Consider the following 57,671-nt stretch of genomic DNA (forward strand, 5'->3'; position numbering starts at 1 on the left):
GGTCAGAGGTTCATCGTGTGGGAGGTTGTCGAGCAGGTAAGGTGCGGTGTGGTGCTGACTGAGGGGATGGGTGGAAAAGAAGCGTTCGACGCGTCTGAGCTTGGACGTGTTTTGAGCTTCTCCGGGGAGACGGTCAGCAATGCTCTGCTGGATGACATGTTTGCCCTCCAGGAGGGCTTGCAGAATGTGACTGAGGGTATCGAGGTGATTCTTGCGGTAGGGAAAGTGTTCCCTCAGCAAGTCAGTTAGGGTATGCTGGTTTTTGCCAGACAGGGCGTAACTCATAGCAGATTTACTGTACCAGTCTGGCTTTTTTACGCCTCAATCAAACTGTCGGGTACTGAGGTTTTTGTCATTTCAGGGGTTTCTGCCTGCTTTATGGGATCTTTAGATTGTTGACGGCGGATCATTTGCTGGATGTGACATCAACATCCAATGAAGGTGGAGATTCTGTTTTGGCAGTTTGATGAAAACAACAGGGATTTGAACACAATTGATGGGAGTCTTTTGATCTGATGCGGATTGAAGCAAGACCACTGCTTTTTCTGGTCGTTCCTGAAACACCTGCAAGAACAACGCCTGTGTAGATGCATCTGGAAAAAGAACCTCCCAGCCCCTATCATGGTTTGCAAATCCACAGAACAAAGCAGTGCAAGGAGACACATGAACTGGGGAATCCTCGGAGCCGCCAACATCGCCCAAAAAGCCCTGATCCCTGCCATCCGTGAAGCAGGCAGCACCGTGCTGGCCGTGGCCGCCCGTGACCCAGAGCGAGCCAGAGCCTATGCCCACCACAACCAGATCGAGCTGGCTCTGGATTACGATGCCTTGCTGAACCACCCGAACATTGACATCATTTACAACCCACTTCCCAACTCTGCCCACCTTCCCCTGACCCTCAAGGCTCTGGAAGCAGGCAAGCACGTGCTGTGCGAGAAACCGCTGGCTTTGAACCAGCAAGAAGTGGAAACCATGGTTGAAGCCCAAAAAGCTTCGGGCAAACTTGTGATGGAAGCCTTCTTTTACCGTTTCCACCCTCAAATCCAGAGGCTTTTGGACATCGTCCAATCCGGAGAGCTGGGGGATTTGCGTCTGATGCGGTCTGCTTTCTGCTTCACACTGGACAACCCTTCAGACATCCGCTGGGATCCCCAGTTGGGAGGTGGGGCCTTCTACGATGTGGGCTGTTACTGCGTGGACATCATGCGTCTGGTGGCAGGAAGACTCCCTGAACAGATCCATGCCAGAGGTCGATTCACAGAGGGAAGGGTGGACCACACCACGAGCGCCATGCTGGAGTTTGACAATGGACTGGTTGGGCATCTGGACGCTTCTTTTGCAGTGCCCTTTGAGCAGTTTTTCACAGTGGTGGGAACCCAAGGCACCGTTCACCTCAATGCTCCCTTTGTGACCAGAGAACAGAATGCCACCCTCTCCCTCAATGGACAGCCGCAAGCTTTTGCAGAATTCAACGGCTACCGTGAAATGGTTGCCCATTTTGAACGTGCGGTGCAAGGTCTTGAAGAGGTGCGTTTTCCTCTGGAAAAAGACAGCTTGCAGCAGGTACAAATCATGGACGGCGTGCTGAAAGCCATCCAGTACTTCTGATTTTGCTTTTTGCTTTTGTTTGGTGCTGATGTCAAAAAGACCAGGGTGGGCAACCGCTCTGGTCCTTGTTTTCCCTGACCCTTCAAAGTCTCATGCAGGATGTGGCATGCTGACTTCATGCGTTTGAGGATGCAACTGGTTCAATTGCTGGCAGCAGTGTTGTTTTTGCTGCAAGTCCCATTGCACCTCCAGCATGAAATTTCATCGTGTCATGGCGTGACCGCTGAGCAAGTTCATGTGATGGAAAAAGACCACCATCACTCTGGTCACACCGATGCCCCTGAGGGTCGGCACCAGAACCACGACTGTGCATGCTGCATGCCAGCATTGCAGGATGTCCCGGTTGCCCTGAGCATTCCAGAAGTGCGGATGGTTTCTTTTGGCCGTTCAGATCGATCGGCGCATCCACACACACAGCAAACGCTGTCACCCACAGCCCGAGATCCCCCTTTGATTTGACGAAAACTGCATCTCTGGCATGACTTTTCATGCTGATGCCCTCTTTTGTGAGGTGTCCTTCGTGTTTGGGCATCCACATGGACCTTTGACCTTTGACTTGTGAATGAAACATGACCACACAAACCCATCGAAAAACCAGAAGAACCCGTCAAAACACGGTGCTGTGCTGGAGTGCCTTGCTGGCCCTTCCACTGCTCAGTGAAGGCTTGCTCAGGGTCCTGTACGATCCCTCTGGGCACACCTTTGCCCAGAGGCAAAGTGAGGTTTATGGTTGGTTGGGAATGGCCATCTTGCTGCTTGTGCTGGTGGCACGTCCTCTGGGCTTGATCCGTCAACGCAGACTGCTTGGGCTTGCTGCTCTGGTGTTTTCAGGTTTGCACACTTGGTTGGCCTATCAGGCGGTGTTTGACTCCGACTGGGAAAGCATCCTGTTCCTCAGCCGTGAGAACCAGTGGGCCATCTGGTTGGGTGGATTGGCTTTGCTGGGCATGCTGCCCATGGCTGCCACTTCCAACGATTGGGCCGTGCGAAAACTGGGCAAACACTGGAAAACCCTGCACCGCCTTGGACCTGTTTTGACGGTCTTTGCTTTGCTTCACACCCTCTGGATCGGGGTGCATTTTGGTTTGACTTCCATGAAGTGGACCAGTGTGCTCCTGATCTTCCTCTCCATGCTTGTGTTCTTCAAGCGACTCCGAAAGGCCAAACAACCATGAAAAAACACCTCCTGACCCTCCTGCTCCTTGTACCTGTGGCTCTGGCCCATGAAGTTGAAAAAGACGGAGATGTGGGCGGATTGATCCACATCGAGCCCACAGACAATCCTGTGGTGGGCAACAATGTGGCCCGTTTTGAGATCAACCAGAAGGGAGGCATTCCCATCAACATGAAGAATTGCACCTGTACCCTGAACATTTATGCAGGGGCATACAAGGCAGGTGCAAAGCCCCAGAGCACCGTCAAGTTGCTGACCGACAAGAGTGACCTGAAGGCCACTTTCCATTTGCCTGAAGCAGGCCCCTACACACTGGTGCTCTCGGGCAAACCCAGAGCGGGTGCATCTTTCAAAGCGTTCACCTTGCAGTGGGCCATTCGTGCAGGTGGAGCATCCGATGGTCATGACCACGACCATTGATTTGTGAAGCTCTGAATCTTGAGTTCAATGAAACGCAGAGAAAAGCAGAGGAAGGGCTGCCCTTCCTCTGCTTTTACACGTGCTCTATGGGTGGTTGTGTCAGTGTTTGTTACAGTTTCACAAATGATGTTGGCTGATTTGAGATGTCCTGTACGAGGGTTTCTCGCTGTAAGCTGTCCCCTTTAACCTGTGAACTGAAATGATGTCAGTGGTTGTGGTCCATGTCTGGCATGGGCTGAAGGTCTTCCAGAGGCTGCGCATCAAACTGTACAATCAGGTTTTTCATTTCCCGGATTTCGTTGCTCTGGGCGGTGACCACTTTTTGGGCCAAATTTTTGACCACTTCGGTCCGTGCAGCTTTCAGGGCATCTTCGGCCATCATGACCCCCCCTTGATGGTGACGGATCATCAACTGCAAGAAGCTGATGGTGGCATCGTTCAGGGGCAAGGTGCTCAGGTCCTGCACCTGTTCTGCCTTGGCCATGCCCATGGCTTCCATGTCCATGGGCTCAGGGTTGGTGGCAGACTGGTTCCAGAGGTTCAACCAGCCCAGCATCTGCCCGTTCTGGTTGCTCTGGCCGGTGATGATGTCATAGGTCAGGTATTTGATGATTTGCTGCTGTTCATTCAGTTTGGGCTCGGCCAGCAGTCGAACATTCAAGCGGTTGGCCATGTCGATGGCCTGTGCATGGTGGGTCATCATGTCCTGTGCAAAGACCACATCTGCTGAAGCAGGGAGGTTGCGGGATTGACCCAGAAAAAAACCGCCTGCCCCTCCGGCCAGCAGGGCAAGGGTGGTGATGGTGGCAACCTGAGATGCTTTCAATGTCTTCTCCTTCAAATGAAACTGCGTCCTGGTGCATTTTTGTGGGAACGACCACAGGATTTGCTGTCTCTCATATTGTGCGGGGTGTCGGTGAGTTGCAGGTTAAGCTCTGGAACCCAGAGCACGTCAACACCAGAGGGTGACTTATCATGAAGCATGGACCTCTTTGACCGTTGCCTGCCTCACCTGCAAGAACCCCACCGGGCATACCACAACCTGACCCACATTCAGGAAATGCTGCAACTCATGAAAGAAGCCCACATCAAAGAGCATGAGATTGAATTTGCCATCTGGGGCCATGACCTGGTGTACGACCCCAGACGCAACGACAACGAAGAAAAAAGCGCAGCCCTGTTTGCCTCATGGATGCGTGAAATGAATTATCCCAGCAACATCATCCATCAGGTGGAACGGTTGATTCTGGTCACCAAACATGGAGATGAGCCCCAATATCCCATCGAAGCCAACATGCTGGACCTTGATCTGGCCATTCTGGGGCAACCCAGAGCCCGCTTTCTGGAGTACAACGACCAGATCCGTCAGGAATACCAGCATGTGCCCAAACTGGTGTATGCCCTGAAACGCAAACAGGTGTTGATGGGGTTTTACAGCCGCAAACGCATCTACATCACCGATTATTTTTACGACCGCTTTGAAAGACAAGCCAGAGAAAACCTCTGGCATGCCATTTCCAGACTGTTTTGAACCCTTTGACAGAAGAATCAAAGTTTTTATCGCTGGTAAGGTTTTTTGAAAGGTGAGGATTCCTCTGAATCCTCACCTCATCAACAGAGTGAACCTCAGGGCTGGTTGGCTTTCCAGTTCACCAGCAGTTTGTAAAGGGCGTGAGGTTCGTTTTGAGGCTCATTTCTGCCCAGTTGGTCTTTTCCAGAGAGGCCGTGACAGGATGAGCACACGCGAATTTCACCGGGCTGGAACGTCAGCCAGTACCGTTCTCGAACCACCCCCTGTTTTTTGGGATCGGTGAGTTGCCATGTGGTTGCGCGGTTGACAGGCACAAAAGCAGCCACAGAGCCATCTTCTGCAATCTCAATGAAGCTGGTCTGACCATTGGCATTCCACACGTTTGGCTCGTGCAATTCCTGTGCCAGCACACGCCTTCCTGCTGTGGGGGTTTGCATGCCTCCAATGCCCCGAATCAGGTCTGCTTGAAAGAGCTGCAAGAAAGACACATCGTAGGCTTTCTCGCCGTCCAGAGTGCTGCTCACACCTCCGGGCACCTTCAGGTTGTAGGGTTGCTGGCGGTCCATCTGGTCTCTGGAAGTCACGTTGCGCACCACTGCGAGGGCCAGTCCCTTGGCTTTCAATTGGTTCTGGAAGACCAGAGGATCCACACCTGCCTTCTGGAACACCGTTTGCTCTGGCAGGGGAAGGGAGGCTTGCAAGCGATTGGGTCTGGGTCGAGCCTTCACTTCTACGGGCTGCAGTTCCCAGAGCTTGCCCGAGAATTTGATCTGCTGGTCTGGATCCCAGTAAGTGATGCTTTCTTCGATGCCAGAGGTGAGCATCTGGTCTGGCACCAGAAAGCCTTGGCTGTTCTTTTTGAGGGTCTTCAGGCGGAAATCGTATTTGCTGGCGCCAGAGTTGGACTCGGCGTACGTGTAAGTCGTGTGGGAGGCCACCATTTTGCCATCACTGAGGGGCAAAGGGTCCCGATAGTGGCCAGAGTGATCTGGCGAAGGTGTTTTGCCTTCTTCGGTGTAACTGGCAGTGGCCCGGTGGGTCAAGTAATCCACTGCAATTTGACTGGCAGGTTTGCCCACAGGGGCACAAATTTCCACCACTTGGCCTGAAGCGTGGGTGGAAAACTCTGGGGCATCAATGCCCACATAACATCCCGGTCGGGTGGGATCTTCCTTGATCTGGAAAAAATTCTGTATGGAGTTGGTGTTGAAACGGGGATACTGACCGTAATACTCCATGATGGCATCATCGTCTGTGAAACTGCGTCCCAGATAACCATGCAGTTCATGCCGCCCGAGGTGATTGAGCACCTCACCTTCGGTGCCGTCTTCGTGGATGGTCCATGGGAAAAACTGGTTGAAAGTGTGTGCAGAGAGGTTGGTCCCCAAGGTGGCTTCTTCCGCTCGGGGTTCAGGAAAAACCTCTGAACGGGTGGTTTTGCTGGCGTTCAGGGCTTCGCTGGTGTAATTGAAAGTGCCATACTCAGCGTTGTCGTAGGTGTCTGCATCGGCTTGCTGGTCCCGTTGCAGGTGGTCCCACTGGGTGAAAATCACCCGCCCAGAGCTGTCAATGGTGGGCGTGAAGTTTCCACTGGGGGCATGATTGAGCAGCCTCAGATCCCCTGTTTTGGGATCGAGAGACCACAAACCTGAAACGGTAGCCGCTTCTTCGTATTCGTCCCTCTGGGGATACAGGTGGGCTTCACCCCCTCTGGGACGGTCTGTGGTGAAGATGATGCGGTCATCGGTGCCGTAAATGGGGGAGATGTTGTTGTAACTGGGGGGTTGGTTGGACACTCTGGAAATCTTGGGGGTATCGTTTTTGCCCAGACCTGTGATTTCGTAGATTTGCCAATGGTAGGTTTTGACTTCGTATTGTTTGCTGGGAGCCCCGATCACCATGCTGAACAGCGCTTTCTGGCCATCCCAATGCACACTGGGGTCACGAACAGCGATGGCCTTGTCTCCCTGAAAACCTTCCATGCCATAACCTGCTGCTTTGGTGAGGTTCTTGAGGGTGCCATCTGGGTAGCGGATCCACAAATCTCCCCCACGGGTGGCGCTCTGGACATCTGCCAAATGGTTGCCAAACGTGGACCCAATGGTGGTGAAATCAGGTCGCACAGGCACCTGGGTCACAAACAACAGAGGAGCGGAAAGCACTCCCGGAGGGTTGGGAGGTGAAGTGGTTTGTCCTGAAGAAGACTGACAAGACGACAACAACAGCACCATCGTCCACAGCATGCCCTTTTTTCCCATGGTGACCCCCAATGCATTCAGCATACGCTCAGTTGCAGGGGGCAGATGTGACAACAGGCACCCCCACATGGGAGTGCCTGCCAGAGACAAAAATCACCTGCGTTTGCGGGCCCGCACCAGTTGCCTTACCCGCTCTGGGGTGACGTGGGCAAACAGGGCATCGTTGATTTTGAAGTAAGGGGCATCCTCGGGACTTTCATTGCACTTCCTGAGGACCAGTTCAAAATCTCCGTCTGCAGTGACCATGCCCGGTCCGATGCGCAACTCTTCGTAGATCACCTCTAAGATGGCTTCCCGGGTGACAGGATCAAGATGGTCAGTACACAGTTCCAGTCGAATCATAGGTCAGGGCCTTTCAAAGCCTTCAACAGCTTAGCAGATTCTGGCACGTCCACGAGAGGGTTCTCAATGACAGAAGTCTGAAATTGTCCAGAAATGCCCTGTGTGTGAATTTAAATCACAATCCCCTGACTTTTCCTCTGGACCACCCCAAAAGTTTTTTGCTGTTTCAGAAATGGTTTCTTTGATTTGAACGAAAACGCCTTTTGATGGCAAAATGCCCAGATTTGGATTCAGGGAAATCCCTAAGACCACTGCTTCTCTGAAACCCAGAGTGTTACCATGGATTGATTTCAAAAATTCACCATGGGAGGCACACATGAAGCTTGATCCCAGCAAAACCGCACTGGTCCTGATCGAATTCCAGAACGATTTCACCACCCCCGGAGGGGCATTGCATGGAGCAGTGGAAGGGGTGATGCAGTCCAGCAACATGCTGGAAAACACCCGAAAACTGGTGGAACAGGCCAGAGCACAAGGTGTCACCATCATTCATGCACCCATTTCTTTTGCACCCGGATATGGTGAGCTCAGTCCTCAGCCTTATGGCATTCTGAAAGGTGTTGTGGACAACAACGCTTTTGTCAAAGGCACATGGGGGGCCGAAATCACAGACGACATGAAGCCAGAGTCTGGTGACATCATCATTGAAGGCAAACGGGGCCTGTGTGCTTTCTCCAGCACCAATCTGGATTTCATTTTGCGTTCCAGAGGATTGCAGAATGTGGCTCTGGCGGGCTTCCTCACCAACTGCTGTGTGGAAAGCACCATGCGGTCTGCCTACGAAAAAGGTTTCAACGTGCTGACCCTGACCGATTGCGTGGCTGCCACCAGTGAAGAAGAACAACGGGTGGCCATTGAGAAGGACTATCCCATGTTCTCCCACCCGGTCAAATCCTCTGAATTGTTGGCTGCTCTGGAAGGACAGCAGTTGGCAGATGCCAGCAGGGGGTACTGAGTTTCTGAAAAAAGAGCCTCTTTCGAGGCTCTTTTTTCAGGGCTGTTTTTGAATGCGCATTTACTTTGCCACTTCAAGATAAACCCGGTTGCTTCCTGCTCGACGGTAACTCACGGATGCCGTGACATCCTTTCCAGAGAGTTTCAATGTCTGAACGGCGGTCACATCTCCAAGAGCACAATCCAGCTCTGTGTTGCTGGGGTTGGATTTGCAGGGACTGTTGACATCAAGGGTTTTCAAACCCTGACCCTGCAAGACCACAATGGCTCCCAGAGCGGGTTTGCCCCCTGGATCGAAGGCAACCCCTCCCTGAATGAAAGAGAGGGTGGCTTCATCGCCAAAAGTGGAATCAATCACATTGGGCGTGACCTGTTGAATGGGTGCACAAGCCCCTAGGGTGGCAAAAGTGAAAAACAAGCCCAGCCTTCTCACAGGTCATGTCCCTTGAGAAGCCCAGCTTCAGAGAGGGCTGTCTGGATTTTGGCTTGCATCTGGATGCGCTCATGATCGGTAAAGATGTCTTTGCTCTGGGCAGCGTTGACCAGTTCTTCGAGCACCTGCTGAAATGGGCTGTTTTTGTTCAGGCCCATCATGCCGATCAACATTTCGATGATCTGTGCGGCTGCAGTCATGGTTCACCTCATTGGATTGGGGTTGTGGAACTTGCTGCAGTATGCAGTGAAGAACCGGAATTCGCCATCCGGGATTTCCTCTATTGCATTTGAAGGGTTTCTTTTTTCTGTTTGGATATTCGTAAAATCCATTTAACATTGCTGAAGCCTCCCTGAAAGAGTGCTGCAAGTTGACCTTTCTATACTGAAGACATACAGACCCACTTCTTCTTTGCACCTCCTGTGTTCTGTGACGCGCTCTGTAGGCATTCTGATGTGCCTTCGCAATGCCCTGCACCTCCAAGGCGGGGTGTATGTCTGTCATGTCTTAAAACGACTGACCTCTCGCTTCCAGAGGAGGCAACCATGAAATCTTTTCCCCTTTTCAGTCTGGCCCTCACCACTGCTGTGCTTCTCGGAGCTTGCAGTTCTTCCACCGTTCCAACCGCTGCCCCTGAGCAAACCAGTCCCAATGCCAAGGACAGTTTCCAGATCACCTTGCAATACGCCTCTGGAATGACTGCAACCCAGAAAACCGCTTTTCAAGAAGCGGCCCAGAGGTGGGAAAAAGTGATTGCTGCTGGACTGCCTGATGTCAAAGGCACAGTGAATGGCCAGAACTTGAATGTGGATGATGTGCAAATCACCGCCAGTGTGATTGCGATGGATGGTCCTGGAAAGATCCTTGGTCGGGCAGGCCCTGAGCTCCTCCGCAACAGCAGCCGTCTGCCCATCACGGGCGTCATGGAATTTGACTCTGCTGATCTTGCGATGATGGAACAAAATGGCACCCTGAAAAACGTGATACTGCACGAAATGGGTCATGTTCTGGGGCTGGGAACCCTCTGGGACAAGTTCATCGTTCACAATGGCAACCCGGATTGCCTGAGCGCATCCACAGTGTCTTTCAACGGCACCAAAGCCAGCACGCAATACCATTTGCTTGGTCAGAGTGGCAATGTTCCAGTGGAGAACCAGTACGGGGCAGGCACCAAGTGCGGCCACTGGAGTGAATCCCTCTTCAAAACCGAATTGATGACGGGATTTGCCAATGCAGGTCCCATGCCCCTCAGCAAAATGACTGTGGGTGCCCTTGAAGACTTGGGGTACGTGGTGAACTACAATGCTGCGGATGCCTACATGATGCCTCTGGTGTCCAGTCAAGGTGTGGATGACCATGTCCAGGAGTTGGTTGAGCTGCCCACTGTGCTGCAAATTGTTCCTGGTTTTTGAACCCGAGCCTTCATCCAGCCCCGGCCATGCCGGGGTTTTGCTTTTGTTTTGCTTTTGGAAAACGCAGCAATTCACACGCAATCAAAGGCAAAGTGCTGCTTACACTGAAGCCCATGAACTGCCCGAGTTGCAATGCACCCATCCATGAACAGATGCGGGTGTGCCCAGCATGTGGCATGCCCTTGCAAACCCAATTGAAAGTCGGAACCCGCTTGCAGAATGGCAGGTATTCGGTTGGAAAAGTGCTCGGGCAGGGAGGTTTCGGCATCACCTATCTGGGTGCAAACACCATCCTCAAAATGCCTGTGGCCATCAAGGAGCTTTTCATGGAAGGGATGTCCAGAGGCAACACCGGGAAAGTGCTCGCTCCCACCCATACTGAATTCGCAGACGAAAAATTGCGTTTTCTGGATGAGGCCCGCAGACTGGGCCGGTTTTCCCACCCCAACATTGTGAGGGTGCTGGATGTGTTTGAAGAAAACAACACCGTTTATCTGGTGATGGAGCATTTGCAGGGTGAAACGCTGGCAAAACGCATTGAGGTGCGAGGAAAACTGTCTTCGCAAGAAGTGCTGGAGGTGCTCTATCCCATTCTGGACGCTTTGCAGGTTTTGCACAGCGAAAACCTGCTGCACCGGGACATCAAACCCCCAAACATTTTCTTGACTTCCTCTGGGCGCACGGTGTTGATTGATTTCGGATCGGTGCGTACTTTTGCTGCAGGCAAAGAGAGCAACCACACCCGTCTGGTGACCGTGGGATATGCCCCTCTGGAACAATACTCCACTGCTGCAAAAGTTGGCCCATACACAGACCTTTATGCAGTGGGCGCAACCCTTTTTCATGCGCTGACAGGGACCCCTCCACCTTCTGTGCTGGACCGGATCAACGGCATGGCTTTGCCCTCTCTGCCAGAGGGAACCGATCCTGTGCTGGCAGAGGTGATTCAGAAGACCCTGGCCCTGCAGATTGAGGAGCGTCCACAAAACATTGCCCAGATGCGTGGGTGGCTGCTGAGGTCCACCAGACATCAAACTGCTGCAATGGGCAATCCTACCCCAAACAGCCCTCCAGAAGTCCCTTCAAGACTTCCTGCTCCTCCTGCGGACGAACGACTGCTTTCCAGATCAGGTCTGCGCTACGCTGTGATTTCCAGGCCCCTCAAAGCACCTCTGCATGCCAGAGAGCAGGGTTTTCACTACGATTTCGACACAGAATCTGTGGTCGAAGTGGAAAATGGCATCCTCAGGTTGGCCTTCAAATCCAGAGGTTTTGATCCGGAAAGCGTGTCCATCCGCTGGATTCGCAACGATGGAGCCCGCACCGATGAACTCGAGATGTTCGATTTGCCTCTGGAAATCGATATGGACCGCGCATCCCACAGCAGCATTCAGCCTTGGAGTACCAGCTTTACCGTGGCCGAGATGCCAGAGCCGTAGGGTATGTGGACCTCGTTGATGCAGCGTATAAAGATGCATCTGTTCATGACCACAGGCTCAGGTCACAAAGGGCTTTCCTGAACAACAAACCCACATACAAGAAGGTTCCAGTGGTGGTTTCGTGGATGTGCGGTTTCGGGACACCACAGCCAGAAATGGCGACCACCTGATTTTTGATGCTGCCGGAGCCAGAGGAGACGTCAAAATCACTTATGGAGACTGGAATGAATATTTCCCCTTGCCTTTTGCTCTGGACCTGACGGGTCTTTTGGGTGAGCTTGAATACACCATTCAGGTGGACACACCTCTGGCCCTTGGAAATGAGTTTCAGGGGAAGGTGTTTTTCTTTTGATCATGAAAAAATCCTCCCCTGTTCTGCAGGGGAGGAAGCTTGAGCGAGTGAGGTTGGGTCTTACTCTGTGGCGACGGTTTGATCCACCGTTTGCGCAGCAGGAATGATCATTCTGAAGTGCTGTGCAGGATCCACGAGCAGTTCGGCCACACGGCGTGCAGCGCTGTGCTGTTCAGACTTGATCAGGGCATCATGGTAATCCCCGAGCAGTTCACGGATGTCTGCCATGCCCTGAGGGTTCAGGGGCAGCACGACCACGCTGGAGCCTTTGGCCAGACGGCGTCTGAGGGCAGCGTCATCCAGGCCTTTCTCTGGAGCGTAACGGCTGTAAATCACCCCACCGGACATGCCAGAGCAGATCCAGGGACCGGGATCGCCGACCACCACTGCACGGCCTGCGGTCATGTACTCGAAGGCAAAGCCTTTGGCGTTGGCTCGGGTGGCAATCATGCCGAGGGAGTCGTCCACAGGACCGCGGAGTTCTCCGCCAAGCACCACATCGGCACCGGAGAGACGCACACAGAAGCGGCTGTCGGCATTCCCTTGAATCATGAAGCGTCCGCCGATGGCACCGTAGGCGAAGGATTTGCCCACAGAGCCGTCCACACGCTGACCCTGGTGGTTTCTGCCTTTGAGTACGGTGATTTTGCCGCCCAGAGAGGACTTGCCCACACCGTCTTGTGCGCCACCATCGACCAGAATTTCCACAGGAGCGTTGTTGAAAGCGCCCAGACCGTTTCCGGGGATGGATCCGGCTTCGAAGTGCAGTTTCACACGCTTGGTGTTGATCTTGGTTTTGCGTTGCAGGGTGCCCACCAGGTGGGTGCCGAGGGCACGCTCGGTGCTGGCGACAGGACCATCACGATAGATGATTTCCTCTTCGTCCAGAACGTCTGCCACCCAGTCGCTGACCATTTTGGTCATGTAGTTGAGGGGCTTGTGCACCACACGGCGACCCAGTTTGGCCCAGCCAGCGGGTTGCTCGACAGGGGAGAGCACATCGCTCATGTCGAGTTCGTCTTCACCCATGTATTGCAGGAACTCGGTGCGTCCAACCAGCTCTTGAAGGCTGGAGAGGCCCAGAGAAGCCACAATTTTCTTCAGTTCTTCACCGAGGGCGGTGTAGAAGGTGGTGAGGCGTTCGACTTCGCGGGGCAGTTCGCGAGGCACCCAGCGCTTCATGTGGTGGGCGTCTGCCTGCTCTTTGGTTTCCACTTGGGTAGCGATGCCCACGTGGCAGGTGTCCAGTTGGCATCCACGGCAGATGGTGCATCCGATGGCAACCATGGACAGGGTTCCGAATCCGGTGCGGTTGGCACCGAGGGCAACCAGACGGGCCACGTCCAGAGCGGTTTTCACGCCACCGTCGGCCCAGAGTTCCACTTTGTCACGCATGCCTGCGGCGACCAGCATCTTGTGGGCCTGACGCACACCGAACTCGACGGGCATTCCAGCGTACTTCAGGGCGTGCATACGAGCAGCACCCGTACCACCTTCAAAACCAGAGAGGGTGATGATGTGTGCGCCTGCTTTGGCCACACCCAGAGCGATGGTGCCCACGCCGGGAACCACGGGGATCTTCACATCAATCTTGGCGTTGGGGTTCACGGTTTTCAGCTCTTCGATGAGCTGCGCCAGATCTTCAATGGAGTAAACGTCGTGGTTGTTGGAGGGGCTGATCAGGTCCACACCAGGAACGGCGTGACGGGCAGCAGCCACTTTGGCGGTGACTTTTTTGCCGGGGAGGTGTCCACCTTCGCCGGGTTTGGCACCCTGACCCACTTTGATCTCGATGACAGCGCAGGAGTTCAGCATTCTGGAGGACACACCGAAGCGTCCAGAGGCCACCTGCTGACCACGCCAGTGGTTGTACTTGTTGACCATGTCGGGGATCTCTCCACCTTCGCCGTTCATGGCGATGATGTTGAGGCGCTTGGCGGCTTCCACGTAGGCCCGGAATGGGGTTTCGTTCTGGGAACCGAAGCTCATGGCGCTGATCACGAAGGGCAGGGACTGACCACCAACGGCAAGGTCCACGGTTTCGGGATCCACAGCCTGCACACCCTCGGGAACATTGAATTCCAGACGTTGACGGGCAGCCAGAGGCATTTCCAGTTCCAGTGCTTTGATGCGGGCAGAGTAGTCCTGAGGCTCAATTTCGCCGTTGGACAGCTGGAAAGCCGCTTTGAACAGACGGGGGTTGAAACGCACATCGCGCTCGAGGTTGGCGTTGCCAGCCTGGAATTTGGCGAGGCGTTTCTTGAGGGTGGCTTCCAGCTCAGAGAGGCCGTAGCCTTTCTTCTTGGAGCCCCAGAAGTTGCGCACACCAATCTCGTTGGCCAGATCGTCTTTCAGACCCAAGCTGGAGAAGATGTGGCCGTAACCGCGCAGTTCGTGGATGCCCATGGTGCTCATGACTTTCTCGGCACCCTTGGTGAGGCCACCAATCAGTTTGTCCTGAGCGGCTTCCTCGGGATTGAGCACGTACATCATAGTAGGTTCGACGCCTTCTGCGCCCAGACCGACCAGCAAGACAATGTCGTGCAGGTTGCGGACCTGTGCGGAGCGCACCACGAGACCGAGTTTGCGGCGCAGGGAAATGCCTTCCTCGTCGCGCAGTTCGGTGAGGGCTTTTTCCACGGCTCCCACAGCCAGAGTGATGTCCAGAGCAGCTTCACCGTTCTGGTACAGGCTGGTGTCGTCGATGACCACGAGGCCTGCACCACCACGTGCGGCTTCCTGTGCGTTGGCCTTCAAGCGAACCAGAGCGTCTTTGATGCCTTCGTCGGATTTCAGGTTGGGCACCACGAACGCGGTTTGCAGTTCGGCTTCAAGGCTGGCAATGGTCAGGGTGCCGTGCTTCTTGGCCAGAGCTGCGGTGGGGGCCAGCACAGGGGTGAGCAGTTCAACGCTGTGGCCTTCTGCGCTTCCAGGCAAAGGACGGCGACCGGTGATCAGGCGGGTGGAGAAGTGCTCGATTTCGCGTTCGCGGTCAATGGCGGGGTTGGTCACCACAGCCACGGTTTCTTTGTAGAACTCTGCGAGGTTGGGTTTCTCTTCACGCAGGGCAGGCATTTGACCGTCAAAGCCCAGAGAGGAGATGGGCTCTACGCCTTTTTCCACGATGGAATCGACATAGTTCTCGTCCCATTTGTCCCAGCCGAAAGCGGCTTTGGCAGGGGTGGGAATCTCGGGGAGGGTCTGGTCTACAGCTTCCCAGTGGGGGCCGGAGATGCGTTCACGGGCACCGGTCAGTTGAGCGTTCTTGGCGTGCACACGCTCAAGGGTCAGGCGCTGGACGTTCTCGTTGGCGTAGATCTTGACGGACACGCCGGTTTCCACGATGGCCACGCACTTCTCGCCGGGGGAGAAAGGCTGGGGATCGGAAACCATGGTTCCGAGGGGAATCACACCGCGCTCGGAGGACCAGAAGTATTCCTTCTCGGTTTCGCCGAACCACAGGGGACGCAGGCCCAGAGCATCCACGGAGAACACGCACTCGTTGGAGTAACGGGCAATGATGGCAGCAGGACCCTGAGCCAGAGGACCACCGGTCAGGCGCAGGCCCATGTAGGTGTCTTGCAAGGGAGCACTGAAGCCTTTGACTTCGTGAAGAATGGGTGGGAATACCGATTCCAAAGCCTCCAGCAAGCTCAGGCCACGGGTGTTGATGTAACCGGCCATCACGCGGTTGAGGTCCTGGGAGTCAGAACCACCGGTGAGGGGGATGCTCAGCAGGATGCCTTCACGGCGCAGACGGTCGATGGTGTTGATTTCGCCGTTGTGGGCCAGCATGGAGAAAGGCTGCACCTGCTCGAAGGTGGAGAGGGTGTTGGTGGAGTAACGGTTGTGACCAATCGAGATCACCGATACAAACTCGGGGAGGTTGAGCTCGGGGTAGTAACGCCCAAGGATCTCTGCGCTGCCACGCACCTTATATACAGTGGAGAAGCTGCTGAGGCTGACCACGTGCACAGGCTGGGTTTTTTCCAGTTCCAGACCCAGAGCAAACAGTTTGGATTCACGGTCCCAAGCCGTTTCGCCTTGCACCAGACCCGCCACCTGCACAAAGATGGGTTCGGTCAGTTTGGCGATGGGTCCCAGAGCAGGAGTGTAGGTGTTGCCCTGACGCTCCAGCAGAATCTGGGTGCCGTATTTGCTGCCAGCCACGCGCAGGGCGTCCAGCAGTTCACGGGGGTTTTGGCCTTGTGGGATGAAAAAGTGTCCTACGAAAAACTCGGGGGTGTGGGCCAGGTTCCCATCGAGTTTGGAATCTACGAGGTAGTTTTCCCAGATTTTTCTGGGGATGTCGGTCTGGATGCCGCAACCGTCACCTTCGCCGCGCACTTCACCACTGCGGTGGGCCATCTGGGCAAGGGCCTGGAGGGTCCGCACGATGTTTCCGTGGGTCGCTTCACCGGTTTTGCGGATGCTGGCAATCACACCGCAGGCGTCGTGCTCGATTTCGTCAAAGAGGCCGGGGAAGTCCGGTTCCAGTCTTTGACGCTCGGCCTGTCGGTACAGACTTTCAGAGTGATGCATATTCTTACCCGAGTGCTTCATCGTTCCTCCTTAGGCGTAGCGGGGGGTCTAATTTGTCTGGAGGCAACTGGGATCCTTGTGCTGAACAGGGGTTTTGGGTGTTGCTACAGACTCGGTAGACTGCCATCAATGTGATTTATGATTATACACACGTGTCATTTGTACGCAAATCGCTTGCCTAGAAGCAGTTGCACGGCCTGTCTGCAACATTTGCTCCCATGGCAAGCGAGGGGTCCTCGGGTTAGGTTTGACTTCATCACTTTACCCCCTTTTTGGTGTCCAGACAAGTAAATTTCAGTGCGTCCCATAGGGGTAACAGCAGATGGGGCGTTGCATTGTGCACCAAACCGATGATGTCATCGTGGTTTTCTGCAAGACACCTTAAATTGCTATTGGGTGTGAAATATATTAAATTAGGGTATAAACTTCGTCGTTAAGTTCTGCATCATCGCGGAGGTAATTCGTGGAAACGTTACGCGTATCCGGCAAATCTAGACCCAATGCAGTTGCCGGGGCCATTGCTGCCTTATTGCGGACCAAGGGAGAGGTCGAAGTTCAGGCCATTGGTCCTGCTGCGGTCAACCAGGCGGTCAAGGCCATTGCAATTGCCCGAGGCTACATTCAACCGGAAAACCTTGATCTCACCACCCAGCCTTCGTTTGTCAAACTGGAATTGGAAGACGAAGAGCGCACAGCCGTTCGCTTTGCCATCACCGGGGTCAAAACCGCCTGAGCATCAACGGCATCTGATTCATTTCACCTTGTTTTGAGTGGGTTGCATCCATGGGTGCAACCCTGCTTTTGATGCTGAGCCAAGCATGTTGTGGCATGACATTTTGGCTTCGACCCAAAAGAACGCTCCTCTGGCCCCTGCTACAATGGAGTGCTGGAGGTTTTATGTCATCCGTTAACCCTGCGCGCCCACTGGCGGTGCGCGTCCTCAAACAGGTGCTGGATGGTGCTTATGCTGCGCCACTGCTGGACCAGACCTTGAATGCTCGCCTGAGCCCTTCTGATGCAGGCTTGCTCACCCATCTGGTTTATGGCACCTTGCGGCATGCACAGAGCCTTGAACGCCTGTTGCTGCCCCTCTTGAAAAAGAAACCCCACAAGGAGACCTGGGTGATTTTGTTGCTCGGGGCTTTTGAAAAACTGGTTCTGGAAACCCCCCACCATGCTGTGGTGAACGAATACACCGAGCTGGCCAAAAAGCACAGCCCCAAATTGGGTGGGCTGGTCAATGCTGTGTTGCGGAAAGTGGAAAAAACCGAAGACCTCAGCTACAGCATGCCTGAGTGGTTGCTGGAAGCTTATCAACAGGCTTATCCAGACCAGTGGCAGGACGTGGTTGCAGACCTCTTGAAGCCCAGCCCTTTGTGGCTCTGGCTTTCGGACAAAGGGGTGCGGCAACTGGAAGAAGAAGAGGCTCTGGTCGAGCCCGGCTTTGGACAGATTGACCGTGTGGTGCTGCAAAGCTCTTTGCGCAAAACCAAGGCGTTTCAAAAAGGGCAGGCCCAACCCATCAATCCAGCTTCGTACAGTGTGATTGAAGCCCTTGGAGAGGTGCAGAACAAAGCCGTTTTGGACCTTGCTGGCGGAACAGGAATCAAAGCTGCCTTTCTGGCCAAAAAAGGCGCAAAAGTCACCAGTGTGGATCTTGACCCCCGCAAAGCCGAGCAGGGCAAACAGAATGCCCAGAGGTTGGGCCAAAACATCACTTTTAAAACAGCCGATCTGAAGGTCGCACAGGATCTGGGAACCTACGCCAAAGTGTTGCTGGATGCCCCTTGCACAGGGTCAGGCACCATCCGCACCCACCCAGAAATCAAACTGCGGATCACTCCAGAGTACGCCCAGGAAATGGCTGCCCTTCAGAAGACCCTGCTGGACAACAGCAGCAAATTTGTCGCAGATGGGGGAGAACTGGTGTACAGCGTGTGCAGCGTGCTGCCTCTGGAAGCAGAGGAGGTCATCTCTGACTTCCTGTCCCGTCACCCCGGGTTTGAAGTGCAGGCTCCAGATTTGAGTGTGCCTGCAGTGAAGACCCTTCTGGGTACCCGCACAGTACCGCTCAATGGTGTGGATGGTTTTTTTGTTTCCCGTCTGGTTAAGGTAAAGTGATTTGCCATGAGTGAAGAGCACAACAACCCTCAATTGCTGGAAAACCTGACCATGCTGGGCCGCAAAGTCACCGACAGCGGCGGCAAATTGGAAGTGTTCCCGGCCCCCCAGAGCCAGAACCTCAAGGAAGTCACCTTATATACCGATGAAATTTATGCCCACTGTCCGGTGACAGGTCAGCCTGATTTTTACAGTTGCAAATTGACCTACTGGCCAGACCAGAGCTGTGTGGAAAGCAAAAGCGTCAAACTGTACTTTCAGGGCCTCAGGGATGCAGGCATCTTCTGTGAACACCTCTCAGACAAGATCGCCAGAGATTTCTTTGAAGCCCTTGCTCCCCACGCAGTGCGGGTTGAGTTGATTCAACGTCCCAGAGGCGGCATCAGCATCACAGCAGTCAGTGAACTGAAAAGGTAAAAATCCTTGCTTTTGAAGGGCCAGAATCCAAAGCAGATTCTGGCCCCTTGCCTTTGGTTTGCAACATCTGAAGCCATTCTGTGGAAGAGCTTTTCAAAGCCCCAAGAAAAACCCTGTGTTGTTCAAAGAACCTTCAAGTTGCAATGGCATACTGACACCACAACATGGAAGCCCTCACCCATGGGTGGGATTCCAGCGAAAGGAGAACGCATGAAAACCGATCACATGCACTCTGTCACTGCTGTTTTCAAAGAATGGGAGCAGGCCAAAAAGGCCATTGTTCAACTGGGCGATCAAGCTGTTCCTGCTGGATACGTGTCTCTGGTGGTGCCAGAGGTGAGACAAGCCGTGCTAAAGCAGCAAGGTTTTTTTGGCATTCCTGTAGGCGAAACCGTTGTCGCAGCTGGTGTGTTTGGAACAGGGCAATTTGCGGACCGTCTGCAACATGTGGAGGCGGAGAACCTTTCACAGGCTCTGGAAAAACTGTGTTACACCAGAGAAGAAGCAGGTTTCTACAGCCTGATGTTGCAGGATGCTGTACTGATGCTGGTGGTGATCGCTGACACCAGCATTCAGGTCTCAAGAACCCAGGACATTTTTCGCCAGCACGATGGAATCATTTACCACCGTGAAAAGGAACCAGAGGAAGAAAACCTGCCCAGACCCAGCCAGATGCTGTAAAAGGAATTTTCCTGTCGGGCAGGGTGATGGATGCCTCAGAAATGCCCAAGGCAGGCGGATGGATTGACATTTTGTACGGTTGGGTGCTAAACTCCCTGTTGCGCCGGAGTGGCGGAATTGGTAGACGCACTCGACTCAAAATCGAGCGGGAAACCGTAGGGGTTCGAGTCCCCTCCCCGGCACCAAAAATGGAGGAAGTCCATGGAGACTCTGGTTTACATTCTTTATGTTGTTGCTGCCATCGGTGTGGTGCTGTTTGTGCTGCTCCAGACCCCCAAGCAATCTGGTCTGTCCAGTGGCATGGGCGGAGGTTCTGACCTGTTCGGTGGCAAAGGCATGGAAGGTGGCCTGATCCGCATGACCAGCATTTTCGGAGGATTCTTTCTGGTCCTCGCTCTGGTTCTGAACTTCCTTTCGAAATAAACCCAACAGGTTTGCAATTCACCACCCGAAAGGGTGGTTTTTTGTTGGTTGATGCTTTTGATCTCCCCTTAAAAATTCGTCTAGATTGTTTTTCCAGAGGTCTGGGAGGAAACTTCTGGAGGTTGTTGCATCGGATGCAATTCGTGTTAAGATGTGCCCCGAAACGAGTTTGCCTGCTGTGTATACATTTCAGAAAATCCTGTTATGATGACTGGAAGTGCTGTTCAATCACCGCAAGCAGAAGTAGGAGGAATCATGGCTGCAACCAGCGACGTCTTGCTGGCTGTTAATAACCTCAAGACGTACTTTTTCACGGACGAAGGGGTCGTCAAGAGCGTGGACGGGGTAACCTTCCACATCAACAAGGGCGAAACTCTGGCGGTCGTCGGCGAGTCCGGATCGGGCAAGTCTGTCACCAGCCTTTCGATCATGCGACTCATTCAAAGTCCTCCCGGCAAAATTGTGGAAGGGGAGATCCTCTTCACCGGGAAGGACAAGCAACAAAAAGACATCACCAAGCTGGACGAAGCCACCATGCGCAAGATCCGTGGAAACGACATCTCCATGATCTTCCAGGAGCCCATGACCAGCCTGAACCCGGTGTACACCGTCGGGGACCAGATCGCCGAAGCCGTGATGTTGCACCAGAACAAATCCCGCAACGACGCCATGGAAGTGGCCGTTCAAATGCTGGAATTTGTGGGCATCCCTGCTGCCCGCAAGCGCGTCAATGAATACCCCCACCAGATGTCCGGGGGGATGCGTCAACGTGTGATGATCGCCATGGCCCTGAGCTGCAACCCTGCCCTTCTGATTGCCGACGAGCCCACCACCGCTCTGGACGTGACCATTCAGGCCCAGATTCTGGACCTGATGCGCAAACTGCAAAAAGAAATCGGCATGAGCATCCTGTTCATCACCCACAACCTGGGTGTGGTGGCCGAAATGGCCGACCGTGTGGTGGTCATGTACGGCGGACGGGTGGTTGAAGAAGGCGACGTGGTCGAAATCTTCAAAGCCCCCAAGCACCCCTACACCATGGGCCTCCTGAACTCCATTCCCCGAGTGGATTACCAATCCGAAGACACTGGCGTGAAGCGCAAGCTTGAAGCCATTCCCGGAAACGTGCCCAACCCCTTGAAACTGCCCCCCGGATGCGCTTTCGCTCCCCGCTGCAAATTCATGGTTGAAGACTGCAACAAGGCTGTACCTCCCCTCGAAGACACCGGGAACGGCCACATGTCCCGTTGCATCCGCTGGAGAGAACTATGACCCAACTCAGCAAAGACACCAACAACAACCAACCCCTGTTGGAAGTGAAAAACCTGCAGAAATACTTCCCCATCCGTGGAGGCATCTTCTCCAGAGTGGTGGCCAACGTCAAGGCTGTGGACGATGTGTCCTTCAGCCTGAAACGCGGAGAAGTGGTGGGTCTGGTGGGCGAGTCTGGCTCGGGCAAAACCACCGTCGGACGAAGCATTCTGCGCCTGATCGAACCCACTGCAGGTGAAGTGAAATTCGAAGGTGTGGATGTCACCAAACTGTCCAAAGGACAGATGCGTGAATACCGCAAGAAGATGCAGATCATCTTCCAGGACCCCTTTGCATCCCTCAACCCCCGCATGACTGTCGCCGACATCATCGGCGAGGCCCTGCAAATCCACGGCATCGGCACCCCGCAAGAGCGCACCGAACGGGTGGGCAACCTGCTCAAACGGGTGGGTCTGCTTCCCGAGCACATGCGCCGTTACCCCCACGAGTTTTCGGGCGGTCAGCGTCAGCGCATCGGAATTGCCCGGGCTCTGGCTGTGGATCCCAGCTTCATCGTGGCAGACGAGCCGGTTTCTGCTCTGGACGTTTCCATTCAGGCACAGGTGGTGAACCTGATTCAAGACCTGCAACAGGAAATGAACCTGACCGTGCTGTTCATTGCCCACGATCTGGCCGTGGTGGAATACATCTGTGACCGTGTGATCGTGATGTATCTCGGTCGAGTGATGGAAATTGCCACCAGCCGTGAACTTTACCAGAACCCCAAGCACCCTTACACCGAGGCCCTGCTTTCGGCTGCGCCCATTCCTGACCCCACCGTCAAGCGTGAACGCATCATTCTGGAAGGGGACATCCCGAGCCCCATCAACCCCCCCAGTGGTTGTGTGTTCCGCACCCGTTGCCGCTATGCCATCGCGGATTGTGCCACCAAAGTGCCCGAGCTCCGTGAAGTGACCCCCGGCCACTTCAAAGCCTGCATCCGCGACGACATCCTGTAAAATCCAGTGCATTTGAAGGGAGAGGCTTGCCTCTCCCTTTTCATGTGTTGGTCACCAGAAAAACAATGCTCTGGTACATGTTTTGCGAATATGCTTTGCAAATCCATATCATCGCAAGAGTTCACACAGTTCTTCAGGTGTGTTACAGGTACACTTTGGTTGTGATTCAGCAACACCTCGGAACCATCAATGGAATCCCGGTCACTGGCACCGTGCAGATGCTCGGGATGGAAGGCAGCATGAAATTCGTCGCTGGAGAAATCCGTCTTCCTGAAGGGGAAAAGCTGGAAGCATTGCGTCAGGCGTACTACTGGGTTTACAGTGGTCCCTGCACCGACATGAACCAGCACATCCGTCACATCCGGGTTCGCACCCGCCTGTCCCTTGTTCCCACCAACAACAACTGTCTGGTGTTCCACAGTCTGGAAGAAGCTGAAGCCCTTCCTGTGGTTCTCAACTGAACGCAAAAAACCAACCACCTCTGTTCACATCCCCAGAGACCTTGGGGATGTGAACTGTTTGATGGATGTTTATTCGGTCAAGCCTTAACAATCTTCATCTCTGCACCAGAAGCGCATGTGATGGTGATGTGTGTCAGATGAATCGGATACACTGCATGCAGCAGTGTGGGTGTCCCCACCCACCACAAAGGACCCTCCATGATTCCAGAGCAAATGACCTTGGGCCGGATTCCCGTGTCCCAGATGTTGCACGCCATTCCAGATCCTGCATGGCTGGCCACACCTGATGGCAGTGAGTGTGTCTACAATCAACACCTGATCCATGCTTTCGCTCTGGAAAACATCCAACCAGAGCAGCACAGCGATTTGTTGTGTCCAGAAGATCGACTTTGGGTTCTGGAGCACTGCAAGCATCGAATGGCCTTCAGAGAGACCTTTGAAATGCAGTTCCGTGTTCGCAGTCCTCAAGGGGAACATCTGCCTTACCAGATGCAGGTTTCTCCTGTAATGGTGGATGGGGAAGTGTTGGCATGGCTGGGAACCGTGCAGCCTGTGGACCAGCGTAAAGCTCTGCTGGAAGGGCTGATTGAGCATGTTCCGGTGGGTCTGGCTTTGTTGGATGAAAAATACCACATGCGGGTGGTCAATCCCCAGTTGGCCAAAGGAACCCGGTACACCTGTGCAGATTATCAAGATGCCCACTTGGGAAACCTCTTTCCAGAGACTTTCAAACAGGTCAAGCCCTTGATCGATCAGGTTTTTGAAAGTGGAAAGGTGATTCCTCTGGAATACCAGAGCCTTTATCCTTTGGAAGGTCAAGAAGCCCTTTACTGGCAAATCACCTATTTTCCGGTCTGGGCTCAGGATGGAAAGGTGCTCGGGGTGGGCAGTGCCACACAGGACATCACCTCACGCAAGAAAGCCGAGCAGAAATTGCAGGAAAGTCAGGAGTTTTTGCGTCGCATCACCGAAGTGGTGCCTGCGGTGATCAATGTGCGCGATTTGCAGACTGGCAAAACCTTGTTTTCCAACAACCACGCTGCAGCAATCGTTGGCCACACCCTGACCGAACTGGACGCCATGTCTGAAGCTGAAGTGGTTCAACTGTTTCCACCAGAAGATGTGCCTGCCTTGTACCACCATTACCAAACGGTGCCCAACCTGCAGGATGGCGAAGTGCTGGAAAGGGAATTCCGCATGCGTCACCGGGATGGCTCATGGCGCTGGATTTATGGCAAAACCACCATTTTTTCCAGAGATGCCTCGGGCCATGCCCTCACCTCCCTGAGTGCCAATGTGGACATCACCGAACGCAAAAACTTTGAACTGGCCCTCAAAGCCAGCGAGCAGCAACTGCTGCGCCTGATGGAAACCCAGAAACGTTTTGTTTCGGAAGCCTCCCATGAAATCAAAACCCCTTTGGCGGGGATTCAAGGGAACTTGGAAGTGCTGCTGCGCTACCCCCACATCCCAGAGGAAGAGAAACTGGAGATCCTGCAAGACTGCCACCGTGAGGCCACCCGACTGGGCCGATTGGTGGGAGACCTGCTCGGGATGGCCAGAGGCAACACCGACCTGCTCATGATTGAAGACGATGTGCGTCTGGATTTTCTCTTGCAGGATGCTTTCCGTGAGCTGGAGCGCACGCGTGGAGACCGCAACATGCAAATGGGTGCCATGGATGCCTGCAAGGTGCTTGGAGATCCGGACCGCCTGAAGCAGTTGGTGGTGATCCTCATCAGCAACGCCATCAAATACACCCCCGAGGGGGGCACCATCACCATTGACCTGAAGAACAACGGGACTCTGGTTGAGTTGCGCATTTCAGACACCGGGGTTGGCATTCCGTCTGAAGATCTGGAAAAGGTGTTCGAGCGTTTTTACCGTGCAGACACCACACAACATGGCATGCCTGATCCGGGCGGCTCAGGATTGGGACTGTCCATTGCCAGATGGATTGTGGAGGAACACAGGGGCAAGATCTGGCTGGAAAGCCAGCTTGGAGTGGGTACAACGGCAGTGGTCACCTTGCCGGTGCTGGCTTGACCGTACACTGGTCTAAAGCACCTCGGGGGAGGCACCACCATGACCAGCATTGCAGACCGCGTCCGTGACGAATTGCAGCATGTGCAAAACCACATTCAGGGCATGCGCCGCAAATACAACACCCTGACCACCATCAGCACCCTGGGTGGTTTTCTGGCAACAGCCATTGCCACTTACGCAGCCATCAAACAGGGGGCCATTGTGGGTGAAGGCAAAACAGGTTGGACCATCACCTGTGGGGCTGTCAGCCTGCTGACCTTGCTGTCCACACTGTGCACCACCATGGTTCAACAGTCTAGGCTCACGGAACGATTGACCACCGCAGAAGCCTGTGCTGGCCAACTCCGTGCAGTGGGAAAAGGCCTGAGAAACAACCGCCACACCGAAGATGAGGCCCGAGAAGAACTGCAAGACATTCAAGAACAGCACCCCCAGTTGCTTCGTCATGTGATTTGAGGTTGTGGGATTTGTATTTTTGGGGGTTGTCATGGAAATGTTTCTGGATTCTGAACACTGAATGAAGCCTTACCTTAATTCAACCTGAAGCTGTGTCTGTAATCAACTTCACGAAAGGACGGTAAGCTACTCTCATGAAAGCGAACATGATCAAACACACCACCCTGATTGCCCTTGGCCTGATGACTGCTGCACACGCCGCTGATTTGCGAATTTACCCCGGGTTCAGTGAAATCCGTGAAAACGTACAGGTGGGTGACAAATACAGCCTGACCCTTCCTCTGGAGCAATACGGCCTGATTCTTCCTGGCAGTCTGACCCTTGAAGGTGTGGATGTCCTGACCCAGACCAGCCAGCAAGTGCTGAACAGTCTGGAAGGTCAGAAGGTGCTGGTCAAAAAAGGCACTGAACTGGTCGAGGCCGAAGTTGTGCGGGCCAATGACCTGCTCCTCAAAGACCTCAAAACCGGACGTTACTTCTACGCCGATCCCAGAGACATCGAGTACCTGACCCTGCCAGAGCAGCCTGCCCTCCGTGTGGATTTCCTGCTTTCCAAAGGGGGCAACGCCACCCTCAGTTACCTGACGCAGGGCATCAGTTGGAGCCCCCGTTACAACCTGAACCTGTCTGACAATGGGCATACTTTCAATGCCTGGGCCGACATCCGCAACAACACCGGACGCAAAATCACCGTGGACCGCACCGAGCTGTTTGGTGGCGATGTGAACCTGCAACAGGATTACTACCCCCGTCCGATGGCAGCTCCTGTCACTGCAGGCATGATGGACAAAGCTGCAGCGAATGAAGTGATTGCTCAGGGTGAATCGGGTGGTCTGTACCGCTACGACCTCAGTCAGCCTTTCACGCTGGAAGTGGGAGGCACCTACACCCTGCCTTTCGTGAAGCCCCAGACCAAAGTGACTTCTTTTGTGTCTGCCACCAGTTACTTCTACCCCCAGAACACCGAAGGCAACCTGAGCCGCATGTACAAATTCACCAGCACCGAGTTCCTGCCCAGAGGCACCGTGACCGTGCGTGAAGATGGTCGCATTGTGGGTCAAGCCCAGATTCCCGACCTGACCGCCAACAAAGAAACCCAGTTGAACCTCGGGCAGGACGCCGATGTGAGCTTCAAACGCGAAGTCAAAACCGTGTCCCAGAGTGACAGCAAAGCGGTGTTCAATGTCACCCTCACCCTGAAGAACAACAAGAAACGTGCGGTGCAGGCCCAGTTCAAAGACATGCTGAACGGCAAGTTTGAGATCAAAGGCAACGTCAAGTCCACCACCGAAGGGGTGCTGGTGGAGCCCAAACTGAACGCTGGCGAGAAACGCACATACAGCTACACCATCACCCAGATCTACAAATAAGTCGGATCTCCATCAGAAATCCCAGAGCATTGCACTCTGGGATTTTTTGTTGTTTTGGGTGCGAATCTGTCTGAGGATGCATGTCCTTTCACTGGCAGGGGAACAGGTCATTTCTCTGGCTGAAATGGGTTATATTTTGTCTAGACTTATGGACAAATTGACGATGCAGCAGTGGCAGGAACTGGCACGCAAAGAACTGCGTGGCAACGACCCGGAAACCCTGACCCGAGAAACCCCGGAAGGTGTGCGGATCAAGCCCCTGTACGCTGAGCAGGATGTGCAGGATCTGGAGCACCTCGGGACCCTCCCCGGCCTTCCACCCTTCACGAGAGGGGTGCGGGCCACCATGTACACCCATCGCCCGTGGACCATCCGGCAGTATGCAGGGTTTTCGACAGCAGAAGACTCCAACCGCTTTTACCGTGAAAACCTGCGCATGGGTCAAAAAGGACTCTCGGTGGCCTTTGACCTTGCCACCCACCGGGGCTACGACTCTGACCATCCCAGAGTGACTGGAGATGTGGGCAAAGCAGGGGTGGCCATCGATTCCGTTGAGGACATGAAAATCCTCTTTGATGGCATTCCACTGGACCAGATGAGTGTCTCCATGACCATGAACGGGGCGGTGTTGCCGGTTCTGGCGGCTTTCATCGTGGCAGGAGAAGAACAGGGCGTCACACAAGACAGGCTCTCTGGAACCATCCAGAACGACATCCTCAAAGAGTTCATGGTGCGCAACACCTACATCTATCCGCCGGAATTCTCCATGCGGATTGTTTCAGACATCATCGAATACACCGCGCACCACATGCCCAAATTCAACAGCATTTCCATCTCGGGTTACCACATGCAGGAAGCCGGAGCGAACGCAGCTCTGGAACTGGCTTATACCCTTGCGGATGGTCTGGAATATGTGCGTGCAGCCCTACAAAAAGGACTGGACATTGATGCTTTTGCGCCACGCCTGAGTTTCTTTTTTGGGATCGGCATGAATTTTTACATGGAAGTGGCCAAACTGCGTGCAGCCCGCATGCTGTGGTCTGAACTCCTGCAACCTTTCCAGCCCAAGAACCCCCAGAGCATGGCCCTCAGGACCCACTGCCAGACCTCGGGTTGGAGTCTTACGGCGCTGGATCCGTACAACAACATCATCCGCACCACCATCGAAGCCATGGCTGCTGTGATGGGAGGCACCCAGTCCCTGCACACCAATGCCTTCGATGAAGCTCTGGGCCTGCCCACCGAATTCAGTGCCCGGATTGCCCGCAACACCCAGCTCATCATTCAGGATGAAACCGACATCACCCACACCGTGGATCCTTTTGGGGGCAGTTACTTCATGGAAAAACTGACCCACGACCTCGCAGAGGAGGCCAGAGGCATCCTGAGGGAAATCGAAGAGCTCGGGGGCATGACCCGAGCACTTGAAAAAGGCATTCCGAAACTTCGCATCGAAGAAAGTGCAGCCCGCAAACAGGCCCGCATTGACAGTGGTCAGGACGTGATTGTGGGGGTTAACAAGTACAAACTGGACAGCGAAACCCCTGTGGACGTCCTGCAAATCGACAACGTCAAAGTGCGTGAACAGCAGATCGCCCGCCTGAAAGATATCCGTGCCACCCGAGATGCCGCTCTGGTCAGTGATGCCTTGCAAAAACTGGAACAGGCTGGAATCTCTGGAGAAGGCAACTTGCTGGCCCTTGCAGTGGATGCCATGCGGGTCCGTGCCACTGTCGGGGAAGTCAGCACCGCTCTGGAACACGCCTTTGGACGTTACCGCGCCGAAGTGAGGGGCATGACGGGCGTGTATGCCCACCATTACGGAGACCAGAACCGCATTGCAGACCTGAGAAAACAGACGGAAACGTTCAAAGAGCGCACCGGGCGCAGACCCCGCATTCTGGTGGTGAAACTCGGGCAGGATGGGCATGATCGTGGAGCGAAAGTGATCGCCACTGGACTGGCCGATGTGGGCTTTGATGTGGACCTCGGGTCCCTGTTCCAGACCCCAGAGGAGGCTGCACGTCAGGCCATCGAAAACGATGTGCACGTGGTGGGGGTGTCCACGCAGGCCGCAGGTCACAAAACCCTTGTTCCTGCCCTGATTGAAGAACTGCACAAGCAAGGGGCCACAGACATCAAAGTGGTGGCTGGAGGGGTGATTCCACCGCAAGACCACCATTTCCTTTATGAAGCGGGCGTGTCTGCCATTTTCACACCGGGCACTGTGGTGATGGACGCTGCACAGGACCTGCTGAACCTGCTGCAAGATGTCCAGTCCTGAACTGCATCCTTTGCTGGGTGCCCTCCTGCAAGGCCAGAGGAGGGCACTGGCCAAAACCATCACCTTGCTGGAAAGCCAGAAAAAAGCACACCAGCAGGAGGCCAGAGTCCTGTTGCAGCACATCTTGCCCCACACGGGAAAGGCTTTTCGGCTCGGGATTTCGGGCACGCCGGGGGTGGGGAAGAGCACCTTCATTGAAAGTTTCGGCCTGCACCTGATTGAGCAGGGATTGAAGGTGGCAGTGCTGGCCGTGGACCCGAGTTCTGTCCTTTCAGGAGGGTCCATTTTGGCAGACAAGACCCGCATGGAACGGCTTTCAAGCCATCCCTCTGCATTCATCCGTCCCAGTCCGAGCGCAGGGGTTCTGGGAGGGGTGGCGTTGCACACCCGCGAAGTCATGCTGGCCTGTGATGCAGCGGGTTTTGATGTGATCCTGATTGAAACGGTGGGTGTGGGGCAATCTGAAACGGTGGTTTCGCGCCTCACCGACTGCTTTGTGTTGCTGACCTTGCCCAATGCAGGAGATGACCTGCAAGCCGTGAAACGGGGCATCATGGAAATGGTGGACCTGATCCTGATCAACAAAGCGGACCTGTTGCCAGAGCAAGCCAACCTGACACAGGCGCAACTTGAAGGGGCATTGAAGTTGCAGCAGTCCACAGCGAAAGTGATGCAGACCAGTGCCCTTCAAAACCACAACATTGCTCTGGTCTGGGAGCATCTGAAAGGGTTGCGTGAAGCCCACTTGCAGGACATCATTGCCAAGCGGCAAGCCCAGCAACAAAGCTGGTTTGAGGAACACCTGCACGCTCTGGTGTGGCAGCATTTTCAGGAGCAGATGGACCCTCTGCTGTATGCGTCCTTGCAGGAACAGGCCCGAACAGGCAAAATGGACCCGGTATCTGCCGCACACTTGCTTTTGGAGGACACCCATGGAGAAAAGCATCTTCCAGAGAATCATTGACCGTGAAATCCCCTCCCAGATCGTCTTTGAAGACGATAAATTCATTGCCATCAAAGACATTGCCCCCAAAGCCCCCGTGCACCTGCTGGTCATCCCCAAGCAGTTCTCTGCCCGTCTGGATGCCATTCAAGACGCACAGCACATGGGCGAATTGTTCCTGACCGCCAACACGGTGGCCAGACAGTTTCTGGAGGATTACCGTCTGGTGGTCAATGTCGGTGCTGGAGGCGGACAGGTGGTGTTCCACACCCACATCCACATCATGGGGGGCTGGGACGAACGCTCTGAAGCCGATCACCTGACCGAAGCTGCCCAATGAAGCCAACCTTTTGCACGGACCTGCCCTCGGGCAGGTTTTTTTGAGGAGAAAACATGGAACCTGTACTGGTCATTCACGGCATTGGGAACCGCAACAAAGCAGGTTTTGAACAGGAAGTGCAACAGCTTCAGAAAGATTTTGAGCAATTCACAGGCCAGAGGAAATTTCAATTTTTGCCCGTGTTCTGGGGGGATCTGGCTGCCCGCACCGATGACCTTGATGCCTGCATGCCAGCGTTGGAACCCATGCCCACTTTGCAGATCCCTGAAATCCAACTGGATCAAGCCAACCTTGGACCCTTGATGCAGGCCGTGAACAGGTTGCCTGCCTTGTTCGCTGCTCCCATCAAAGCGCAACTTGAAACGGCACTCAATCAGGCAGCAGGTGAGGTGCTGAGGTCTTACATGGCGCAGCAGTACCAGACCCTGAGGGTTGAGAACCGACACATGGTCACCACCTCTCTGGGAGACATCATGGTGTACCAGCGAAACCAGAGCATCATTCAGGCCCGGATCTGGGAGGTGCTCAAAGCTTTTGATGTCCAGCAGATCGGGTATGGAACCTCGCGCAAAAAAGTGCATGTGGTGGCCCATTCTCTGGGAGGGGTGATTGCGTTAGACACCATCATCCGCAAGAAAAGTCCCCTGTGTGCCAAATCGCTGACCACCTTTGGCAGCCAGTTTGCTTACTTTCACCTGACCGATCCGAGAACATCCATTCCTGCATATCAGGGCCGTCCGATTCCCATGCCTGCCACCCTTTACCGCTGGATCAATTTGTGGGAACCTCTGGACCCCTTGTCTTTTGTGGCTTCCAAGATGTTTGTGCTGTCAGATGGGACAGGGGTGGAAGATGTGCAGGTCAAACCTCAAGGCGGATTCACAGAACTGTTGCAGGGATATTATTACACCCATGGCATTTACTGGAAAACGCCAGAGTTGCTGCTGGCACTCAAGAAAAACCTCTTGGGTTGAAAACACAAAAAACACCGGAGTTTTGCTCCGGTGTTTTTGAACTTTAAGATTTACTGAGCAGCTTGAGCGGTTTTGTTCAAGCGCTTGGCCAGACGGCTCTTTTTGCGAGCAGCGGCTTTCTTGTGCAGGGTGCTGCCTTTGGCGGCTTTGTCGATCAGGCTCTCGGCAAAACGGTGGAGTTCCACGGCGTTTTCGGCTCCGCTCACAGCAGCATCAACAGCTTTTTTGCTGAAGGTTTTGATGGCGCTCTTTTTGGAGCGGTTGTTCTGGCGGCGCTTGAGGCTCTGGCGGTGACGCTTCTGGGCAGATGGGTGACGTAAAGGCATGTGGTGCTCTCTTTCTCCCGAGCTGGTGTCGGGGCGGTTTCCTGCAGGTCAACTCTGGAAACCGAAGCGCTGAAGGGCTTTGCCCCACTGCGCGCACCCGCGTTGATGGGTGCACCTGTGCACTCGAAAATACACAAGCCTTTAAATGGTAGCTCAACATGCGTTTTTTTTCAAGCTCTGGTGGAAAGGAGGTCAGGGTAGACGCAAAGTCGCTGTTCGGGCGATGCAAACAGAAAGAGCCGTCAGCCCTCAGCGTTCAGCCGTCAGCCAGAAGGAAAGTCTTCTTCCAGTCAGTTGAGCTTGCCAAACCTGATGGAGCTTGGCCTTTGGGTCTTGCTGCTCTCGAAAGAAAAAGCCTCTGGATCCGCTTTTCACTGAGCACTGATGGCTGACTGCTGACCGCTTTCTCAGTCGGCCTGCCAAACTTCAGACTTTGCGTTCACCCTGGGAAGGAGGGAGGCAGTCTTCAGACTGGAAAACTTCCAGTCTGCGTGGTGATCCGGTTCCATTTGCCTTGAGAGACCAATTGTGGAGCCTGATAGCCTTTTTTGCTCATGGCGTTTGGTAACGCCTGCACAGGGTTGTTTTGATGTTGGTCTTGGGATTTTGATGTTGGTCTTGGGATTGTGATGCTGCAACGGTTTTTTTCATGGAATCCTCCTGAATGTGTGATCTCAAGCGTAAAAGTGCAAATGAAGCGAGAATCCTGCAATTGTTACTGAAGTATAAATCATTAAGATTGCTCATGATGCAACAATAATCACCGTAAATTCGAAATAAAATGAGAAAAATAAAAATCAAATGTGGGAAACCTGTAATCTGCTGCAGGTTATCATGAAGCAAATCGGATGATCTGATGCAGATCATCGACGCGTTCTCCAAAAACCCACCAGAGATCTTTGATGTGCCCTGCCCCACTCTGGATCCCCACAAGGAGTGTCCGTTGAAACACCTCTGGACCTTCGCTGCTGCCGTGCTGGTGGTGGCTTGCAATGCTCCTGCTGCCCTGCCGCAGGAAAAAACTGAAAAGACCCACCCCACCCTTCTGCCTGCCCATCTGGTGGAATTTGAATTCCAGCAATTGAACACCCCGCAGCCCACCAGCACAGTCAAGATGTTGACCTCGGGTGTGTCCAAGCAGAATTTGCGTGTGGTGGATTCAGGGTTGGTTTTTCAAGCCCTCTCCAACAGCACTTTTACAGTGCGCAGAACCGGCATCCGTTACCTGAATGCCGCATATCGGGTCACCAACAACACTGGACGCACCCTGCACAACCTGACTTTTGTGGGGGTCAATCTGGATGATCTGGATGGCAACCCTTCCAACAACACCACCCAGCCCACCCCATCAGACACCATTTTCCGCAGTGTGAAATTCTATGACGGAACAGATGCCAGTTCAAAAGCACATGTGCTGGTCCCCGGTCCCCTCTATGAATACGATTACCAGAACGACGCCCCGAGACCTGTGTCAGAAGGTGCCCGGTTCAGAGACGGACTGGATGTGGAATTTTTCTTTCCTGAGGCTCCAACAGGTCTCTCTCTGGAGCCCAAACCTCTGGGCTGGACTCTGGATGGAGAATTTTACCCCGGCCAGAGCAAAATCCTGACTTTTTCGGTGAAGTTTCCAATGGCAGCCACTCCAGCACAGGATCCGTTCAGCTTTTCGGTGATTGCGTCTTATGCAGAAGATCTGGACCTCCCAGAGCCATACAACATTCAGGTGACCCATCCTGCTGGAACTTTGCTGTCTTCCAGTCAGAAGGCCCTGTTTGAATCTGCAGCCCGCAGGTGGGAGGGGGTGATTCAGGCAGGCTTGCAGGACTTCACCGATTTTGATGTGGGTGGAGGTCGCATCCTGAATGTGGATGACCTGGAGATCTCCGTAAGTGCCGTCAACATGGATGGGGTGGGAGGGATTCTGGGCCGTGCAGGACCAGAGTATGTGCGTCCAAGGACCGAGCTTCCCATCACAGGCATCATGCAATTTGATGTTGCAGACCTTGCCCAGATGGAGGCCTCTGGAACCCTTGAAAACGTGATCCTGCATGAAATGGGCCATGTGCTGGGCATCGGAACCCTTTACAAATGGGATGAACTGCTCTCGCACAACGGTGGGTTGGATTGTTTGCAGGCCACCTCAGTGGTGTTTGGTGGGGCACAGGCCATGCAGCAACATGCAGCACTGGGGGGCTCTGGACCGGTGCCCGTGGAAGACCAGTATGGCGCAGGAACCCAATGTGGCCACTGGCAAGAAGCCCGTTTTGACCATGAACTGATGACTGGCTTTGTGGAAAATGGGCCGATGCCCCTCAGCACACTGACGGTTGGGGCCTTGCAGGACCTTGGGTATCAGGTGAATTTGAACGCTGCGGATGCCTACACCCTTCCATCCCTGATCAAGCAAGGCATGGATGTGCATGGAATGGAGATCAAAGAAGAGTTCTTGCGTCCCAAACCTCTGCCAGTTCAGTGAAAAAGCAAAAGGAAGCCCACTTCTGGTGGGTTTCTCTGGTTTTGCTCGAAACGATTCAAAATGGGTCTGGTGAAAGGCTCCACTAAGCATGAAAGCGCTTTCCAAGGTCGACCCTGGGGTGTTAGGCTGACCCGGTGACGACGGCTCCCACTTCTTCCAAATCCGGTTTGACCGCCCAACTGACCCAGTTGGCCTGGCCCCTCATGCTCTCCAACCTTGCCTACTCCATGATCGGGGTGACCGACACCCTGTTCATGGGAAGGCTCGGAGAAGTGGAGGTGGGGGCTGTGGGTCTGGGCTGGATGTACGCTTTCACCCTGACCTTGCTGTTCCGCAGTTACACCAACTCGGTGACCACTTTTGTGGCCCGAGCTTTTGGTGCAAACCAGCCTCAGGACATGCGCAAATGGTACGGGGTGTACTTCACGCTCACCTTGCTTCTGGCGGTGTTCATCATGCTGGCCGGACAACCCTTGCTCAACCTGATTGTGCAAGCCTCCAATCCCGATCCAGAGCTGGCCAAAGCCCTGCTGACCTATGCACGGATTCGCCTCTGGGAAACGCCTTTTGCCTTGCTGGTGATTTTGAACGTCGGATATTTTCTGGGCGTGGGAAACAGCCGTGTCCCCCTGATGTTGAGCTGGTTCACGGTGCTCCTCAATGCCGGTCTGGCCTATGTGTTCATCTTCCATTTTGGCTGGGGTGTGGCTGGAGCAGGGTGGGGGGCTTTCATTGCCGTGGTGGTGCAGTGCTTGATCAGTTTTGCCTTGATTTTTCATTTGCATGGAAGGATGCGTCCCCTCTGGCCCAGTTGGAAAGACACCTTGCGCACCTTCAAACTGGGGATTCCGATGGGTCTGGCAGACCTGTCTGAAGTGGCCGGCTTTGCGGTGTTCATGACCATCATTTCCAGACTTGGGACCCTTGAACTGGCGGCCTCGCAGATTGCCAACCAGATGGCCAGTTTCGGGTTCATGCCTGCATTTGCACTTTCAGCCGCCACAGGCAGTCTGGTTTCCCGATACATGGGTGAAAAGAACGTGCCCACGGCGCAGAAAGTCGGCTGGAGGGGCACCATCTTGGGCGGAAGTTTCATGACCCTGGTGGCTCTGGCTTTCATTTTTGTGCCGGTGCCTCTGGTGAAACTGTTCACCTCGGATCCAGAGTTGATCGCCCTGTGTGTCACCATCATGCGGGTGATGGCGCTCTATCAGGTGGTGGACGGCATTGCCATCATTCTGGGTGGGGCGCTCTCTGGGGCAGGGGACACCCGATTCCGCATGATGGTGACGGTGATCGGCTCGTGGACTTTGCTGGTTTTGCCTGCATACCTGCTCACCGAAAACGGGTATGGTGTACAGGGAGCCTGGACCGGAGCCCTGATTTACATTGCCTCAATTGCCCTGATTTACCTGTGGAGATTCTGGAGTGGACGGTGGAAAACCAAGACCCTGTAAAAAAACCCCTTGATCCTGAAGAAGAGATGGCCCGCCTCAAAGCGTATGCGTTTCGTGCTCTGGCCCAGAGGCAACTCAGCGAGCATGAACTCCGCACCCGCCTGAAAAAACGGGAAGCCACCCCCGAGCAGATGGACCTCCTGATTGACCTTCTCAAAGGATACGGTTACCTGAACGATCAGGAGGTGGCCCGATCTCTGGCCCGCAAGCGTGGGGTGGGACGGGGTTACATCCAGCAGAAACTGTATGAAAAAGGGGTCAAAGCCAGTGCCCGGACCCTCCGGGACGATGACACCGAGGAGCAGGAACTCCGGGACCTCATCGAGCGCAATTTGCCCAAATGGCAAAAGGATGGCGAGAAAGGTTTCCGTCGTGCGGTGGGTTTTCTGGTGCGTCGGGGCTTTGAATACGGTAAAGTGCTTACGCTTTTGAAAGGGCTTTTTCAGCTTGACATCGCTGATCTGGACGGGTAAACTACCCCTTGCCGTGGTCACGGGGCGTAGCGCAGCCTGGTAGCGCACTTCGTTCGGGACGAAGGGGTCGTGAGTTCGAATCTCGCCGCCCCGACCACCAACCCTCCAGAGTCGCTGGGGGGATTTTTTATAGGACACCCACATGCGAATTTTAGCGATTGCCGATCCCCACCTTTCCCGCCACACCCCCAAACCCATGACCATTTTTGGTCCGGGGTGGGCAGGTCATCCTGCGGTCTTTTTTGAGCGCTGGCGTGAAACGGTCTCGGATGACGATCTGGTCCTGATTCCCGGCGATATCTCTTGGGCCATGCACCTCAAGGACGCCTTGCTGGATTTGCAGGACATCGCTGCTTTGCCCGGAACCAAAGTGATTTCCAGAGGCAACCACGATTACTGGTGGCCGGCCATTTCCAAACTGCGTGCTTCATTGCCCCCCCGGATGCATGCTTTGCAGAACGATGCCATCCGTTTTGGCGACACCGTGATTTGCGGAACCCGTGGTTGGGTCACCCCCGGCACCGAAGGCTTCAAACCCGAGGATGAAAAAATTTACCTTCGTGAAGTGGAGCGCTTGCGCCTGACGCTGGAAGCTGCCCGCAAACTGGAAGGCCAGAAAACCTTGGTGATGTTCCATTATCCCCTCACCAATGCGGCATTTGAACCCAACGGTTTCACCCGACTGATTGAGGAATACCGTCCAGATGGGGTCCTTTATGGTCATTTGCATGGGGTCAATCAGGAAAAATTGATCAAGCACTGGTGTGGGATTCCCTTGCATTTTGTGGCTGCGGATGCCTTGAAGTTCGTGCCTAAAATCTTGCTGGAAGATTGAGAGCTTTTCCATCCTCAAGTCCAATGCTGGGTTTGAGTTGGCAGTGTTGAGCAAGGGGTGCGGTTTATGGATGCTCAATGGACGAAAGCAAACAGTTCTGGGTGTGTTTTTCGCTGAAAGCGGATTGCTGATGGCTTTTGCAGTTGACCTGCCAACAATGCGGACTTTGTGCTGGCATGGGTCCTGTGATGAAATCACCTTGCTTTTTGCAACAGGGTTGGGTACATTGAAAAAGATCATTTTGGTAGCGCTTCCATCTGGAATTGGTGTTCTCAGATGGAACTTCTCATTTGGTGACCCGATTCTGGTGGACCTCATCGCTGAAAACCTCCAGAGACCATCAAAAGCCTTGCAGTTTTGTGTGCAAAAGAAAGTTACGGTATGCCATGATGGAACCTCAAACCCACCACCTTGAACTTGCACATCCAGAGCGCCATGACCTCTTGGATGTCTCAATCAAAGCCCAGATGGCCTTTCTGGACAGCCTCAACCACCTGACGGTGGGATTCAACCATGCCCCAGCATCCTGTCCTCCAGCAGTGTTTCAAGTTTTGCTGGAGGGCAACCCTCTGGATCTGGCCACCACCACCCTCAAAGGCACTTCGGTGCAGGTGCATTTCTTGCACAAACTGGACCCTGAAGATGTGTCCAGAAACCTGCAACTGAAAGTCAATGGAACCACCCTGAGGGTGTATGCGAGAGATGTCCTGAACCTGCCCGAGTTCACCTGTCTGGATCCTCTGGGCATCCAGTACACCCCTGAACAAACCGGTTTTCGGGTCTGGACCCCTGTGGCCAGTAAAGTCGAAGTGCTGTTGTTTTCAGGGGCTCAGGACCCTGTGCCCGAACAGGTTCTGGAACTGACCAGAGGCCAACATGGGGTCTGGTCAGGACACCAGATGGGCGATTGGAACGGTAAATTCTACCAGTTTCGCGTCATAAGGTACGGGCAAACCGTCATCACAGTGGATCCTTACTCCATTGCTGCCAGCGACCATCAGGACGATGAACCTCTGGAGTTTGCCAAATCGGTCATTGTGGATTTGACAGCCACCCATCCAGAGGGTTGGGACACCGACCCTCAACCCACTTTTGCATCCAGCACCGATGTCTCGGTTTACGAGGTGCATGTGCGGGATTTCACGGTGCATGAATCATCGGGGGTGGATCCAGAGAAACGCGGAAAATACCTCGGTATGGTGCAACCCGGCACCCGGGTGCCCGGAACCGACCTGCACACAGGCTTGGACCACCTGAAGAAGCTCGGGGTGAATGCCGTGCAGCTTTTGCCTGTGTACGATTTTCACCACGAGACCAGAGGTGCTTACAACTGGGGTTATGACCCTTACCTGTACAACGTCCCGGAGGCCCAGTACTCCACCCAGCCAGAGGACCCCACCACCACCATCAAAGAGTTCAAGCTCATGGTCAAGGGTCTGCATGAGGCTGGGCTCGGGGTGATCATGGATGTGGTGTACAACCACACCCGCCACACCGGAGAGCGTTCTCCATTTGATCAACTGGTGCCTTTTTATTATTACCGCACTTCAGACAATGGGCATTACCTCAATGACACCGGCGTGGGGAACGTGCTGGCCGTGGAGCGCCCCATGGTGCGCCAATTTGTGATCGACTCCCTGAAGCACTGGGTCAGGGAATACCACATTCAGGGTTTCCGGTTTGACTTGATGGGCACCTTCACCCACGCTGCCGTACAGGAGATCACCGATCAACTGACCGCTTTCAAACCCGACATCGTGATGTATGGCGAACCGTGGACTGGAGGAGGTCCCATCCATTTCGCCAAAGGGGCACAGAAAGGCATGCGTCAGGGGGTTTTCAATGACGATTTCCGTGACCGGATTGCCGGACATGTGTTCAGTGTGCATTCCACCGGATTCATTCAGGGGGATTTTCACAATGCAGGCGGCATTCTGCAGGGCCTTCAGGGAAGCATCCACAGTTTTGCCCAACAGCCCACAGAAAGCACCAACTATGCTTCCAGTCACGACAACTATGTGCTCTGGGACCGCCTGAAACACGGTGCCGCAAGCCACCACAGTGAGGCTGTTCGCAAAGACATGCAAAAAATGGCTGCTGCTCTGGTCTTTCTGGCGCAGGGACTGGCCTTCATGACCGGAGGCGAAGAACTGGCCCGCACCAAACAGGGCCACGAGAACTCCTACAATGCCGGAGACGGGATCAACGCCTTTGATTGGACGCGCCTGAAGCGTTTTTCAGACCTGACCGATTACTTCAGCAGCCTCATTCGGTTGCGGGCACAACACCCAGTGTTCCGTTTGCCCACCCGAGATGCCATCCAGAGGGCTTTCCAACCTCTGGACACGGACACCCGACACGGACTGGTGGGTTTTGTTTTGGACGTTCCCAACCTGCCCAACGAAACTTGGCGTCAGACGGTGGTGCTGTTCAATGGCAGTGGCCATGCACAGGAAGCCCACCTGCCCGAGGGCACGTTCCATGTGCACGTCAGGGGAGAGGAATTCAGCGATGCCCCTCTGGAAACGGTTTCCGGATCGGTGAAGGTGCCTGCAAGGTCCACGCTGATTGCTGCCAGTGCAACCTGAGGATCACACCAGCCATGTGGGTCATGTTTGCCGGGGCTTGCCCCGGTTTTTCATGCACATTTGAGGACCAGATTGCATTTTTTCTACAGGTTAAATAAAGCAGAAAAGTACACCACTCCAGGGGCAACAGGTTGGCTTGCGGCTCTGGACGCCAGAAAACTGTTTCTCGGGCAGTATACCGGGCACGTTAAACAACTTTTCAATTCGTGTGAAACTTACGTTATAGTTTGGGCATATGCTACGAGTGCTCTTCGTGGGAGACGTTTACGGCAAACCGGGCAGGCGGATTTTCAAAAACCACCTGCCCAAAATCCGTGACCAATTTGATTTTGTTGTTGTCAACGGTGAGAACTCTGCAGGGGGCTTTGGACTGAACAAAGAAAGTGCACGCACCTTGCTGGATGCCGGAGCGAACTGCATCACCCTGGGCAACCACACCTGGGACAACCGTGAAGTGTACGATCTGTTGCAGGAAAACCACATCCTCAGGCCGTTCAATTATCCTCTGGGCACCCCCGGACATGGCATGCACACCTTTGAAGTCAAAGGGGAGCGCATCACCATCATCAATGCCATGGGAAGGGTGTGGTTGGATCCTCTGGATTGCCCATTTGTGGGCATGAATCAACTGCTGGAAAGGGAAGAACTGGGCAGCATTTTTGTGGATTTTCACGCAGAGGCCACCAGTGAAAAAACTGCTTTTGGTTTTTTTCTGGACGGTCGGGTGGCAGGGGTGGTGGGCACCCACACCCACATTCCCACAGCAGACACCCGCATTTTGCCGGCAGGTACAGGTTACCAGACCGATGCAGGCATGACCGGAGTGCTCAACAGTGTCATTGGGGCTGCTCCCGATGGACCCATCTCCAAATTCGTGGACAAAATCCCGGTGCGCTGGAGCACCGCAGAGGGTCAGGCCCAACTGAACGGCGTGATCCTGCACCTCGAAAACAACCAGTGCAAACACATTGAGCGTTATCAGTACACGGAGGAACAATAAATGCGCACCATCAATCAGGATGTCAACACCCTCGGGCGTGCCCTGGGTACGGTTTTGAAAGAACAACAGGGAGAGCGCTTCTTTGAACTGGTGGAAAAAGTCCGCACCCTCAGCATTGAATTGCGTGAAAAGGGCGAAGACACCAGCGATCTGCAGTCCATTTTCAAAGAGCTGAATTTGCTGGATGCCGAAGCGCTCATCCGTGCATTCTCCATGTACTTCCAGTTGATCAACCTCGCAGAAGAGTACGAGCGTGTCCGGAAAATTGAAAACTCCAAAGGACCCCACAAACAGAGCCTTGAAAAAGCCTTCACGGCCCTCAAAGAGCAGGGTCTGAAAGCCGAAGATGTGATCGAACTCGTGGAGGACCTGCACCTCGGCCTCACCTTCACCGCCCACCCCACCGAGATGCGCCGCCGCACCATGCGTTACCACCTCGACAAAATCGCCAGAGACATCCCCAAACTGGATGACCCTCAGGCGCAGGGCCGGGTCACCGCCCATGTGGAAGCCCTGTGGGGCACCCTCGAACTGCGTCACGTGCGTCCCACCGTGCGCGATGAAGTGAAGGGCGGTCTGAACTACATGGAAGTGATTGCTCTGGTGCTTCCTGCCCTCGAAGAGGAATTTCGTCTGGCCTTCGAGCGGGTGTACGGCAAACAGGCCAAACTGAAACTGCCTTACCACTTTTACTCATGGATGGGCGGAGACCGCGACGGCAACCCCTTCGTGACCCCAGAGGTCACCCGTGAAACCCTTGCCCTGCATGCCTCCAGAGCCCGTGAAATGCTGCGTGCAGACATCCGCGAAGCCTTCTCTGCCCTCAGTCACCACCAGACCCGTGTTGAGGCCCCCAGAGACTTCAAAGCCGAAGAACCTTGGCGCGAAGTGCTGCAGGAAATGCACAACGACCAGAGCATCCGGGGCGATCAGGTGCTGGAAAACGTCAAGCATCTGGAAAAAGCGTTGGAACAGTCTTTCCAGAAGCGTTCTGCACAGGTGTTCTTGCAACCCCTGATCACCCGCACCCGCACTTTCGGCACCCATTTGGTCAGTCTGGACATCCGCGAGCACTCGGGCAAGACCGGTGCTGCGGTGGCAGAAATGTTCACCTATGCTGGGGTTCCCAATTATCTGGACCTTCCAGAGGAAGCCAAAGTCAAAGTGCTTCAGCGTGAACTGCAGACCCGCCGTCCCATGCTCCCTGCAGAGGCCACCCCCAGCGAAGACCTCGAAAGCGTGCTGGGTCCATTGCGTGCCATCCGTGAAGCCATTGGCAAGTATGGCCAGGAGTCTTTTGGGCGCTACATCGTGTCCATGAGCGAGAGCGTTTCCGATTTCCTGGAAGTGCTGATCATGGCCCGTGAAATCGGTGTGCGGGTGCTGCCTGTGCCCCTCTTCGAAACCCTCGAAGACCTGCAAAACGCCCCCAGAATCATGGCAGAGGTGCTGGACAACACCGAATACCGCAAGATCCTTGGAGAAGATGTGCAGGAAGTCATGCTCGGGTATTCTGACTCCAACAAGGATGCTGGATTCCTTGCTGCCAACTGGGCTTTGCACGAGGCGCAACGTCAGATTTCTGAAGTGTGCCGCAACGCCGGTGTGCCGTGGCGTTTCTTCCACGGTCGCGGAACCTCCATTGGTCGTGGTGGTGGTCCCATGGCCCGGGCCATTTTCGGTCAACCTGCCGGAACCATCGGCACCGGACTGCGCATCACCGAACAGGGAGAAGCGCTCGCTGACAAATATTCCCACCCCAAAATTGCTTTCCGCAACCTTGAGCAGGGCATGTATGGACTCCTGCTGTCCGCTGCCAAACCTGTGCAGGAACTGCCTGGAGCCTGGTTGGAGGCCATGCAGGTCGCATCCAAAGTCAGCCAGAAAACCTACCGTTCTCTGGTGGAGCACCCGGATTTCCTTGAGTTCTTCGAACTGGTGACCCCCATCCGCGAAATTGCCCGTCTGAACATTGCTTCCCGCCCTGTGCGCCGCCCCGGTCCAGCCACCCTGCACAACTTGCGTGCCATTCCCTGGGTGATGGCCTGGACCCAAAACCGCGCCAATGTGCCCGGCTGGTACGGTTTGCTGGAAGGTCTGAAAGCCGTGGATCTGGAAGTGGCCAGAGACATGTACCAGAACTGGCCTTTCTTCCGCAGTGTGCTGGACAACGCCCAGATGAGCCTTGCCAAGAGCGACATGATGGTGTTCCGCGCCTACCTGTCTCTGGCTCCCCATCTGCCTGAACTGGGACAGCACATTCAGCAAGCCCACCAGGAAGCTGTAGACCTGATCCGTCAGGTGGTGCAAGGTGAAGTGCTGGACAATGAACCCAACCTCAAAAAGTCCATTCACTTGCGCAATCCCTACATTGAGCCCATTCACCGTTTGCAGGTGGAGCTCCTCAAACGTTTCCGCACCCTGCCCCCTGAGAGCATGGAAGGAAGTCCTCTGGAGCGTTCTTTGTTGCTGTCCATTCAGGGCATTGCAGCAGGGGTGCGCAACACGGGCTGATCCGTAGAAAATTTGAATTTACAGAGGGGAGCTGCAGCTCCCCTTTTTCTGATTCCGTTTTTAAATCAAATAAAAATTTCACAAACCAATTCCAACCATCACAAAATACAGACACCTGATGGTGAGCAATGCAAAAGGGGTGGACAAGGATTCAGCAAGATCAAGGATCCAGATGGACGTTGTAAACGTCACAAATCAGGTCCACAAAAATGGGCAGCAGTTGAGGATCGAAATGCAATCCAGAGAGTTTTTGCATGTGTACCAGCGCGGTTTGTTGATCCCATGCATCTTTGTAAGGACGGTGGGTGGTGAGGGCATCGTAGACATCCACCAGAGCAAAGATTCTTGCCAGCAAAGGGGTCTGTTCCATCACCAATTGGTCTGGGTAACCAGAGCCATTCCACCATTCATGATGGCTGCGCACCACCTGCCGGGTCGGCTCGGGGAGGAGGGGCATTTGCATGCAGATTTCTGCCCCCATCAGGGTGTGCTGCTGGATTTTTTGGCGTTCTTCTTCGGTGAGTTTGCCCGGCTTCAACAAGATGGAATCCGGGATGCCGATTTTGCCCACATCGTGCAGGTACGCGCCCCAGCGCAAATGGGTGCGCTCTTCTTCGGACAGGCCCAGCCGAATGGCAAAGCGTTCGCACAGGTCCACCACCCGATCGGTGTGGCCTTTGGTCTCAAAGTCCCGGTACTCCAGAGCCAGACCGAGGGTCCGCAAGGTGGCCTCGCGGGTGGATTCCACCTGTTCCAGATAGGTGCGCCGCTCAAACGCATTCTGCAGCCGTCCCAGCACAAATTTGAGCACCTGCACTTCGTTGCGGGCAGCCTTGTGCACTTCATTGAAGGTGCACAGCACCATCACCCCCATCACTTTGTTGTGCAGTTGCACAGGGGCCAGCAAGGTGCTGCGCAATCCCAGATCGTACAGCTCTGGATTGGGCTGAACCACCTGTGCAAAATCAGGAATGTCGAGCACTTCCCGGGTGCTCACCGAGCGGGGGAGGCGTTCAAAGTCGGTGAGGTTCAGGCTGAGCAGGCGAGAGAGTTCAAAGGGCAAGGGCGCCGAATGGCGAACGGCTTGCAAGTGCCAGCCATGGGCCATTTTTTCGTAGTAGGCAAACAGTTCGTAACCGGTCAGTTGCATCAGGGTGTCCAGAGCTGTTTCTGCCACTTCGGTGGGGTGGTTGAGGGTTTCAATGCGTGCGGACAGTTCACTGAGCAGTTTGTACATGTGTGCCCGTTCCTGCACCTGCCACTCCAGCATGTAACGCTGCATCAACAGGGCTGCCCGGTCTGCAAAAGATTCAGCCATCCGGATGGACTCTGGAGTAAAAGCATCTGCAGAATCAAAATTCTCCAGGTTCAAAATGGCGGCCAGTTTTTGCTGCACACGCACCTGCACCGAAAGGTTGACCTGAATTTCATCGATGCGTCCGGATTCTTTGAGGATCTTGTCGATCTCGGGATCGATTTTGCCTGCATTGAATTCTTTGAAACGCAGCAAGGTGCTGGACCGGGGTTGGTCATTGCTGGCCCCGAGCATCTGGTGGGGGGCAAACCGAATGCGTTTCAGGCCTTCAAGGTCATAGTTCAGGGCAGCCTTGAAGGTGTAGTGCCCGTCCGGATCCAGTCCAATGATGGTTCCTGCCTGTGCTCCCGGAATCAGGCGCACTGCGGCCTCCACCAGTTTCTGGTAAAAATCTTCGGTGCCATTTTGCAGGAGTTGCAGGGTCAGGCGGTCCAGTTCTTCGTTGATTTTGAGGGTCAGTTCAAGGTGTTCTTGATACAACACCAGCAGGTGTTGGTAAAGCTCTGGTGTGAAGCCCTCAAAGTGCTTGAGGGGGTATTCCAGACTTAAACAACTTGCTTGTGCTGGCTCTGGCTGCAAGGTTATGGTGGGGCAAAAGGGAAAAAACAAGCGGGCTTGATGCAGCAATTCCGGATCGGATTGAACATCAAGAATCAACAAATGGATTTTTTCAGTGGGAACCCATTCCAGAGAGGTCTGCCAGACCAGACGCACTCCGGGTTCATTGAATGCTGGAGGAGGTGATGGGCTCACCAGCAGAATCGTGAAAACGTTTTCCATGCTCCTCCTGCCAGTGCTGTAGAGCCGCTAACTCATGCTAAAGGCAAATGCCATGACTGTACATACGGGATGATCCTGAACAAAAGCTGAAGGAAACGAATGATGTGAAAAGATGAAGGTTCCCTCCACTTTTCACGGGCTTTCACGGGCCTTCCTAAAAGTATAATATGCTACTTGCGGCCCAGGCCGTGTGATTTTTTGAGGTGCACAATGTTCATCACCGACAAACCGAGAGTTGGCGTTTTTATCGACACCCAGAACCTTTACCACTCCGCACGGGATTACTACGAGCGGACGGTGAATTTTGAGCGCGTGCTGGAATATGCCGTGCAAGGCAGACATTTGGTCCGTGCCATCAGTTACGTTGTGGAGAAAGAAGGGGACACCAGTGCTTGGCCTTTCATCTACAAACTGAGTACCCTGGGCTACAAAGTCCGCCGCATGACCCTGCAGTACCATCACACCACCGAGCAAGGCAAAGTGATCTGGGAAGGCAACTGGGACATGGGCATCGTTGCAGACATGATGCGCCTGATCGACAGTCTGGATGTGATCGTGCTGGGCTCTGGAGACGGAGACTTCGCCGATGTGCTGGAAGTGTTCATGGAGCGCGGAAAACGCGTGGAAGTGATTGCTTTCAAAGAGACCACCGCCCAGAAGCTCATCGATTGCGTGGACAAGTTCACCCATCTGGTGGACATCGACCATGGCTTGATGCCCATCAAAGGCAACAAAAACACCACCAGTCAGGTGTAAACCACCTGCATTCCAGCGCAGTTTGTACACTGCGCTGTTTTCATGGAGAAAACCGGAGAACAGCATGGATTTTCTGAACTTTGAACTTCCCGAAGACCTGATCGCCCAGAGTGGTGTGGAGCCCAGAGACCACAGCCGTTTGATGGTGGTCCCACAGGATGCCCCTCTGGAACACCGCATTTTCAGGGATGTGCTGGAGTATCTGCGTCCAGGCGATGTGATGGTTTTCAATGAATCGCGGGTGATTCCAGCCCGCCTGTTTGCCAAACGGGCCACAGGTGGCACCATCGAAGTGCTGCTGTTGCGCGAAAAAGAGCACAAGGTGTGGAGTGCTTACCTGAAACCGGCCCGCAAAGCCAACTCCACCCTGTACTTTGGAGACGGCAAAATTCAGGCCGAGGTGACGGGTGTGCTGGAAGACGGTGCACGCCTGCTCACCTTCAATGAAGACATCAAACCCCACCTTGCCGATCTGGGCAGCCTGCCCTTGCCTCCTTACATCCAGCAATCCAACATTGGAGAGCGCTACCAGACGGTTTACGCCAAAACCGAAGGCAGCGTGGCTGCACCCACAGCGGGCCTGCACTTCACACCAGAGCTTCTTTCCAGAATGGACACGCTGGGCATTGAACGGCACTTTCTGACCTTGCATGTTGGAGCAGGCACCTTCAAACCCATCTCTGGCAACATCACCGAACATGTCATGCATGAGGAACAGTTCTTCATTTCTGAAACGACTGCAGATGCCATCAACCGGGCCAAAAAAGAAGGTCGGCGTGTGATTGCTGTGGGCACCACCACCGTGCGGGCTCTGGAAAGCGTGGTGCACAATGGCGAAGTGCAGGCCGGAGAAGGGGAGACCCGGATTTTCATCCATCCGCCATACCGGTTTCAGGTGCCTGACCTCTTGATCACCAATTTCCACCTGCCCAACTCCACGTTGCTTCTGCTGGTCAGTGCTTTCGCAGGTCAGGCAGCCATTGAAAATGCTTATCAGACGGCCATTCAGGAAAGATACCGGTTTTACAGCCTCGGAGATGCCATGCTGCTGTACGGGCAGCACAGTCAGCTCTGACCTTCCAGCATCCCAAACCAGAGCGTAACTGCGTTGACTCAGTGAAACGGGAGGAGTCGTTGGACTCCTCCCATTTCAAAAATCTCCGGCATAGAAACTGCATCTGAAGCTTCCTTCAAATGCTGTAGAAACCAAACCAAATCAGAAGGGTTTCCAGACCTGCAGTTTGGAAACCCTTCTACAACACAAAACATCTGCAAGAAAATAAGCAAGAACCACTAGTGTAAAAAACAGGTCAAAGGTTATACTTTCGCCATGAGCGACAATCCCCTGTTGAGCCTCGGTTTCGACATTCCTTTCGAGGACATCAAACCCGAGCATTTTGAGCCTGCCATCGAGGTCCTGCTGCAAAAAGCAGAGCAGGATTTCCAGAACCTTTTGAACGTGCAGGGAGAGCGCACCTACGAGAACACCCTCAAAGCCCTGGACCGTCTGGGCGAAGGTCTGTACCGTGTGTTTGGCATGCTGTACCACCTGAATGCCGTGGTGACTTCTCCAGAGATCCGGGCCACCCTGCAAGCCGTGCAGCCCAGAGTCACCGCCTTCCAGAGCCGCGTGACCCTCTCTCAAGAGCTGTATCAGGCCCTGAAAAACTTTGCTGCCACCAGCGAGGCCCAGAACCTCACTGGAGCCAAAAAGCGCTTTCTGGAACTTTCCCTCGATGAGTTCCGCAGAAGCGGTGCAGATCTGCCTGCTGACAAAAAGCAACGTCTGGAAGAAATCAACCTGCGCCTTTCAGACATCTGCACCCGTTTCAGCCAGAACGTGGTGGATGCCACCGCCGAATTCGAACTGTTGATTGAAGACGAAAGCAAACTCTCTGGCCTTCCCGAGAGCGCCCGTGCTGCCGCCAGACAAAGCGCGGAGTCCAAAGGCAAACCTGGATGGCGTTTCACCCTCGCACAGCCCAGTTACCTGCCCGTGATGTTCTATCTGGACGACGCCGAAATCCGCAAAACCATGTACAGTGCATTTCAGCAACGTGCCAGCGTTGAGCCCTACGACAACGAACCCCTCATCAATGAAATTCTGGCCCTCAGAAAAGAAAAAGCCCAGCTGCTCGGATACAAAGACTTTGCAGATCTGGTGCTTGAAGACCGCATGGCTGGAAGCGGTACCCGCGCCCTGCAATTCGAGCAGGACATGACCGCGAAGATCCGTCCCTTTTTCGAACAGGAAAACGCAGAGTTGCTGGAATACCGCCGGGCTCTGGAGGGGGACAACGCCCCCGCCTTGCAGTCATGGGATGTCAGTTACTACGCAGAAAAACTGCGCAAAGCCAGCTACGACTTTGATGAGGAAGCCCTCAAGCCTTACTTTGCTGTGGACAAAGTGATGGCTGGACTCTTCGAGATCACCCGTCGTGTGTATGGCGTGACCGTTCAGGAAGTCTCTGGCGTGCAAGCTTGGCACCCTGAAGTCAAAACCTACGAGATCTTCAACGAAGAAGGCACCCGACTGGCCCGTTTCTTTGTGGACTGGTTCCCCAGAGAAACCAAACGCAGCGGTGCTTGGATGAACAGCTTCTACACCGGAGACCGGGATGGAACGTTTGAAGCCCACCTCGGCCTGATGTGCGGAAACCTCACCCCACCCGTGGGCGATGAACCTGCCTTGCTGACCCACAGCGATGTGGAAACCATCTTCCATGAATGGGGCCACCTGATTCACCACGCCCTGTCCCATGTGGAGGTCAAGAGCCTTGCCGGAACCAACGTGGCCTGGGACTTTGTCGAGTTGCCCTCCCAGATCATGGAAAACTGGGCATGGGAACGCGAAGCTCTGGACCTTTTCGCCCACCACCACCAGACCGGTGAAACCATCCCCGATGATCTCTTTGAAAAAATGGTGGCCGCACGCAATTTCCGGGCAGCCAACGTGGCCATGCGCCAGCTTTCTTTCGGCACCACCGACCTGATGCTCCACATCAAATACAACCCCGAGCTGGACGGCAACGTCATCCAGTACAGCCGTGAACTTCTGGGCCAATTCATGGCGGTCAAGCCCGGCGATGAATTCCGCATGATCACCTCCTTCTCCCACCTGTTTTCTTCACCTGTGGGTTACGGTGCAGGCTACTACTCTTACAAGTGGGCCGAGGTGCTTGATGCAGACGCGTTCAGCCGTTTCCGCAACGAAGGCATCTTCAACCGGGCCACAGGACAGGACTTCCTTGAAAAAATCCTCTCCAGAGGGGCCAGTGAAGATCCTGCCAAGCTGTACCGGGATTTCATGGGCCGCGATCCCGACCCCAATGCATTGCTGGAACGCTCTGGCTTGCTGGTCTGATCTGAACTTTCAGGCACAAGGGAGAGACAACTCTCCCTTGTTTTTGTATTGTGTGAAGACAAATCCATTCCCCACAATCCTGTATGCAGCCTCCCCCTGACCTCTCCCAGAGCAGATTCAGAAAAAGCCGTGAGGCAAAAGCAACCTTTTGTGCCTGAGGCCCACAAGCAGGTCCATTTCAGGCAGGGTAGATGCAAAGTCGCTGTTCGGGCGATGCAAACAGAAAGAGCCGTCAGCCAGAAGGAAAGTCTTCTTCCAGTCGGTTGAGCTTGCCAAACCTGATGGGGCTTGGCCTTTTGGTCTTGCTGCTGTCGAAAGCAAAAGCCTCTGGATCCGCTTTTCACTGATCGCTGATGGCTGACGGCTGACCGCTTTCTCAGTCGGCCTGCCAAACTTCAGACTTTGCGTTGACCCTCCATTTCAGGTGAACAATGTGCGTTTTTCAGAAAAGACCTATAAAATGAGAAGGTGACCAAACTGCATATTGCACCAAGCATCCTCTCCGCTGATTTCTCACGACTGGGTCTGGACCTTCAGGAAGCTGAAGCGGCCGGTTCCTCGTGGGTGCACATCGATGTGATGGATGGCCAGTTCGTCCCCAACATCACCATTGGCCCCCTCATCGTCGAGGCAGTGAAACGCTCATGCAGCATGTTCAGAGACGTGCACCTGATGATCGACCGCCCCGAGCGTTACATTCAGGACTTTGTGCAGGCCGGAGCAGACCTCATCACCGTCCATGCCGAGGCCACCGTTCACCTGCACCGCACCGTTCACCTGATCAAAGAACTCGGGGCCAAAGCAGGGGTTGCGGTGAATCCCGGCACCCCTCTGGAAATGCTGCGCCCGGTGTTGCCAGACCTCGATCTGGCCCTGATCATGACCGTCAACCCCGGTTTTGGCGGGCAAAAATTCATTCCAGCCTCTCTGGAACGCATCCGCACCCTCAGAAGCTGGATTGATGCAGAGAACCCCAACTGCCACCTTGAAGTGGATGGAGGGGTCAACCTGCAAACCATCGAAAGTGTGGTCAAAGCCGGAGCCAACATTCTGGTGGCCGGCAGTGCGGTGTTCAATCCCTCTGGCATTGGCCGCAACTTCAAAGCCCTCACGGAGGCCGCATGCGCCTGCGTGTAGATTTGCTTCCACATGGTGAATACCCGGACACCGTCATTGTCGTGGACGTCCTGAGGGCCACCACCACCGCCACCGTGTTTCTGGAGCACCACGCAGACCGCCTGTTGTTTTCTTCCAGCATTGAAGAATCTCTGGGCCTCAAATCCGAAAACACCATCATTGCTGGAGAACGGGGTGGCCTTGCTGTGGCAGGGTTTGACCTCGGAAACAGCCCCATTGAGGCAGGTGCAGGCTCCTACGCAGGCAAAACCGTGGTCATGAACACCACCAACGGCACTTACGCTGCCAGAGTTGCCTCTGAAAGTGCCAAACACGTTCTGCTGGGTGCCCTGCGAAATGCCCACGCGGCTGCACGCAAAGCCAAAAGCCTCGCCGTTGAAGAGATTGCCATCGTCTGCTCTGGTGAACGGGGCCGCGCTTCTCTGGACGACACCTACACCGCAGGTGTGCTCTGTGAATACCTGCTGGCCATGGGTGAATTCACCCTCAACGACGGAGCCCGCATTGCCCTGACCCTCAGGCGGCAAGTCGGAGACCCCATCGAACCCCTGTCCAGCAGCTCTGGTGGCATGAGTCTGGAAAGCAAAGGACTCGGAGAAGACATCCGTTTCTGCGCCCAGATCAGCGAAAGCACCATCGTTCCCACCTTGCAGGAAAGCAGCAACGGACAGGTGATTTTCGTTTCCAGTTGAGCAGAAAAACACCTGACTTTCCGCTGAAAAAACGCTGGTACAAGAGACACGTGAACGTCTTTCGTCCCAGCGTGCTTTTCATGGCCGTTTCCAACTCTGCCCGCACCCAGATGGCCGAAGCCCTGCTCAAACACCATGCAGGTGAGCGCTTTGAAGTGTACAGTGCAGGGCTTGAAGCTGGCCAGATCCACCCCCATGCCCGCATTGCTCTGGAAGAAATGGGTATTTCCATGCAAGGCCAATATCCCAAAGCCCTCAAAGACTTTCTCGGGCTCACCTTTCACTACCTGATCACCCTCTCAGAGGAACAGGAAGATGCCCCGATTTTTCCAGGCGTGAGCACCCGTTTGGACTGGATGATTTCCCCTCCAGCGCAGGATGACCTCAATGCATTCAGGCGGGTTCGCAACCAGTTGGACCTGCAGATCCAGCACTTTCTGGTGGATTGTGAATTGCAGAAACTCGGGGTCAAAACGCTGATCTGAGCTGTTCAGGCCCTGCGAAGCTTCAAACGTTCCTCGACGGCCAGTTTGTCCACGCGTTCATTGAATTCGTGCCCAGAGTGGCCCTTCACCCAGATGAATTTCAGGTCGTGCACTCTGGCCAGAGCAATCAACTCTTCCCAGAGGTCCTGGTTTTTCACGGGTTCTTTGCTGGCGGTTTTCCAGCCGTTTTTCTGCCAGTTCAGCACCCACTTCTGGGTGAAGGCATTGCGCAGGTACTGGCTGTCGGTCACCACCAGCACCACACAGGGACGCTTGAGGATCTTCAGGCCTTCCAGCAGGGCGGTCAGTTCCATGCGGTTGTTGGTGGTCTCGCTGGCGTGTCCTTTGAGTTCCAACTCCCGTTCCCCGTATTTCAGGATGGTGGCCCATCCGCCATGCCCGGCTTGCGTGTCACAGGCCCCATCGCAGTACAGGTAAACGTGTTCTCCGGTGGGAGGGGTGGCTGGACGGATGCAGGAGAGGATGGGGGCAGTCATTTTTGGCATTTTACAACAGGCCGAGAGCCGAGGGCACAGGGCCGAGGGCTAAAAAAGGCTTTGGCGATAGCATTCAGAGCAGGACATGTCCAGAAAGGGCAAATCAAGGGATCGCATGTTGTCTTGTCCTGAATGCGCACTCACGGGTCCTGAGGCACTTCGCGCTGATCCCTCTGCATGTTCGCTCTTACAGATCCCCTTGATGGTTTTGTCGACATGCAGCAGGATGCCCTCGGCCCTGTGCCCTCGGCTCTCGGCAAACCCTCGTTCCAACAAAAAAGAACGGGATTTCTCCCGTTCCTGACAATCACAAAATCTTAGAGTTCGTCTTTGAGGGTGGTGGCCACTTTGAAGCGGATCTTCTTCCCGGAGGGAATGGTGATGCGCTCTTTGGTGCCGGGACGCACGCCCTGACGCTCTTTGGTGGCGGTCACGGACAGGGTGCCCAGTCCGGGCAGGCCCACGCTTTTGCCTTCTTTGAGGGATTCAATGATGGCGTCCAGAGCAACAGAAATGGCTTCTCCGGCGTCCTTTTTGCTGAGTTTGGTCTTGCTGGCGACGATGTCGATCAGTTGGGTTTTGGCAATTTTTTCAGCCATGAGAGGTACTCCTTGACGTAATTTCCAGCGTTTGACGCTGCGGGCTAAACATAGCACAAATTTCAAATTTAGGCTATGGGTGGTCAAAAAACGGATTTCATGTAAAAATGGGAGGCCACTTTTAAACTTCAAAATTCTGTAAATGCTGTTCCAGACAGGTTTTCTCTTGATTTAGAATTTATTGGATTTGAGAATCATCTGTCCTGAACAGCAAAACCCTCGTGTTACTGGTTGTGGAACACTGGCCAAAATGCTTCTGGAACTTTTTCAAAAGGTCCTGCGTATCTTAAGGCATGAGTGACTTCATGAAACAACCCAATTTGGACGCCCCTCAGGGTGTCTTGACCAGAGAAAACCAGACTTATGCCATCATCCAGCACCTTTCGGCCCTTGCTGCTTTCATTTTGCCCAGCCTTGGAAACGTGATTGGGGCTCTGGTGGCCTGGTTGATCTTCCGTGACCGTGACAAAACCCTCGATGAACAGGGCAAGGAAGTCCTGAACTTTCAGATTTCTGTGACCATTTACCTGTGGGCTGCTGGCGTGATTGCTGGCATCTTCAGTCTGGTGACGCTGGGTCTGGGTGTTTTGGTAGCCCTTCCTGTGATGGGCGTGGTGTGGTTGCTGTCTCTGGTGCCCACCTTCATCGGTGTTGCAGAGGCCAACAAGGGCAACCTTTACCGTTACCCTTACACCATCCGTTTCCTGCAATAAAATCCTGAATTCTCAAAATGGCGGCCTTTGGGTCGCTGTTTTTTTTGTTCTTTCAGGGAATCCCACAGTGTCCGGCAAGTTCCCTCTGCTACACTGTTCGTGAATGCCCAGGAAACCCATTGATTCGCCCCACGAGAAATACCGCAGCAAACAGCGCAAGCCCCAGACCAACCGCAAAGCCACCGAACAAACCGATCAGGGCTTTGCCGATCCTGCTCTGGCGTACCTGCACAAGAAAGGTCTTTTCTCGGAGTTGCTTTATGAACATTACAGTGGCAAAGAAGCCACCATTTATGTGCTGGAGTCTGAAAAGGGCTTGCTGGCTGCCAAACTCTATCTGGATGCCCGAATCCGCTCTTTCCAGAGGGATGAACTTTATCAGGAAGGCCGCTTCATCACCAACAACAAGGCCAAGAAAGCCATGGCCACCGCCAAAAAGTTTGGCATCACTCCAGAGCAGGCCAGTTGGGTGAGCAGTGAATTTCAGTTCCTTTCGGACCTCTTTGAAGCGGGTTTGCCGGTTCCAGAGCCCATCGAAGTGGCAGGGAAAGTGCTTCTGATGGAATTCATCGGAGATGAAGACGCACCGGCCCCGAGGGTCAGTGATGTGCGTCTGGAATGGAAAGACGGCGCAAAGCTCTTTGAGGACAGCCTGAACCTCTATGCCCGTCTTCTCAAGATCGGGTATGTGCATGGCGACTACTCTGCTTACAACATGCTCTTGCGCGACGATGAACTGGTCCTGATCGATTTCCCCCAGACCATCAAATGGCGTGAACATCCCAAACCCATCAAGGTCATGGAACAGGACATGAAGGGCCTGACCATGAGTTTCAGCAAGTACACCAAATGCACCCCAGAGGAGGCGTTGCAGGAGATCATCAAGCGCTCTGGTTTGTCTGAAGGGGAACTGCGGGCATAAAGCCGAGGGCCTAGGGCAGAGGGCACAAAAATCCAAGGCAGAACGACGAATGCTGAAGGCACAAGACAGCTTTGGCTATGGCATTTGGGGCCACAGACGTTTCCCTTGATCATTTCTGATGCGCAGCCGATGATGCTCTCGGCTCTCGGCTCTCGGCCCATGGTCCTTGCGTTACTGATTTCAGCAGAAGTTGTTTAAACCTTAATGGGCTGTCCTGACCTTTCTATTCGCTTTGCTCAAGCAAAAGTGAGTTTAACTCACTTTTGCTGAAAGCAGTAAAATACCCCTGATGAACCTTCTTGCCGTCTTTGCCCATCCTGATGACGAACTCTGGTGTGTTGGAACCCTCAAAAAACACCTGCAAAGGGGAGACCGGGTGATGCTGGTCTGGACCACCTATGGAGAAATGGCCAGCCAGTACATCGACAAAAGCTTTGAAGAGGTGCGCGCCATTCGCAGGCAACACGGGGCTCTGGTCGCCGAGGAAATTGGCTGTGAGTTCCGGTTTTTGGACATGGGGGATTCCCGCATGACCGGTAGCCGCGAAGAAGCGTTGCAGTTGGCACGTCTCTATTCGGAGTTCAAGCCCGATGCCGTGATCACCTGGGACGATTTCAGCCCCCACCCGGATCACCGGATGACGGCCAAGATTGCATTTGATGCCCTGACGCTGGCCCGCATTCCCAAAATCATCAATGAAGGCATGACGGACACGCTGGAAGCCCACCGCAAAGCCATCACGTTTTACCAGTACCACACCCAGCATGCTTCTTTCCCGGTGGTGCATGTGGATGTGACAGCCCACATGGACAGCAAATTGAAGCTCTTTGCTTTTTACCGGGATTTCTACCAGTGGAATTATCCCAATGAGGCGTTCGAAGCAGAGTTCAAGCGTCAGGGACAGGAATCGGGTGTGCCTTATGCTGAAAAATTCACCATCCGCAGGGTGCATGCGCCAGCCCATGACTTTTTAAGGTGAGCATGCGCATTCGGGCACGGTCTGCAAGTGCAGGGACCGGCAAGACCACCTCTCTGGTGAGAGAAGTTTTGCTGAGCCTTCCTCAAACCCCCTTAAGGCGCACGGCCATTGTGACCTTCACACGCTCTGGGGCAGCGGATTTGCGGTTGCGTCTGGAGATGGCCCTGCGTGAAATCATCGAGAAGGGCAAGCATCTGGATGTGGTGTCCAGAGACCGAAAGTTGTATCTGGAAGCCCTCTCTGAGCTGCGTGGAGCCACCATCACCACCTTGCATGGCTTTTTTCGAACCCTACTGAGACTGAATGCACCCGGACTCGGGCTGGATCCTGATTTTGCTGCGCAGGATGAACTGGAAAGCCACCTGCTGTTTCAGGAGGCTTGCTTTGAGGTGATTGCTGAAGCGGTGTCGGTACCGATGTCTTCCGGGGTGCCTCTGGTGGCCCAGTGGGGCACCGACGAGACCCTCAGGACCTTGATCGAGTTGCGAAAGCAGCGGGCCTATTCTCCGTTTCAGGCGTATGGGGTGCTGGAAAGGGAATTGCTGGAACTGTATCAGGAGGCTGCCAAACGCACCAGAGAACGGCAGGCAGGTCGGGTCCTTGATCCTGACGATGTGGAGGAGTGGGCACACAGGCTCACCCAGTCGCCGGACATGCTCCAGAGGGTCCATGAGCGCTTCAAGCGGGTGTTCATCGATGAGTTTCAGGATGTGAGCCCGTTGCAGGCCCGCATTGTGCATGCCCTGAAAATTCCTCTGGTGGATCTGGTGGGAGATGCCAAGCAGAGCATTTACGCGTTCAGGAACGCAGATGTGAACGCTTTTCTGGAGCTTTACCAGAATGCAGAGCAACTGACCCCCCTGACTGTTTCTTACCGGCATCCGCCCACACTGGCCCGGATTTTCACGGAGGTGGCAGAGCGGTTTTTTCCTGAGTTTGAAGAGCTGGGTTTGCCTGCCAGAGTCACCTCTGCCCACACCGAAGATCTGACCACGCCCATCGAGGTGCGCTTGACCCGAGCAGACAGCATTGCCCTGGCCCGCAAGCAGGAGGCCGAAGATCTGGCTTTGCGGTTGCGTCGCATCTATGCCAGAGGGACCCCATGGGAAGACATGGTGATTCTGGTGCGTCGCCGAACCAGTTTGCGGTACCTTGAACCTGCCCTCAAGCAGTTTGGGGTGCCTTTTGTGCTGGGACGCGGTAAAAACTATTACGCCCGCCCAGAGATTCTGGATGCTGGACTGCTCCTCAGAATCCGCGCAGAATACCACCCGTCTTTGCTGGATCTGGCCCGCCTCGGGCAAATTCCGCCCCTCAATGTGCCTGCTCCCACACCTCTGGACACCACGGACACCTATCTGGAGCGCCACCCTGAGTTGCTGGAGATGCTGGAAGGCATTCGGGCTGCGCCCAGACAGCCTGTGGCTTTCCTGCGCTGGGCTCTGGGGGTGTTTCCTATTGACGCAGCTTCTCCAGAGGCCAGAAGCAATCTGGAAGGTCTGCTGCGCGACCTGACCGAACGCGGATTTGAAGATGCTGCCAGAGCCGCCCGGTTCCTCAAGTTGGCTGCCGAAGGCGGCAACGACCCGGATGAACCGGTCAGTGGCTCGGGTGCAGTTCGGATCATGACGGTGCATGCTGCCAAGGGACTGGAATTCCCCATCACTGTGCTGTTTGACCTGTCCGACGATCCCAGAGACCGCTCGGGTCGGGTGCTGGTGGACCCCGAGTCCCATGAGGTGATCCTCAAAGACACCGAAGCTTTTGAACGCATCCGTTTGCACTGGCAACGCAGGCGTGAGGGAGAGGATTTGCGCTTGCTTTACGTGGCCCTCACCCGTGCACGCAACTACCTGATCCTGACGGGGTCCATGGGAGGGACTGGGCAAGCACAGGGATGGTTGCTCCAGTTGGAGTTCTTGTACAACCAGCAACGGCCTGATGTGCGCCTGCTTCACACAGGCAAGGCCACACCTGCTCAGGAGGTGGAGGTCCAAACCCCAGAGTTGCTGCTGGATGCAGATTTTGCCACCGCCCGGGTGGATCCTCCGCCTCTGATGGTGCTTGCCCCCACGCGCAACCGGGAAATGCTGAAAACCACAAATCCGCCGGGGCAGGACATCCCGGAGTTCGGCAAGGTGGTGGGCCTCCTGACCCATTACGCCATTGCCTTTGACCTTGAGGTGCAGGACATGGGTCGCCTGAAAACCCAGCAAATCCTCAGGCCTTACAATCCCGATGAAACCCGCTCCATTCTGGAAACCGTGCAACAGATGCTGCAAACCCATCATGCTCTGTCCCCAGACCGGACTTCCAGACTGGAAGACCTTGCAGAAGTGCCATTCGCTTTTCGGCAAGGGGAGGTCACATGGAACGGGGTCATTGACCGGCTGTTTCAAACCCCAGAGGGTTGGATTCTGGAAGATTACAAGACCGATTTTCTGGCCCCAGAGGACCTGGGGCAAGCGGTGCACCATTACGCCCCCCAGCTGGCGGTTTACCGTGAAGCCGT

Annotated in this window: 53 protein-coding genes, 2 tRNA genes and 1 pseudogene (1 of these 56 running past the window's edge); 44 read left to right on the forward strand and 12 right to left on the reverse strand. The window is 54.5% G+C overall.

Going from position 1 to position 57,671, the window contains the following annotated elements:
* Positions 1-285: pseudogene (locus Q371_RS06130) on the reverse strand (hypothetical protein); the annotation flags it as partial.
* A 378-nt stretch (positions 286-663) separates the two neighbouring features.
* On the opposite strand from Q371_RS06130, the gene Q371_RS06135 reads away from it, so the two are divergent.
* The 4 genes from Q371_RS06135 to Q371_RS06150 all read left to right on the forward strand — a co-directional run bounded on the left by Q371_RS06135 (position 664) and on the right by Q371_RS06150 (position 3,202).
* Positions 664-1,608, forward strand: coding sequence for a Gfo/Idh/MocA family protein (locus Q371_RS06135; protein ID WP_034337658.1), 945 nt, complete (start codon positions 664-666; stop codon positions 1,606-1,608).
* A gap of 117 nt (positions 1,609-1,725) precedes the next feature.
* Positions 1,726-2,067, forward strand: a complete 342-nt coding sequence (locus tag Q371_RS06140; RefSeq protein WP_157442556.1) for a hypothetical protein — start codon at positions 1,726-1,728, stop codon at positions 2,065-2,067.
* A 110-nt stretch (positions 2,068-2,177) separates the two neighbouring features.
* Entirely contained in the window at positions 2,178-2,783 is a 606-nt protein-coding gene (locus Q371_RS25425; RefSeq protein ID WP_051963443.1) for a ferric reductase-like transmembrane domain-containing protein, read from the forward strand.
* On the forward strand, positions 2,780-3,202 hold the full coding sequence (locus Q371_RS06150; protein WP_034337663.1) for a hypothetical protein: 423 nt from the start codon (positions 2,780-2,782) through the stop codon (positions 3,200-3,202). The genes Q371_RS25425 and Q371_RS06150 overlap by 4 nt, the downstream gene beginning before the upstream one ends.
* 205 nt (positions 3,203-3,407) lie before the next feature.
* On the opposite strand, the gene Q371_RS06155 is transcribed toward Q371_RS06150, so the two are convergent.
* Positions 3,408-4,028 carry a DUF305 domain-containing protein gene (locus tag Q371_RS06155; protein ID WP_051963451.1) on the reverse strand — a complete coding sequence of 207 codons (621 nt, stop codon included), beginning with the start codon at positions 4,026-4,028 and terminating at the stop codon, positions 3,408-3,410.
* 156 nt (positions 4,029-4,184) lie between these two features.
* Here Q371_RS06155 and Q371_RS06160 point away from each other — a divergent pair, with 156 nt between their 5' ends.
* A complete protein-coding gene (locus Q371_RS06160) occupies positions 4,185-4,733 on the forward strand; it encodes an HD domain-containing protein (protein WP_034337665.1) in 549 nt (182 codons plus the stop codon).
* Between the two features lie 95 nt (positions 4,734-4,828).
* Here the strand turns inward: Q371_RS06160 and Q371_RS06165 are convergent, their stop codons facing one another.
* The 3 genes from Q371_RS06165 to Q371_RS26885 all read right to left on the reverse strand — a co-directional run bounded on the left by Q371_RS06165 (position 4,829) and on the right by Q371_RS26885 (position 7,627).
* On the reverse strand, positions 4,829-6,895 hold the full coding sequence (locus tag Q371_RS06165; RefSeq protein ID WP_211253810.1) for an HzsA-related protein: 2,067 nt from the start codon (positions 6,893-6,895) through the stop codon (positions 4,829-4,831).
* A gap of 189 nt (positions 6,896-7,084) precedes the next feature.
* Entirely contained in the window at positions 7,085-7,333 is a 249-nt protein-coding gene (locus Q371_RS06170) for an NAD(P)H-dependent oxidoreductase subunit E (protein WP_034337670.1), read from the reverse strand.
* A gap of 63 nt (positions 7,334-7,396) precedes the next feature.
* Positions 7,397-7,627: a hypothetical protein gene (locus Q371_RS26885; protein ID WP_157442557.1), complete on the reverse strand. Its 231-nt coding sequence runs from the start codon at positions 7,625-7,627 to the stop codon at positions 7,397-7,399.
* 22 nt (positions 7,628-7,649) lie between these two features.
* Between Q371_RS26885 and Q371_RS06175 the strand changes: the two genes are divergently transcribed.
* Entirely contained in the window at positions 7,650-8,288 is a 639-nt protein-coding gene (locus Q371_RS06175; RefSeq protein ID WP_034337673.1) for a cysteine hydrolase family protein, read from the forward strand.
* Between the two features lie 60 nt (positions 8,289-8,348).
* On the opposite strand, the gene Q371_RS06180 is transcribed toward Q371_RS06175, so the two are convergent.
* Both Q371_RS06180 and Q371_RS06185 read right to left on the reverse strand, forming a co-directional pair.
* The gene (locus Q371_RS06180; protein ID WP_157442558.1) at positions 8,349-8,705 is read right to left on the reverse strand and encodes a hypothetical protein; all 357 of its coding nucleotides are present in this window, start codon (positions 8,703-8,705) and stop codon (positions 8,349-8,351) included.
* Positions 8,706-8,716: 11 nt separating this feature from the next.
* Positions 8,717-8,920 carry a hypothetical protein gene (locus Q371_RS06185; RefSeq protein WP_034337680.1) on the reverse strand — a complete coding sequence of 68 codons (204 nt, stop codon included), beginning with the start codon at positions 8,918-8,920 and terminating at the stop codon, positions 8,717-8,719.
* A 345-nt stretch (positions 8,921-9,265) separates the two neighbouring features.
* Here Q371_RS06185 and Q371_RS06190 point away from each other — a divergent pair, with 345 nt between their 5' ends.
* From Q371_RS06190 to Q371_RS06200, 3 genes are all read left to right on the forward strand, one after another.
* Positions 9,266-10,132 carry a leishmanolysin-related zinc metalloendopeptidase gene (locus tag Q371_RS06190; RefSeq protein WP_051963454.1) on the forward strand — a complete coding sequence of 289 codons (867 nt, stop codon included), beginning with the start codon at positions 9,266-9,268 and terminating at the stop codon, positions 10,130-10,132.
* A 113-nt stretch (positions 10,133-10,245) separates the two neighbouring features.
* Positions 10,246-11,571 carry a protein kinase domain-containing protein gene (locus Q371_RS06195; RefSeq protein WP_169743802.1) on the forward strand — a complete coding sequence of 442 codons (1,326 nt, stop codon included), beginning with the start codon at positions 10,246-10,248 and terminating at the stop codon, positions 11,569-11,571.
* 121 nt (positions 11,572-11,692) lie between these two features.
* Positions 11,693-11,923, forward strand: a complete 231-nt coding sequence (locus Q371_RS06200; RefSeq protein ID WP_034337683.1) for a hypothetical protein — start codon at positions 11,693-11,695, stop codon at positions 11,921-11,923.
* A gap of 60 nt (positions 11,924-11,983) precedes the next feature.
* On the opposite strand, the gene Q371_RS06205 is transcribed toward Q371_RS06200, so the two are convergent.
* Complete coding sequence (locus tag Q371_RS06205; protein ID WP_084571269.1) at positions 11,984-16,465, reverse strand: glutamate synthase-related protein; 4,482 nt, start codon at positions 16,463-16,465, stop codon at positions 11,984-11,986.
* 463 nt (positions 16,466-16,928) lie between these two features.
* On the opposite strand from Q371_RS06205, the gene Q371_RS06210 reads away from it, so the two are divergent.
* The 16 genes from Q371_RS06210 (at position 16,929) to Q371_RS06285 (ending at position 31,251) form a co-directional block, all read left to right on the forward strand.
* Positions 16,929-17,198 (forward strand): stage V sporulation protein S, encoded by a 270-nt coding sequence (locus tag Q371_RS06210; protein WP_034337686.1) that lies wholly within the window; start codon positions 16,929-16,931, stop codon positions 17,196-17,198.
* Positions 17,199-17,362: 164 nt separating this feature from the next.
* Positions 17,363-18,586, forward strand: coding sequence for a transcription antitermination factor NusB (locus Q371_RS06215; protein ID WP_034337689.1), 1,224 nt, complete (start codon positions 17,363-17,365; stop codon positions 18,584-18,586).
* Positions 18,587-18,592: 6 nt separating this feature from the next.
* A complete protein-coding gene (gene queF / locus Q371_RS06220; RefSeq protein ID WP_084571270.1) occupies positions 18,593-19,003 on the forward strand; it encodes a preQ(1) synthase in 411 nt (136 codons plus the stop codon).
* Between the two features lie 210 nt (positions 19,004-19,213).
* Positions 19,214-19,684 (forward strand): hypothetical protein, encoded by a 471-nt coding sequence (locus Q371_RS06225; RefSeq protein WP_157442560.1) that lies wholly within the window; start codon positions 19,214-19,216, stop codon positions 19,682-19,684.
* A 102-nt stretch (positions 19,685-19,786) separates the two neighbouring features.
* Positions 19,787-19,869, forward strand: a tRNA-Leu gene (locus Q371_RS06230).
* 16 nt (positions 19,870-19,885) lie between these two features.
* On the forward strand, positions 19,886-20,107 hold the full coding sequence (gene secG, locus Q371_RS06235) for a preprotein translocase subunit SecG (protein WP_034337695.1): 222 nt from the start codon (positions 19,886-19,888) through the stop codon (positions 20,105-20,107).
* A 255-nt stretch (positions 20,108-20,362) separates the two neighbouring features.
* A complete protein-coding gene (locus Q371_RS06240; protein ID WP_034337698.1) occupies positions 20,363-21,379 on the forward strand; it encodes an ABC transporter ATP-binding protein in 1,017 nt (338 codons plus the stop codon).
* On the forward strand, positions 21,376-22,377 hold the full coding sequence (locus Q371_RS06245) for an ABC transporter ATP-binding protein (protein WP_034337701.1): 1,002 nt from the start codon (positions 21,376-21,378) through the stop codon (positions 22,375-22,377). The genes Q371_RS06240 and Q371_RS06245 overlap by 4 nt, the downstream gene beginning before the upstream one ends.
* A gap of 161 nt (positions 22,378-22,538) precedes the next feature.
* The gene (locus Q371_RS06250) at positions 22,539-22,838 is read left to right on the forward strand and encodes a hypothetical protein (protein ID WP_157442562.1); all 300 of its coding nucleotides are present in this window, start codon (positions 22,539-22,541) and stop codon (positions 22,836-22,838) included.
* Positions 22,839-23,003: 165 nt separating this feature from the next.
* A complete protein-coding gene (locus tag Q371_RS25430; protein WP_157442563.1) occupies positions 23,004-24,884 on the forward strand; it encodes a PAS domain-containing sensor histidine kinase in 1,881 nt (626 codons plus the stop codon).
* A gap of 39 nt (positions 24,885-24,923) precedes the next feature.
* On the forward strand, positions 24,924-25,340 hold the full coding sequence (locus Q371_RS06260) for a hypothetical protein (protein ID WP_034337706.1): 417 nt from the start codon (positions 24,924-24,926) through the stop codon (positions 25,338-25,340).
* A 134-nt stretch (positions 25,341-25,474) separates the two neighbouring features.
* Positions 25,475-26,710, forward strand: coding sequence for a hypothetical protein (locus Q371_RS06265; RefSeq protein WP_157442564.1), 1,236 nt, complete (start codon positions 25,475-25,477; stop codon positions 26,708-26,710).
* Between the two features lie 148 nt (positions 26,711-26,858).
* Positions 26,859-28,994 carry a methylmalonyl-CoA mutase gene (gene scpA, locus Q371_RS06270; RefSeq protein ID WP_034337710.1) on the forward strand — a complete coding sequence of 712 codons (2,136 nt, stop codon included), beginning with the start codon at positions 26,859-26,861 and terminating at the stop codon, positions 28,992-28,994.
* Entirely contained in the window at positions 28,981-29,958 is a 978-nt protein-coding gene (gene meaB / locus Q371_RS06275; protein ID WP_034337713.1) for a methylmalonyl Co-A mutase-associated GTPase MeaB, read from the forward strand. The genes scpA and meaB overlap by 14 nt, the downstream gene beginning before the upstream one ends.
* Positions 29,927-30,277: a histidine triad nucleotide-binding protein gene (locus Q371_RS06280; protein ID WP_034337716.1), complete on the forward strand. Its 351-nt coding sequence runs from the start codon at positions 29,927-29,929 to the stop codon at positions 30,275-30,277. Before meaB ends, Q371_RS06280 begins: the two co-directional genes overlap by 32 nt.
* Before the next feature lie 53 nt (positions 30,278-30,330).
* Positions 30,331-31,251, forward strand: a complete 921-nt coding sequence (locus tag Q371_RS06285) for a lipase family protein (RefSeq protein WP_034337719.1) — start codon at positions 30,331-30,333, stop codon at positions 31,249-31,251.
* Positions 31,252-31,301: 50 nt separating this feature from the next.
* Here Q371_RS06285 and rpsT read toward each other — a convergent pair whose 3' ends face one another.
* Entirely contained in the window at positions 31,302-31,577 is a 276-nt protein-coding gene (gene rpsT, locus Q371_RS06290) for a 30S ribosomal protein S20 (RefSeq protein ID WP_034337721.1), read from the reverse strand.
* A gap of 856 nt (positions 31,578-32,433) precedes the next feature.
* On the opposite strand from rpsT, the gene Q371_RS25435 reads away from it, so the two are divergent.
* The 9 genes from Q371_RS25435 (at position 32,434) to Q371_RS06330 (ending at position 42,920) form a co-directional block, all read left to right on the forward strand.
* Complete coding sequence (locus Q371_RS25435; protein WP_051963466.1) at positions 32,434-34,053, forward strand: leishmanolysin-related zinc metalloendopeptidase; 1,620 nt, start codon at positions 32,434-32,436, stop codon at positions 34,051-34,053.
* 134 nt (positions 34,054-34,187) lie between these two features.
* Positions 34,188-35,510 (forward strand): MATE family efflux transporter, encoded by a 1,323-nt coding sequence (locus Q371_RS06300; RefSeq protein WP_034337723.1) that lies wholly within the window; start codon positions 34,188-34,190, stop codon positions 35,508-35,510.
* 26 nt (positions 35,511-35,536) lie between these two features.
* Positions 35,537-35,983 (forward strand): regulatory protein RecX, encoded by a 447-nt coding sequence (locus Q371_RS06305; protein WP_157442565.1) that lies wholly within the window; start codon positions 35,537-35,539, stop codon positions 35,981-35,983.
* A 20-nt stretch (positions 35,984-36,003) separates the two neighbouring features.
* A tRNA-Pro gene (locus Q371_RS06310) sits at positions 36,004-36,080 on the forward strand.
* 45 nt (positions 36,081-36,125) lie between these two features.
* Positions 36,126-36,818, forward strand: a complete 693-nt coding sequence (locus Q371_RS06315; protein WP_034337729.1) for a metallophosphoesterase — start codon at positions 36,126-36,128, stop codon at positions 36,816-36,818.
* 70 nt (positions 36,819-36,888) lie between these two features.
* Positions 36,889-37,233: a hypothetical protein gene (locus tag Q371_RS26890; RefSeq protein WP_157442566.1), complete on the forward strand. Its 345-nt coding sequence runs from the start codon at positions 36,889-36,891 to the stop codon at positions 37,231-37,233.
* Positions 37,205-39,406, forward strand: a complete 2,202-nt coding sequence (gene pulA / locus Q371_RS06320; protein WP_051963469.1) for a type I pullulanase — start codon at positions 37,205-37,207, stop codon at positions 39,404-39,406. The genes Q371_RS26890 and pulA overlap by 29 nt, the downstream gene beginning before the upstream one ends.
* Before the next feature lie 235 nt (positions 39,407-39,641).
* The gene (locus Q371_RS06325; protein ID WP_034337731.1) at positions 39,642-40,406 is read left to right on the forward strand and encodes a TIGR00282 family metallophosphoesterase; all 765 of its coding nucleotides are present in this window, start codon (positions 39,642-39,644) and stop codon (positions 40,404-40,406) included.
* A complete protein-coding gene (locus Q371_RS06330; protein ID WP_034337734.1) occupies positions 40,407-42,920 on the forward strand; it encodes a phosphoenolpyruvate carboxylase in 2,514 nt (837 codons plus the stop codon).
* Positions 42,921-43,080: 160 nt separating this feature from the next.
* Here the strand turns inward: Q371_RS06330 and Q371_RS25440 are convergent, their stop codons facing one another.
* Positions 43,081-45,015 (reverse strand): HD domain-containing phosphohydrolase, encoded by a 1,935-nt coding sequence (locus Q371_RS25440; RefSeq protein WP_051963471.1) that lies wholly within the window; start codon positions 45,013-45,015, stop codon positions 43,081-43,083.
* 210 nt (positions 45,016-45,225) lie between these two features.
* Between Q371_RS25440 and Q371_RS06340 the strand changes: the two genes are divergently transcribed.
* The 6 genes from Q371_RS06340 to Q371_RS06365 all read left to right on the forward strand — a co-directional run bounded on the left by Q371_RS06340 (position 45,226) and on the right by Q371_RS06365 (position 51,449).
* The gene (locus Q371_RS06340) at positions 45,226-45,771 is read left to right on the forward strand and encodes a LabA-like NYN domain-containing protein (protein WP_034337737.1); all 546 of its coding nucleotides are present in this window, start codon (positions 45,226-45,228) and stop codon (positions 45,769-45,771) included.
* 64 nt (positions 45,772-45,835) lie between these two features.
* Complete coding sequence (queA, locus tag Q371_RS06345; RefSeq protein ID WP_034337740.1) at positions 45,836-46,846, forward strand: tRNA preQ1(34) S-adenosylmethionine ribosyltransferase-isomerase QueA; 1,011 nt, start codon at positions 45,836-45,838, stop codon at positions 46,844-46,846.
* Between the two features lie 255 nt (positions 46,847-47,101).
* A complete protein-coding gene (locus tag Q371_RS06350) occupies positions 47,102-49,135 on the forward strand; it encodes a M3 family metallopeptidase (protein WP_034337743.1) in 2,034 nt (677 codons plus the stop codon).
* Positions 49,136-49,603: 468 nt separating this feature from the next.
* Positions 49,604-50,272 carry a ribulose-phosphate 3-epimerase gene (gene rpe, locus Q371_RS06355; RefSeq protein WP_034337746.1) on the forward strand — a complete coding sequence of 223 codons (669 nt, stop codon included), beginning with the start codon at positions 49,604-49,606 and terminating at the stop codon, positions 50,270-50,272.
* Entirely contained in the window at positions 50,257-50,964 is a 708-nt protein-coding gene (locus Q371_RS06360; protein WP_034337749.1) for a 2-phosphosulfolactate phosphatase, read from the forward strand. Before rpe ends, Q371_RS06360 begins: the two co-directional genes overlap by 16 nt.
* 50 nt (positions 50,965-51,014) lie before the next feature.
* Positions 51,015-51,449 (forward strand): arsenate reductase ArsC, encoded by a 435-nt coding sequence (locus tag Q371_RS06365; protein WP_157442567.1) that lies wholly within the window; start codon positions 51,015-51,017, stop codon positions 51,447-51,449.
* Positions 51,450-51,454: 5 nt separating this feature from the next.
* On the opposite strand, the gene rnhA is transcribed toward Q371_RS06365, so the two are convergent.
* Positions 51,455-51,946: a ribonuclease HI gene (gene rnhA / locus Q371_RS06370; protein ID WP_245618253.1), complete on the reverse strand. Its 492-nt coding sequence runs from the start codon at positions 51,944-51,946 to the stop codon at positions 51,455-51,457.
* Between the two features lie 317 nt (positions 51,947-52,263).
* Positions 52,264-52,545, reverse strand: a complete 282-nt coding sequence (locus tag Q371_RS06375; protein ID WP_084571271.1) for an HU family DNA-binding protein — start codon at positions 52,543-52,545, stop codon at positions 52,264-52,266.
* Between the two features lie 305 nt (positions 52,546-52,850).
* Here Q371_RS06375 and Q371_RS06380 point away from each other — a divergent pair, with 305 nt between their 5' ends.
* The 4 genes from Q371_RS06380 to Q371_RS06395 all read left to right on the forward strand — a co-directional run.
* The gene (locus Q371_RS06380; protein WP_084571290.1) at positions 52,851-53,258 is read left to right on the forward strand and encodes a DUF4870 domain-containing protein; all 408 of its coding nucleotides are present in this window, start codon (positions 52,851-52,853) and stop codon (positions 53,256-53,258) included.
* A gap of 103 nt (positions 53,259-53,361) precedes the next feature.
* Positions 53,362-54,180: an RIO1 family regulatory kinase/ATPase domain-containing protein gene (locus Q371_RS06385; RefSeq protein ID WP_034337755.1), complete on the forward strand. Its 819-nt coding sequence runs from the start codon at positions 53,362-53,364 to the stop codon at positions 54,178-54,180.
* A gap of 289 nt (positions 54,181-54,469) precedes the next feature.
* The gene (locus Q371_RS06390; protein ID WP_034337758.1) at positions 54,470-55,159 is read left to right on the forward strand and encodes a PIG-L deacetylase family protein; all 690 of its coding nucleotides are present in this window, start codon (positions 54,470-54,472) and stop codon (positions 55,157-55,159) included.
* 2 nt (positions 55,160-55,161) lie between these two features.
* Positions 55,162-57,671 carry the 5' portion of a UvrD-helicase domain-containing protein gene (locus Q371_RS06395; RefSeq protein ID WP_034337761.1) on the forward strand. The gene runs 157 nt beyond the window's last position, so the window shows 2,510 of its 2,667 coding nt (coding positions 1-2,510); its start codon is at positions 55,162-55,164; the stop codon falls past the right edge of the window.

The sequence above is a fragment of the Deinococcus misasensis DSM 22328 genome, assembly GCF_000745915.1.
GTDB lineage: Bacteria > Deinococcota > Deinococci > Deinococcales > Deinococcaceae > Deinococcus_C > Deinococcus_C misasensis.

What these genes read in the sequence shown, in the direction of transcription:
- Q371_RS06195 (WP_169743802.1), top strand. Translation starts at nt 10,246, where the DNA reads ATGAACTGCCCGAGTTGCAATGCACCCATCCATGAACAGATGCGGGTG.
- Q371_RS06265 (WP_157442564.1), top strand. Translation starts at nt 25,475, where the DNA reads ATGAAAGCGAACATGATCAAACACACCACCCTGATTGCCCTTGGCCTG.
- meaB (WP_034337713.1), top strand. Translation starts at nt 28,981, where the DNA reads ATGTCCAGTCCTGAACTGCATCCTTTGCTGGGTGCCCTCCTGCAAGGC.
- Q371_RS06280 (WP_034337716.1), top strand. Translation starts at nt 29,927, where the DNA reads ATGGAGAAAAGCATCTTCCAGAGAATCATTGACCGTGAAATCCCCTCC.
- Q371_RS06305 (WP_157442565.1), top strand. Translation starts at nt 35,537, where the DNA reads ATGGCCCGCCTCAAAGCGTATGCGTTTCGTGCTCTGGCCCAGAGGCAA.
- Q371_RS06360 (WP_034337749.1), top strand. Translation starts at nt 50,257, where the DNA reads ATGCGCCTGCGTGTAGATTTGCTTCCACATGGTGAATACCCGGACACC.
- Q371_RS06175 (WP_034337673.1), top strand. Translation starts at nt 7,650, where the DNA reads ATGAAGCTTGATCCCAGCAAAACCGCACTGGTCCTGATCGAATTCCAG.
- rnhA (WP_245618253.1), bottom strand. Translation starts at nt 51,946, where the DNA reads ATGACTGCCCCCATCCTCTCCTGCATCCGTCCAGCCACCCCTCCCACC.
- Q371_RS06245 (WP_034337701.1), top strand. Translation starts at nt 21,376, where the DNA reads ATGACCCAACTCAGCAAAGACACCAACAACAACCAACCCCTGTTGGAA.
- rpsT (WP_034337721.1), bottom strand. Translation starts at nt 31,577, where the DNA reads ATGCCTTTACGTCACCCATCTGCCCAGAAGCGTCACCGCCAGAGCCTC.
- queF (WP_084571270.1), top strand. Translation starts at nt 18,593, where the DNA reads ATGAGTGAAGAGCACAACAACCCTCAATTGCTGGAAAACCTGACCATG.
- Q371_RS06190 (WP_051963454.1), top strand. Translation starts at nt 9,266, where the DNA reads ATGAAATCTTTTCCCCTTTTCAGTCTGGCCCTCACCACTGCTGTGCTT.
- Q371_RS06330 (WP_034337734.1), top strand. Translation starts at nt 40,407, where the DNA reads ATGCGCACCATCAATCAGGATGTCAACACCCTCGGGCGTGCCCTGGGT.
- Q371_RS06315 (WP_034337729.1), top strand. Translation starts at nt 36,126, where the DNA reads ATGCGAATTTTAGCGATTGCCGATCCCCACCTTTCCCGCCACACCCCC.
- Q371_RS06140 (WP_157442556.1), top strand. Translation starts at nt 1,726, where the DNA reads ATGCGTTTGAGGATGCAACTGGTTCAATTGCTGGCAGCAGTGTTGTTT.
- Q371_RS06135 (WP_034337658.1), top strand. Translation starts at nt 664, where the DNA reads ATGAACTGGGGAATCCTCGGAGCCGCCAACATCGCCCAAAAAGCCCTG.
- Q371_RS06285 (WP_034337719.1), top strand. Translation starts at nt 30,331, where the DNA reads ATGGAACCTGTACTGGTCATTCACGGCATTGGGAACCGCAACAAAGCA.
- Q371_RS25425 (WP_051963443.1), top strand. Translation starts at nt 2,178, where the DNA reads ATGACCACACAAACCCATCGAAAAACCAGAAGAACCCGTCAAAACACG.
- Q371_RS06260 (WP_034337706.1), top strand. Translation starts at nt 24,924, where the DNA reads ATGACCAGCATTGCAGACCGCGTCCGTGACGAATTGCAGCATGTGCAA.
- Q371_RS25435 (WP_051963466.1), top strand. Translation starts at nt 32,434, where the DNA reads ATGCAGATCATCGACGCGTTCTCCAAAAACCCACCAGAGATCTTTGAT.
- Q371_RS06325 (WP_034337731.1), top strand. Translation starts at nt 39,642, where the DNA reads ATGCTACGAGTGCTCTTCGTGGGAGACGTTTACGGCAAACCGGGCAGG.
- Q371_RS26890 (WP_157442566.1), top strand. Translation starts at nt 36,889, where the DNA reads ATGCTCAATGGACGAAAGCAAACAGTTCTGGGTGTGTTTTTCGCTGAA.
- Q371_RS06390 (WP_034337758.1), top strand. Translation starts at nt 54,470, where the DNA reads ATGAACCTTCTTGCCGTCTTTGCCCATCCTGATGACGAACTCTGGTGT.
- Q371_RS06170 (WP_034337670.1), bottom strand. Translation starts at nt 7,333, where the DNA reads ATGATTCGACTGGAACTGTGTACTGACCATCTTGATCCTGTCACCCGG.
- Q371_RS06205 (WP_084571269.1), bottom strand. Translation starts at nt 16,465, where the DNA reads ATGCATCACTCTGAAAGTCTGTACCGACAGGCCGAGCGTCAAAGACTG.
- queA (WP_034337740.1), top strand. Translation starts at nt 45,836, where the DNA reads ATGGATTTTCTGAACTTTGAACTTCCCGAAGACCTGATCGCCCAGAGT.
- secG (WP_034337695.1), top strand. Translation starts at nt 19,886, where the DNA reads ATGGAGACTCTGGTTTACATTCTTTATGTTGTTGCTGCCATCGGTGTG.
- Q371_RS06380 (WP_084571290.1), top strand. Translation starts at nt 52,851, where the DNA reads ATGAAACAACCCAATTTGGACGCCCCTCAGGGTGTCTTGACCAGAGAA.
- Q371_RS06385 (WP_034337755.1), top strand. Translation starts at nt 53,362, where the DNA reads ATGCCCAGGAAACCCATTGATTCGCCCCACGAGAAATACCGCAGCAAA.
- Q371_RS06150 (WP_034337663.1), top strand. Translation starts at nt 2,780, where the DNA reads ATGAAAAAACACCTCCTGACCCTCCTGCTCCTTGTACCTGTGGCTCTG.
- Q371_RS06240 (WP_034337698.1), top strand. Translation starts at nt 20,363, where the DNA reads ATGGCTGCAACCAGCGACGTCTTGCTGGCTGTTAATAACCTCAAGACG.
- Q371_RS06225 (WP_157442560.1), top strand. Translation starts at nt 19,214, where the DNA reads ATGAAAACCGATCACATGCACTCTGTCACTGCTGTTTTCAAAGAATGG.
- Q371_RS06340 (WP_034337737.1), top strand. Translation starts at nt 45,226, where the DNA reads ATGTTCATCACCGACAAACCGAGAGTTGGCGTTTTTATCGACACCCAG.
- Q371_RS06375 (WP_084571271.1), bottom strand. Translation starts at nt 52,545, where the DNA reads ATGGCTGAAAAAATTGCCAAAACCCAACTGATCGACATCGTCGCCAGC.
- Q371_RS06160 (WP_034337665.1), top strand. Translation starts at nt 4,185, where the DNA reads ATGGACCTCTTTGACCGTTGCCTGCCTCACCTGCAAGAACCCCACCGG.
- scpA (WP_034337710.1), top strand. Translation starts at nt 26,859, where the DNA reads ATGGACAAATTGACGATGCAGCAGTGGCAGGAACTGGCACGCAAAGAA.
- pulA (WP_051963469.1), top strand. Translation starts at nt 37,205, where the DNA reads ATGATGGAACCTCAAACCCACCACCTTGAACTTGCACATCCAGAGCGC.
- Q371_RS25440 (WP_051963471.1), bottom strand. Translation starts at nt 45,015, where the DNA reads ATGGAAAACGTTTTCACGATTCTGCTGGTGAGCCCATCACCTCCTCCA.
- Q371_RS06185 (WP_034337680.1), bottom strand. Translation starts at nt 8,920, where the DNA reads ATGACTGCAGCCGCACAGATCATCGAAATGTTGATCGGCATGATGGGC.
- Q371_RS06215 (WP_034337689.1), top strand. Translation starts at nt 17,363, where the DNA reads ATGTCATCCGTTAACCCTGCGCGCCCACTGGCGGTGCGCGTCCTCAAA.
- Q371_RS06350 (WP_034337743.1), top strand. Translation starts at nt 47,102, where the DNA reads ATGAGCGACAATCCCCTGTTGAGCCTCGGTTTCGACATTCCTTTCGAG.